Below are 57671 nucleotides of genomic sequence, written 5' to 3'. Positions count from 1 at the left end.
TGCCCTACTTCCTGTTCGACGCGTTCAGCATCTTCCTGCTGCGCCAGTTCATGCTCACCATCCCGCAGTCCTATGTGGACGCAGCACGGGTGGACGGCTGCTCGGAGTTCCAGGCGATGGTGCGCATCGTCGTGCCGATGGCGAAACCGGGCATCGCGGCGACCGCGCTGTTCTGCTTCCTCTTCACCTGGAACGACTACTTCGGACCGTTGCTCTACACCGGCGAGGTCAAGGACCAGTGGACGTTGTCACTGGCGCTGGCGACGTTCAAGGGCATGCACATCGTGCAGTGGAACTCGTCGATGGCGGTGACGTTCCTGACGATGGTCCCGGCCGTCGTCCTCTTCGTCTTCGCCCAGAAGTCGTTCGTCAAGGGAATCACTTTCACGGGAGTCAAAGGTTGACTTCACTCTCTCTCGCGCACGAGGAGGTTCCCACGGCTCGCGCCGCAGGGTTTCTGCTTCGTCGCCGGCTGCCCGCCCGGAATGCTCCGTTGAGGTCTTCCACCAGCTCCACAGACCGATGCCGCCAGCCCAGCGGCCAGTATGTTGCGCGCCGCGTTCACGTCCCGGTCGTGGGTCGTGCCGCAGTCACAGGTCCAGACACGCACGTGCAGCGGCAACTCCGCCACGCACACCCCGCAGGCCGAGCACAGCTTGGACGACGGGAACCACCGGTCGACCGTGATCACCTGCCGTCCGTACCAGCCTGCCTTGTACTCCAGCATCTGCCGGAACTGCCGCCAGCCGGCGTCACCGATGGCACGGGCCAGATGGTGGTTGCGGAGCATGTTCGACACGGCCAGATCTTCGATCACGAGCGTTTGGTTCTCACGCACGAGCCGAGTGGTGACCTTGTGCAGGAAGTCCGACCTGCGGTCGGCGATGCGGGCGTGGAGGCGGGCGACCGCGACCCGGGCCTTGGCGCGGTTGCTTCCACCCTTCTGTTTGCGGCACAACGATCTCTGGGCTCTGGCCAAAGCCGCCCGGTCCCGGCGCTCGTGCCGCGGGTTGCCGATCTTCTCGCCAGTCGACAGCACCAGCAGGTGGTGGAGACCGACATCGATTCCGACCACGGCGTCCACGCCGGGCAACGGCGTCACGCCGGGGTCCTCGCACAACAGGGACACGAACCACCGCCCGGCCGAGTCGAGGGACACGGTGACGGTAGAGGGCTCCGCTCCCTCCGGCAGTGGGCGGGACCACCGGATGTCCAGCGGCCCTGCCATCTTGGCCAGCGTCAACCTGCCATCGCGCCAGCGGAACGCGGAACGCGTGTACTCGGCACTGGCCCGCGACCTCTTGCGGGACTTGAACCGCGGATGCCGCGAGCGTTTGGCGAGGAACCTGGCGAACGCCATCTGCAGGTGCCGCAACGCCTGCTGCAGAGGTACCGCCGACACCTCTTTGAGGAACGCCAGCTCTTCGGTGCGTTTCCAGGCGGTCAGCAACGCCGAGGTGGCGTCGTAGCCGATCCGTTCACCGTGCTGGGCCCACGCCTCGACACGAGCCTGCAGCGCCAGGTTGTAGACCTTGCGCACACACCCGAACGTGCGCAGCAGCTCCGCCGCCTGCTCCTCGGTCGGGTAGAAGCGGTACCGGAACGCCCGCTTCACCAGCCTTTTCACCTTTCACAACCTACCAAGCCACCTCGCACCTCCCAGACCAGGCCGGGCCGTCCTGTTTCCCTGCCCGGCGAACCGGCGGCCGACATCCGGCCCGGCAGCGAACCCTCTCCTCCCCGCCCCCACGGGCGAGATCTCCTCGAAGGACGTCAGATGAAACTCACCGTCGTCGGTGGCGGGTCCACCTACACGCCGGAGCTGATCGACGGCATCGCCGGCCGTCGCACCAGCCTGGCGGTGGACGAGATCGTCCTGGTGGACCCGGACGAGCACCGCCTGGGCATCGTCGGCCCGTTCAGCCAGCGCCTGCTCGCCCATGCCGGGCACCCGGCCAAGGTGCGCACCACCACCTCCCTGGAGGACGGCGTCGCGGGCGCGTCCGCCGTGCTGTTGCAACTGCGGGTGGGTGGCCAGCAGGCTCGCGCGTCGGACGAGACGTTCCCGCACGTCTGCGGCTGCGTCGGTCAGGAGACCACCGGCGCGGGCGGCCTCGCCAAGGCGCTGCGGACCGTGCCGGTGGTCCTGGACATCGCCGATCGCGTCCGCGCGCTCGCAGGTCCGGACACGTGGATCGTCAACTTCACCAACCCGGTCGGCATCGTCACCCGCGCGCTGCTCCAGGAGGGTCACAAGGCGATCGGCCTGTGCAACGTGGCGATCACGTTCCAGCGCTGGACTTCCGCCCTGCTGGGTGTCGAGCCGTCCACCGTGGAGCTGGAGCACGTGGGCCTGAACCACCTGACGTGGGAACGCGGCGTCCGCGTCAACGGCGTAGACCGTCTGCCGGAGCTCCTCGCCGACCACGCCGAGGGCTTGGCCGAGCACATCGGCGTCGACAGCGCCTTGATGCGCCGCCTGAACATGGTGCCGTCCTATTACCTCAACTACTTCTACAACCACGACGCCGTAGTGCAGAAGCAGCTCAAAGAGCCCTCACGCGCCGAGGTCGTCGCAGCCGTCGAAAAGGAACTGCTCGACATCTACGCGGACCCGTCCGTAGTCACGAAACCCGAACAACTGGGCCAACGCGGCGGCGCCTACTACTCAGAGGCGGCAGTGCAACTCGTCCACGCCCTGACCGGCGGCGCGGGTGCGGAAAGGCACGTCGTCAACGTCCAGAACAACGGCACCCTCCCGTTCCTCCCGGACGACGCCGTGATCGAGGTGTCGTCCACAGTGGACCACACCGGCGGCACACCACTCCCCGTCCGCCCGGTGGAACCGACCATCTCGGGCCTCATCGCGCACGTCACCGCGTACGAGCACCTGGCATTGGAGGCAGCCCTGCACGGGGGCCGCGACCGAGTGGCGAACGCCCTGCTGGCCCACCCCCTGATCGGCCAGCACGCCAAAGCGGACCGGCTGGCCGACGAGCTGATCGCACAGAACCGCGACCTCCTGCCGTGGGCGAAGGGGGCCTGACAACGATGACGGACCGTGTGCTCGCCATCGACGGCGGCAACAGCAAGACCGCGGTGCTCCTCGTGGACGCCAACGGCACCGTGCTGGCAGAGGCACGAGGCCCAGGCGCCCCACCACAAACCGTGGGCATGAAACGCGGCCTGGACGTCTTCGAGTCGCTGGCCCGCGAAGCAGCGGCAAAAGCAGGTCTCCCCCCGGACGAGCAGATCGCGACCCACACCTCCGCCTACCTGGCGGGAGCCGACCTCCCCCGCGAAGAAGCAGAGCTGACCCAAGCGATCTCAGACCGAGCCTGGTCCACCACGACAGTCGTCGGCAACGACACCTTCGCCCTGCTACGAGCAGGCACAGCAACTGGCGGCGTAGCAGTGGTCTGCGGAGCGGGCATCAACGCCGTGGGCGTGGCGAAGGACGGCAGAACCCACCGCTTCCCGGCCCTGGGCCAGATCTCCGGCGACTGGGGAGGCGGCGGCCAGCTGGGCAACGACGCCCTCTGGCACGCGGTCAGGGCAGAAGACGGCCGAGGCCCCCGAACCCTCCTCCTGCCGGCCCTGCTGAAGCACTACAACGCGTCCTCGATCCTCGAGGTGGTCGAAAAGATCCACTTCGAGGAGCTCGAACTCGACCCCCACGCCCTCTGCCCCCTGGTCTTCGAGACGGCAGCCCAGGGCGACGAGGTGGCCCAAGCCCAAGTCGACCGCCTGGTGGAGGAGATCGCCCTGCTGGCAACGGTCTCACTCCGCAAACTGGACCTGGTCACCGAACCGGTGGACGTGATCCTCGGCGGCGGCGTCCTGACCAACACCGGCGACACAGTGGTGGGGCCGGTGACGAAACAGATTCTGGAAGCGGCCCCCCTGGCCAGGGTCCGCCTGGTGGACGTCCCCCCGGTGGTGGGCGCGGCGCTACTGGGCCTGGACCACATCGGCGCCGGACCAGCGGCAGAACAATCCCTCCGCTCCGCCTACACGGCAACACCGTGACAGGCAGCCGGGTGGGGTGGTCCCCGGGGTCCGCCTGAAACTCACACTGTGACCCTGACTACACCCGTACGGACCCGCAACCAGACGAATCCCCTTCACAATTCCCCCACCACCCCAGAATCCCCCCACCGCCCCTCGACCAAGTGGTAAAAGAATCGTCACCCACAGCAACAAAACATACGATGAGGTAACCAACGGTGGCGTAACCAAGGCTTCGTTGTGCATGCTGACCAGTCGCCTGCGAACGGGAGCCGCAGACGGGGAACGGATCAACGTCGAGCACAAGGGGGATCCAGTGCTGCTGCGATGGACCAGTCTCGTGTCCCTGGGGGACAGTTTCACCGAGGGAATGGACGACCCCGGCCCGGGGGACACCTACGTCGGCTGGGCCGACCGCCTGGCCGGCATGATCGCCGAGCAGGCCCCGGAGTTCAGGTACGCGAACCTGGCCGTCCGAGGCAAGCTGCTCCAGGAGATCATCGACGAGCAGGTGCCGCTCGCGGTCTCCCTGAAGCCGGATCTCGTCACGTTCTGCGGTGGTGGCAACGACATCCTCATCCCGAACAGCGATCCGGACGCGCTGGCGGAGGTCTACGAGGTGGCGGTGGCGGACCTGCGGTCGGCCGGCTGCGACGTCGTGATCTTCACCGGGTTCGACACGCGCAGCACGCCGTTGCTGCGGAGCATCCGCGGCAAGGTCGCGATCTACAACTCGCACCTGTGGTCGATCGCCGAGCGCTACCACTGCCGGATCGTGGACCTGTGGTCGATGCACGTGCTGCACGACCGCCGGGCGTGGAGCGAGGACCGGCTGCACCTGTCGCCGGCCGGGCACCAGCGGGTGGCGCTGAAGACGGCGCAGATCCTCGGTTTGACGGACGACCACGCGTGGAACGAGCCGTGGCCCGCGCTGGAGCAGGCCGACTGGGTGACGCAGCGCAAGGCGGACCTGAAGTGGGCGCGGGAGCACGTCGTGCCGTGGATCGGCAGGCAGCTGCGCGGTGAGTCGATGGGTGACGGTCTGGCGCCGAAGCGTCCGGAGCTGCTGCCGCTCGCGCGGTGCGCCGACGAGATCTGACGCGACGGAGAACGAGGAAAGCCCGACCGGCACTCTCCCCCGAATGCCGGTCGGGCCCTTTCAGGGCAGGCGCCTTACCCCCTCGGTAATCCCCCACTCGGCTGCCTGCACGTCAAACTTCCCATAATTTGGGGCCGCACGACTAAACACCGGCTAAACCTCGGACGACAGCACGTCCAGGGTGGCCCTCACCTGGACCGCCCGAGCCGAGTTGACCTGCGACAACAGCCGCAGCGACTCCGTCAATTCGGCTGAGGCAGCAACCCATTCCGCCCGGCGGAGCAACACTCCCCCGAGCACCTGCCTGCCGAAGCCCTCCAGGAAGGTCATCTCGACGGCCGCGGCCTGGTCGACCACCTGCCGGGCGAGCGACTCTGCCTGGTCGAGGGACCCGCCTTCCAGGTGCAGCTCGGCGAGGTTGGCGAGGCCCGCGGTCAGCGCGGCCTGGTCGCCGCAGCGGCGGTAGACGTCGACGGCCTGGGCCTGGTGCCGCAGCGCGACCTCCAGGCGGCCGCGGGCCTGTTCGACCTGCGCCACGTTGTTGAGGCCGTGGGCTTCGCCGACGACGTCACCGGACTGCTGCGCGAGCTGCACCGACTCCCAGAGGTGCAGCAGGGCCTCGTCGTGCTGCTCCAGGCGGAACAGGACGTCGGCGAGCTGGGCGAGGGTCAGCACCAGGTACTGGCGCTCGCCCAGCTCGGTCGCGAGGCGGTGCGCACGGCGCGCGTCCGGCAGCAGGACGGGTCGTCCCAGCCGGGCGTTCGTCGTGTAGGCCGTGTCGAGCATCAGGACCTGGCCGAGGCGGCTCCCCGTCACCTCGGCCGCGGCCAGCCCGAACCCGACGAGCGCCACCCACTCCCCGGTGAGGGCGCGCACCGTCGCGTAGGTGTGCAGCAGTCTGACCAGCTGCCACACCTGGTCGTGCAGGCCCGCTTCGGCGGCCGCGTGCACGACCGCGACGACGTTGGGCCACTCCTGGTCGAACCAGCCGACCGGGTCGGTGACCTCCGGCACGGGCGTGGTCCCGTTGTCCCCGGACGCGAACTCGAGCCCGTCGCGGGCCGGCCGGACGGCCCTGCGGACGTGGTCGCACGCGACGAGGTAGTAGTTCACCAGGCGCCGCAACGAGTCCCGGTCGGAACGGCCGGCTCCGCGCACGTACAGGCGCACCAGCTCGTGCATCGTGAACCCGTCCGGCCACGGTTCGACGAGCAGGTTGACCTCGACGAGCTGCGAGAGCCTGGTGCGGGCCGACTCGACGTGCGTGCGGGTCAGCGCGGCGACGGCGTGCGGTGACATCCACCGGCCGGGAGCGAGGCCGACGGACCGGAAGACCTCGCCCAGCTCGGGCGGCAGGTCGCGGGTGGACAGGTCGAGCGCCCGCGACACCCCCATTCCCGCCTCCGGCAGGTCGAGTCCCCTCATCCGGTGCCCGTCGTCGGCCAGCTCCCCCACCAGCTCCTCGACAGTCCACTCCGGACTGATCACCAGCTTCGCCGCCGCCACGCGCAGCGCGAGCGGCAGACCTCCGCACAGCTCGGCGAGCTTGCGCGACGCCGCCGGGTCCTCCGCCGACAGCGGTTTGCCCAGCACGTCGTCGACCAGCTCGCGGGCCGCGTCCTCGTCCAGCGGGCCGAGCTTGCGCACGCGGGCGCTGTTGCTGACGACGAGCCGTTCCATCCGGCTGCGCGACGTCACGAGCACCACCGAGCCGGAACCGGGTGGCAGCAGCGGCTGCACCTGTTCGAACGCGGTCGCGTCGTCCAGCACCACCAGCACGCGGCGGCGGTTGAGCAGCGACCGGTAGAGGCCGACGCGGTCCTCCACCGCGACCGGCACGCCGTCGGCGGGAACGCCGAGCGCCACCAGGAACCTGGTGAGCACCTCCCCCGGTTCGGCGTCACCGAGCGACGCGAACAGCACGCCGTGCTGGAACATCTCGGAGTTCTCGTGGCCCCAGGTGGTGGCGAGCGCGCTCTTGCCGATCCCGGGCGGGCCGGTCAGCACCGCCACGGTCGTCGCGAGCAGGTTCCTGGTCGCGCACACGTCGTCCAGCCACGTCTTGTCGGCGTCGCGGCCGAACAGCCGGGACGCGGACGCGGGCAGCAGCGCCGGCGCGACGATCCCCGCCCGCGGCGCGACGGGCCGCGCCTCCACCGGGCCGACGACGCTCAGCGCCGGGTCGTCGCGCAGCACCTGTTCGTGCAGCTGCCGCAGCTCGGGGCCGGGGTCGATGCCGAGCTCGTCGGCGGCGCGGCGCTGGAACCGCTGGTAGGCGTCCAGCGCGTCGGCGCGCTGTCCCGACCGGTAGAGGGCGCGCATGCTGTGGGCCACCAGGCGTTCCCGGAACGGGTGCTCGGTGCACAGCCCGCGCAGCTCGCCCACCAGCTCCAGGTGGCGGCCGAGGTCGAGCTCGGCGTCGATGCGCTCCTCCAGCGCCGACAGCCGCAGCTCCTCCAGGTCGGAGGTCAGCGGGTCGCCGGGGACGTCGACGAGCACCGGCCCGCGCCACAGGCCGAGCGCCTCGCGCAGCAGGCCCGCCCTGATGGCGGCGGGCTTGCCGCGGGAGGACGCCACGAGCTGCCGGGCGCGGTGCAGGTCGAGGCGCCACGGGTCGACGGTGAGCTGGTACCCGGTGGGCGTGGTGCGGATGACGGCGGAACGGGCCGGGTCCGCCTCGTCCAGCACCTTGCGCAGCCGCGAGACGTAGCCGTGCACGATCGTCCGCGCGGTGGCGGGCGGCGCGTCCGTCCACAGCGCGTCGACGATCTGGTCGATCGAGACGGGCCGGTTCGCCTCGACGACCAGCAGGGCGAGCAGAGCGCGCATGCCGCGGCGGCCCAGCTGCACGAGCCGGCCGTCCGCGAGCACCTGGAGTGGCCCGAGCACGCCGAACTCGAGTCCGGTTTTGCTCCGCATGCCCCTCCCCCTGCCGCGACGACGCCGTCACTTCAACAGGTGGGAGAGCTGCTGTCTCAGATACAAGTTCGGTCCGAGTTTCGCGGTTCGCTACTGTTCACACGTGCCGCGAGATCGGAACTCCGTGGTGGACCGCGGCGCCGGGTGTCTTCTCGGCGGCGCTCTCGGTGATGCGCTCGGTGCGCCGGTGCAGTACCTCGGCTGGGCGGACATCCAGCGCGAACACGGCCCGGAGGGCGTGCTGGCCCCGCCGAAACCGGCCCTGTTCACCGACGACACCCAGCTGACCCTGTTCACCGCCGACGGCTACCTGCGCGCTTATGTGCGCGGCAAGCGGACCGGCGAGTGGGAACCCTCCGACGAGGTCTGGCACAGCTACCGCCGCTGGCTGGTCACCCAGCAGCAGCCAGGGCCCGAGCACGGCGCGACGGGCCTGCTGGCGGACGAGCGGCTGTACGAGAGCCGCTCGCCGGGCCTCACGTGCCTGCGCGCGCTGGCTGCGGAGACACCGTCCACTCCGGAGAACCCGCACAACGAGTCGTCGGGCTGCAACGGCGTCACGCGCACCGCTCCCGCGGGTTTCGCGCCGTCCGCGGCGATCGCCTACGACCTCGGCTGCCGGTTCGCCGCGCTCACGCACGGCGGCACGGGCGGCTGGGTGTCCGGTGGCGCGCTGGCGTTGCTGGTGCACCTGGTCGCCGTGAAGGGCAGGCCGATCCGCGAGGCCATCGACCAGGTGATCGGCCGCGTGCTGCGCGACGACACGTACACGGCGACGGTGCTGACCCGCGCCGTGGTGCTGGCCGAGGAGCACGACGGTTCCGCGCCGGTGCGCGTCGACCGGCTCGGCAGCGGCTGGACGGGCCCGGAGGCGCTGGCCATCGCCGTCTACACCGTGCTGACGCACCCGAAGCCCGCGCAGTTCTCAGAAGCGATGCGCGCCGCCGCGAACCACTCGGGCGGCAGCGACGCGACGGCCGCGCTGACGGGCAACATCCTGGGCGCGCTGCACGGCACGGACGCGATCCCGCGCGACTGGCTGAACGGCCTGGAGATGGTGGACGTGCTCGACGCGATGGGCCGCGACCTGGGCATGTCCGCCGTGGGCATGGACTTCAACGAGAACCGCTACGCCTGAGGCGGTCGGCGGCCTGAAAGACAGAGCCCGTTGCGGCGCGCTCCCGAATTCGCGTCGCAACGGGCTCTCTCGCACGAACAGTTGGTCAACAGCAGGCCGGGTCTTGCCCCGAGCGCGAGCTCCGATCAGCTCTTGATCAACGAAACGACGTGCCCCGGAGACAAGGCTCCGTTGGCCCGGCATGTTAACAGATGTGTACCGGAAGTCCAGGACTCGACCACACCTGACGATCTTCGTCGACGATGAAGACGGCGCAGTCCCGCTGTGCCGCAGCCCACTCGATCCCGTCCCTGCCCAGCGCGAACGCCGCCGTGGCGGTGGTGTCGGCGATGGCGAGGTCGTCGGCGACGACCGTGACGGAGATCAAACCGGTGACCGGCCGCCCGGTGCGGCCGTCGAGGATGTGCTGTCCGCGCTCGTACAACGCCGACGTGGCAACGGCTCCGTCGCGCACGCCGAGCACGACGCTCAGCTGGTCGGCGAGGTCGGGGTGGCGAACTCCGACGCGCCAAGGCTTTCCGGGTTCGGGCTCGCCCGCCGTCACGACGTCACCGCCCGCGTTGAGGCAGAACGACGAGGCGCCGCCCTCCCGGAGGAGGTCAGCGGCGCGTTGCACGGCCCAGCCCTTCACGACCGCGCACGGGTCGAGGGCGCGGCCCGGCACCCGTGCCGTGAACGCGCCGCCGGTCGACTCCTCGTACCAGTCGCACAGCGACAGCACCTCGACCAGGTCCGGGGTGAGCTCCTCCCTGGTGAGCTCACCCCGGTCGTACCGGCACACCTCGCTGCCGGGCTTGAACGGCGAGAACCGTTCGTCCACCTCGTGCAGCCAGGCGAACGCGCGGCCGGCGAGTGCGGCGTCGCCGTCGCGCAGGTCCACCGAGACCGGCAGGCCCATGACGTGCTCGACGCGCCGCACCGCCACGGCTACCGCGCTCCGTCGAGGGCGGCCTGCAGCGACTGCCGGTAGCCCTCGGAGGTGGCGGTGGCGCCGGACACCGTGTCGATGTCCGCGCTCTGCGCCTTGAGGGCCGACTGGCGCAGCAGCGGCAGCGCCATGCGGGTCGGGTTGCTGTTGGGCGCCCGCACCGCCTTCACGTCGGTGATCTTGGTGCCCTGCAGCGTCACCTGGACCTGCACGACGCCCTCGGACGTGGTGATCGCGGGACCGGACAAGGCCCGCTGCTGCTGCTGGGGCGCCTGCTGCTGGGGTGCCTGCTGCTGGGTGCCGGGCGCGGTGCTCCTCGGCGCGGAGCCCGCGGTGGGCGGCACGACCGGCGGCGCGCTCTGCGGAGCCGGAACCTCTTGCCGCGGCTGGGTTTCGGGGGCGGCGACCTCGCTGATCTCGCCGCCGTGCCCGGTGCCGGGCGAGTACAGCCAGACCGGGACGAGACCGGCGACGCTGAGCGCCAGCACGGGGATTGCCCTCTTCACGTCGTCGTACCTTCCTCAGTGGGCGAGCGCGAAGCGCTCGGCGTGGACCTGGTTGCCGGGCACCCCGAGCTCGTCGAGGCTGCGCACCACGGCGTCGGTCATGCCGTTGGGGCCGCAGATGAACACGTCGCGGTCCTGCACGTCCGGAACCAGCGCGACGAGGTTCTCCGGGCCGAGCAGCGGGCCGTTGGCGGTGATGGCCTTCGAGGAGCCGGTGACGAGCCGCAGCACGGCGTTCCTGGACCGCACGAGGCCCTCGATCTCGCGCAGCAGCACGGCTTCGCGCGGGTCGCTCACCCGGTACAGCACGACGACGTGGCCCTGGATCTCCTCCAGCAGCGCGCGGATCGGCGTGATGCCGACGCCACCCGCGACCAGGAGCGCGTTCGGCTTGGTCTGATGCATGGTCGTGAAGGCGCCGTACGGGCCCTCGGCGAACACGCGGGTGCCGACCTTGACGTTGCGGATGTCGGCGCTGCCGGAACCGAGGGCCTTGGCGGTGAGGCGCAGGTACCGGCCGTTCGGCGCCGCGGACAGCGAGAACGGGTTGGCCTGCCACCAGCGGTCCTTGGTGACGAAGCGCCACAGGAAGAACTGGCCCGCCTTGGCGCCCAGCTTGTCGAGGTCCTTGCCCTCGACGTAGACGGAGACGACGTTGTGCGCCTCCGGCACGACCGCGGCGACGCGGAACTGGTGCCGCCAGTTGCGCCACAGCGGCAGCGCCACCCGCCCGGCCAGGACGGACCCGAGCGCCACGGTCCACAGGCCCCACCAGTACGCGGTCGCGAGCGCCGAGTTGCGGAAGGTGCTGCCGACGGCGACCTGGTGCGTGAACGCCAGGAAGATCGCGACGTAGGTGTAGAGGTGGATGAAGTGCCAGGTCTCGTAGGCCAGCTTGCGCCGCGCGAACCGGGCGGAGACCACGCCGACGACCATGATGATCGCCCACGCCACCAGCGCGCGGAGGATGCCCTCCAGCTCGGTGGCCTGCCGCACGATTTCCGCGACCGGCCCGTCCGCGCCCGCGTTGCCGAACGCGATGAAGACCAGGTGCCCGACGAGCATCCAGAAGATCGTGAAGCCGGTCCAGCGGTGCCACGCCGTCAGCTTGTCCATGCCCAGGCGGCGGTCGAGCCACGGCAGCCGGGCGACCAGGAGCAGCTGGAACGCCATCGCGAGCGCGCCGTAGAGGCCGGTCAGCCTGCCGAAGTTGACGAGCTTGTTCGAACCGACACCGGCCGCGTTGAACAGGTACGTCACGAACGCGGCGTTGGCCAGGAGGAACACGTACAGGCCGGCTTTGGCCAGCACCTTGTGCGGCGTCGCGCGCCCGGCCGGAGCCGGTCGCACGGGGTGCTGCAGGGTGGTCGTCACGGCGGGCTCCTCGGTCTGGCAGGTGGCGGTCTACCGGGTCGATCTTCTGGTTTCGAGCTGTGGCTCCCCTTTGCGCCGCCTGTCGACTTCCTGTCGATCGGGCGGAGCGGGCTCCGGGTGCCTCACCATGAAGCACGTGGAAAAGGGCAACTCGGTTCGACTGCTCGTCGTGGACGACGAGCCGCACATCGCCGACCTGGTCGCGACGGTCGCCCGGTACGAGGGCTGGCAGGCCACGACCGCGCTCAACGGCGAGGAGGCGATCCGGGAGGCCGCCGAGTTCCAGCCGGACATCGTCGTGCTCGACCTGATGCTCCCCGACCTGGACGGGTTCACCGTCCTCGACCGCCTCCGGTCGGCGGGGGCGATGGTGCCGGTGGTCTTCCTGACCGCCCGCGACGGCACGGCGGACCGGGTCGCGGGGCTCACCCGCGGCGGTGACGACTACCTGGTGAAGCCCTTCTCCGTCGAGGAGCTGATGGCGCGGCTGCGGGCCGTGCTGCGCCGGTCGACGGGCCCGTCCTGGAAGCGGTCGGTGCTGAAGGTGTCCGACCTGGTGATGGACGAGGACACCCGCGAGGTCCGCCGCGGCGGCAAGCTCGTGACGCTCACCCCGACCGAGTACGAGCTGCTGCGGTACCTGATGCGCCGCTCGCCGGCCGTGCTCACCAAGGCCCAGATCCTCGACCACGTGTGGGAGTACGACTTCGGCGGCCGGTCGAACGTCGTCGAGCTGGTCATCTCCCACCTGCGCCGCAAGCTCGACGACGGCCGCGAGCCGCTGATCCACACCGTGCGCGGGGTGGGGTACGTGCTCCGCAGAGCCGCAGAATGAGACCTGTGCGCACACCACCCCCCACCCAGTGGCGGCTCGGCACCCGGCTCGCGCTGGGCCTCGGCGCGCTCGCCCTGACGGTCTTCGTGATCGTCGGCTGGGTCATGGTCGCGTCGATGCAGTCGTTCCTGGACCGGCGCCTCGACGACCAGATGATGATCAGCCAGAAGAGCGCGGCCAAGGAGGTCGCCTACTACGGCAAGATCGGCAAGATCCCGCCGGACTGGTACTCGGTCGTCTACCGGATCGAGAACGGTGACGTGACGCCGCTGCCCGGCGAGCAGCAGCCGCCCGAACGCGCCGAGTTCGACGCCCTCGCGCGCAAGGCGCTGTCGGCCGACGGGTACGAGACCGAGTACCTGCGCGACGAGGGCAAGTTCCGGCTGCGCGCCTGCCAGGTCGTGAAGGACGAGTACATCCTGGTCAGCGCGGCCCCGATGCAGGACAGGGACGGCACGATCGCCCAGCTGGTCACGGTCGGTGTGATCGCGTTCCTGGCCGCGCTCGTCGCGCTGGTGGTGGGCGGGCAGGCGCTGATCCGCAAGGGCATGAGGCCGTTGTCGGACATGGCGAACACCGCGCACGACATCACGTCGCACGACCTGACCGACTCGGCGAAGCTCGCCGTGCGCGTCGACGGCAACGGCGGCGGTGTGGAGGTCGAGGAGCTGCGCGAGGCGTTCAACAAGATGCTCGCGCACATCGACTCGTCACTGGCGGCACGCGCGGCCGCCGAGCAACGCCTGCGCCGGTTCATCGCCGACGCCTCGCACGAGCTGCGCACGCCGTTGACGTCGTTGCGCGGCTACGCGGACCTGTTCAAGTACGCGGCGGCCAACGAGCCCGGCGAACGCGAGCAGCACCTGGAGAAGCTGCGGTCGGAGGCGGCCAGGATGAGCGTGCTGCTCGACGACCTGCTGTTGCTGGCACGGCTGGACTCCGCGGCGACCGAACCGCCGTTGCGCACCGAGGAGATGGACCTCTCGGTGGTGGCGGAGGCCGCGGCGGACGCGTTCCGCGCGGCCAGGCCGTCGCACGTGCTGGAGCTGGACGCCGACACGGTGACCCTGACCGCCGACCCGACGCGGCTGCGGCAGGTGCTCGACAACCTGCTGACGAACGCGGCCGTGCACACGCCCGCCGGCACGCTGGTGTCGATGAAGGTGACGGCCGAGAACGGCTCGGCGGTGATCAGGGTGTCCGACACCGGCCCCGGCATCCCGGAGGCCGACCAGACGCGGATCTTCGACAGGTTCTACCGCGTGGACGACTCGCGCACCCGCCAGCGCGGCGGCAGCGGCCTGGGCCTCGCCGTCGTGCGGTCGCTCGTGGAGGCGCACGGCGGCACGATCACCCTCACCAGCACCCCGGGCTCGACGACGTTCACCATCCGCCTCCCCCGCCACCCGCTCACCTGACCTCACGCGGGGGCGCTTCGTACTGTCACATAGTACGAAGCGCCCCCGCGTGAGGCGTAAGAGCGGGGGGTGGGGTGAGAGCGGGGGGTGGGGTGAGAGCGGGGGGTGGGGTGAGAAGTCACTCCGCCTGGGAGGAGCGCGCCCACAGGTCGATGCCGGACTCGACGGCGTACTTGTCGATCTCCGCCAGCTCGTCGTCGGTCAGCGGCGGCGCCTGCAGCGCGGCGAGGTTCTGCTCCAGCTGCTCCACCGACGACGCGCCGATCAACGCCGACGTGACGCGCAGGTCGCGCAGCGTCCAGGTGAGCGCGAGCTGGGCCAGCGACTGGCCGCGCGACCGCGCGATCTCGTTGAGCGACCGGACGCGGCCGAGGTTCTCCTCGGTCAGCAGGTCCGTCGACAGCGACTTGCCCTGCGTGGCACGGGACCCCTCGGGGATGCCGTTCAGGTAGCGGTCGGTCAGCATGCCCTGCGCCAGCGGCGAGAACGCGATGCAGCCCGCGCCGACCTCCTCCAGGGCGTCCAGCAGGTCCGGCTCGATCCAGCGGTTCAGCATCGAGTACGACGGCTGGTGGATCAGCAGCGGCACGCCCGCTGACCGCAGCAGCTCGGCGGCCTCGCGGGTCTTCGCGGGCGAGTACGACGAGATGCCGACGTAGAGCGCCTTGCCCTGCTGGACGGCGGACACGAGCGCGCCCATCGTCTCCTCGAGCGGCGTCTCCGGGTCGAACCGGTGTGAGTAGAAGATGTCGACGTAGTCGAGGCCCATCCTGGTCAGCGACTGGTCGAGCGAGCTCAGCAGGTACTTGCGGCTGCCCCACTCCCCGTAGGGACCGGGCCACATGTCGTAGCCCGCCTTCGTCGAAACCACCAGCTCGTCGCGGTAGGGCCGGAGATCGTCCTTCAAGATCTGCCCGAACGTGACCTCCGCGCTGCCGTACGGGGGCCCGTAGTTGTTGGCGAGGTCGAAGTGCGTGACACCGAGGTCGAACGCCCTCCGCGCGATCCCGCGGCCGAGCTCGTACGGCCGGTCGCCGCCGAAGTTGTGCCACAGGCCGAGGGAGATGGCAGGCAGCTTGAGACCGCTGCGGCCAGTCCGCCGGTACGTCATCTGGTCGTAGCGCGCGCTATCCGCGAGGTAGGACATGGTGTCCACAATGTCACGTCCCAGTGGGAACGAGCAGGACATGGCCTGTGGGGCCTCGACCTCGGCAACGCGTGGATCGGCGGCACGGCCCATGTTCCCGAACGCGGCCCGACACCGGGCCCGGACGCCTGTTCACCGGTGAACAGGATCAGCCTTGCGGCGGATCCGGCGATCCCGCTCGTGGAGCTGGGCGAACGCCGCGCTGCGGGCTGGCGAACGGAGCAGCCGGACAGTGGGCGAGCGGAGCAGGCCGGGTGGTCCGGTTCCTCGGCCGGTCGTTCGCCGCGCTGAGCCGTCGCGGGCTTTACCGGGCTCGCGCGGAAAACCTGAGGAACCATCACTTCGAAATGCGAAGAGGGTCCGCCCACCTGGGCGGACCCTCTTCGTCAATGGAGCCGGCGAGGGGAATCGAACCCCTAACCTTTCGCTTACAAGGCGAGTGCTCTGCCAATTGAGCTACGCCGGCCTGACGGTGTTCGCGAACATGGTAAGCGCCCCTTGCCGGTGCGCCCTGCGGCGAACGGTCTGCTCTCAGTGTGATCGGATTGCTCCGACCGGAGCCGGGCCAACCAACTGAGTGGCTCAGGGCGCCGGACAGGGCGCCTTGACCAGGTCAGGAGGGTAATAGACGGAACGTGATCATGTCCCCCTTTTCGGGTCGCCTGATCGGAGGTGGCAGACACCACAGCAACAACCGAAGTGCCCGTCACGATCGCACAACGGAGGTGCACAAGATTTCAACCAACAACCTGCACGGGCCGTCGCTGCCCGACGACACCACTGTTCACCTGGTCCTTGATCTCGCTCTCCGGATCGGTGAGGTCCAAATGGCCAGCGGTGCCGGAGCGGCCGATGTGACAGCGACGATTCTTTCCGTTACCGAGAGCTATGGACTTCCGCACACGGAAGTCGACGTGATCTACACCTCTATCAGCGTGTCGTGCCACCGGGGCACCGAGGCGCCTCCGCTCACCGCAGTGCGGGTGGTCCGGCAGCGCAGTCTCGACTACACCCGTCTCGCGGCCGTCGAGCACCTGGTGCGCAACCTCGGGCCGATCGACGAGGCGCAGTCGAAGCTGGAGGACATCACCACCGCGGAGCACCCGTACCCGCGCTGGGTCGCGACCGCCGCGTGGGCGGGGATGGCGGCGGCCGTCGCGTTCCTCGTCGGTGGCGGGCTGTCGCTCGCCGTCACCGCCGCACTGGTGACCGCCGTGATCGACCGGGTCGGCCGCCTGCTGAACCGCCGCGCGCTGCCGTTCTTCTTCCAGCAGGTCGTCGGCGGCGCGCTCGCCACGGGTGCGGCGCTCACCGTGTACGCCACGGGCCTGCTGCCCGCCCTGCGGCCGAGCCTCCTGGTCGCCGTCAGCATCGTCGTGCTGCTGTCCGGGCTCGCGCTCGTCAGCACCGTGCAGGACGCGATCTCCGGCTACAACGTCACCGCCGCGGGCCGCACCGTCGAGACGGTGCTGCTGAGCGCGGGCCTGATCGCGGGCGTCGCGCTGGCGATCCGCACCGCCGTCCACTTCGGACTGGAAATCCGCATCACCGACCCGTTGCCACCGCTGATCTCCGCCGTGCCGCTGCAGTTCGCGGCCGGTGCGGCGACCAGCGCGTTCTTCGCGCTCGCCTGCTACGCCCGGCCCCGCGCGCTCGTCGCCGCCGCCGTCTCCGGCGCGATCGGCACGGCCTCCTACGGCCTGTTCACGAGCCTCGGCCTCGACGCGCTGCTCAGCTCCGCGGTCGCCGCCGCGATCACCGGGTTCGGCGGCGCCACGCTGACCCGCCGCCTGCGCATCCCGACGCTCGTCGTCGTCCAGGCGGGCGTCGTCCCGCTGCTGCCGGGCTGGACCACCTACCGGGGCCTGTTCCAGCTCACGGCGGAGGGCGATACGGCGGGGCTGAGCACGCTGATCTTCGCGAGTGGCATTGCTCTCGCTCTGGCCGGAGGTGTCGTGTTCGGCGAGTACCTGGCCCAGCCCGTGCGCACCGGACTGGGCAGACTCGAGCGCAAGCTCGCTGGTCCGCGCATGTCCGGGCCGCTCAAACCCACCAAGCGTCGTTTGGAGTGAAACTCCCTGTGACGGGGGTTACACGACACGCCGACGACACCGGTCCGCATTAGCCTGGGCTTTTGTGAGCATGGACATTGGCGAGAACGGGGCGGAATTCGTCGTTGTGGCCAACCGGCTGCCGGTTGACCTGGAGCGTCTTCCCGACGGGACGGAGCGCTGGAAACACAGCCCGGGCGGGCTGGTGAGCGCGCTCGAGCCGTTCCTCCGCTCGCACAGCGGCGCCTGGGTCGGCTGGCCCGGCGTGGCGGACGCCGACGTGGCGCCCTTCGAGGACGACGGCATGCTGCTGCACCCCGTCGCGTTGTCCGCCAAGGAGGTCGAGGACTACTACGAGGGGTTCTCGAACGGCACTCTCTGGCCGCTTTACCACGACGTCGTCGCCCAGCCCGCGTTCCACCGGCACTGGTGGAACGCCTACGTGAAGGTCAACCAGCGGTTCGCCGACGCGACCGCGAAGGTCGCGGCGCAGGGCGCGACCGTGTGGGTGCAGGACTACCAGCTGCAGCTCGTCCCCGCGATGCTGCGCGAGCAGCGGCCCGACCTCAAGATCGGCTTCTTCCTGCACATCCCGTTCCCGCCGGTGGAGCTGTTCATGCAGCTCCCCTGGCGGACGGAGATCATCCGCGGTCTGCTCGGCGCCGACCTCGTCGGCTTCCACCGGCCCGGCGGCGCGCAGAACTTCCTCTGGCTGGCCCGCCGCCTCGTCGGCCTGGAGCCGAGCCGCGGCACCGTCGGCGTCCGCACCCGGCCGGGTGTGGTGCAGGTCGGCGACCGCACGGTGCGGGTCGGCGCGTTCCCGATCTCGATCGACAGCGCGGGCCTCGACGCGGTCGCCCGGCGCAAGGAGACGCAGGCCCGCGCGAGGCAGATTCGAGAGGACCTCGGCAACCCGAAGCGCATCCTGCTCGGCGTGGACCGTCTCGACTACACGAAGGGCATCGACGTCCGGATCCGCGCTCTCTACGAGCTGATCGCGGACGGACGCGTGGACCCGGAGGACGTCGCGATGGTGCAGCTCGCCACGCCCAGCCGGGAGCGCGTCGACCACTACGTGACGATGCGCAAGGACATCGAGCAGTCCGTCGGGCGGATCAACGGCGAGTTCGGGCGCGTCGGCAAGCCCGTCGTGCACTACCTGCACCAGTCGGTGAACCGCGAGGAGCTCGTCGCGTTCATGAGCGCGGCGGACGTCATGGTCGTCACGCCCGTTCGGGACGGAATGAACCTCGTGTGCAAGGAGTACGTGGCCTGCCGATATGATCTTGGTGGAGCTCTGGTGCTCAGCGAGTTCGCCGGCGCTGCCGCAGAGCTGACCAGCGCGTTCCTGGTGAACCCCCATGATCTGGACGGTGTCAAGAACGCACTGCAGGCCGCCCTCGACATCGATCCCGCCGAAGGCCGCCGTAGGATGCGCGCGCTGCGCCGCCAAGTCCTCACTCACGACGTCGACCGCTGGGCGAGGTCGTTCCTGGAGGCGCTGGGCACGCAGACCTCGGTCTGAATCCTTTCAGATCACCCGCATTCCCCGCCACTGACCCATCGACTGCTCCTGGAGGGGCGTTGACCGCCGAGGCCCTCCCCGCCGAACTGCGCAGAGCGATCGTGCAGCTCGCCCGTACCCCGCGACTGCTCGTCGCGAGCGACTACGACGGAACGCTCGCGCCGATCGTCGCCGACCCCGAGCAAGCCCGCCCGCTCCCGGAGTCCGTGAACGCGCTGCGCTCGCTCGCGTCGCTGCACGAGACGACGTCGGCTGTCATCTCGGGACGCGCGCTGCGCGATCTCGCGACGCTGTCCCGCCTGCCCGGCGAGGTCCACCTCGTCGGGTCGCACGGCTCCGAGTTCGACGTCGGCTTCGTCCACGCGCTCGACGCGGAGGCGAAGGCGCTGCTCCGCCGCCTCGAAGCCGAGCTGGAGGGCATCGCCGACGGCCACGAGGGCGTCCAGCTCGAGGTCAAGCCCGCGTCGGTCGCGGTGCACGTGCGCCGCGCCGCGAGCCCCGAGATCGGCGAGGCGGTGCTGTCCGCCGTCCGCTCCGGCCCGTGCACCTGGGAAGGCGTGCAGGTCACCGAGGGCAAGGCCGTGATCGAGCTCGCCGTCGTCGAGACGAACAAGGGCCAGGCGCTCGACATCCTGCGCCACCAGGTCGGCGCCACCGCGGCGATCTTCCTGGGCGACGACGTGACGGACGAGAAGGCGTTCGCGCGCCTGTCCGGTCCGGACGTCGGCATCCGCGTGGGCGTGGGCGAGTCGCTGGCCGAGCACTACGTGTCCGACCCGTCCGACGTCGCGACCGTGCTCGCGTTCCTGCTGGAGGAACGGCGGGCGTGGCTGCACGGCGACCAGGCGGTGCCGATCGAGCGGCTGACGATGCTCGCGAACGAGCGGTCCGTCGCGCTGGTCACCCCGGACGCCAAGGTCAACTGGCTGTGCCACCCGGAGCCGGACTCGGCGGCGATCTTCGCCGACCTGCTCGGCGGACCCGCCGCGGGCCACTTCTCGATCAAGCCGGAGCACGGCTCGCTGCCGCTCGGCCAGCGCTACCTGCCCGGCACCATGATCGTCGAGACCCGCTGGTCACGGCTGCTCGTGTCGGACTACCTGGAGCACAACCTGCCGTCGCACCGCACCGACCTGGTGCGGCGGATCTCCGGCTCGACCAACGCGGTGATCACGTTCGCGCCGCGGCCCGAGTTCGGCCAGGTGCCGGTGCGGCTGTTGCGCGAGCGCGACGGCCTGCGCGTCGTCGGCACCTCCGACCCGATGGTGCTGCGCTCCCCCGGCGTCGACTGGGAGATCACCTCCGACGGCCAGCAGGAGACCGCCCGCGCGGTCGTCCGGCCGCGCGAGGGCGCACCGGTGCTGCTGGAGCTGCGCTGCGGCACCGACGACCTGTCCGAGCACCCGCTCGCCGAGTCGGTGCGCCGCGACCTCGCGGCCGGCTACTGGTCGGACTGGGCGGCGGGGCTGAAGCTGCCCCGCGTGCAGACGGACCTGGTGCTGCGCTCGGCGCTGACGCTGCGCGGCCTGGTGCACAAGGACTCCGGCTCGATCATGGCGGCGGCCACCACCTCCTTGCCGGAGGAACTGGGCGGCATCCGCAACTGGGACTACCGCTACTGCTGGCTGCGTGACGGCGCGATGACCGCCGCCGCGCTGGTGTCGGTGGGCTCCTACGCCGAGGCCGACGACTTCCTGGCGTGGCTGCACCGCGTCCTGGAGACCATCCCCGGCCCGGAGCGGCTGCACCCGCTCTACACGCTGCACGGCACCCAGCTCGGCGCCGAGGCCGTGATCGACACGCTGCCCGGCTACGCGGGCTCGCGCCCGGTGCGCGTGGGCAACCTCGCCAACCAGCAGGTCCAGCTCGACGTGTTCGGCCCCGTCGTCGACCTGGTCGTGCAGCTGGCGACCGCGCGTGGCTCGCTGTCGGACGCCGACTGGGCGATGGTGCAGGCGATGGCCGAGGCCGTCTCGCGGCGCTGGCACGAGCCCGACCACGGCATCTGGGAGGAACGGCACGCGCCGCGCCACCACGTGTACTCGAAGGTCATGTGCTGGCTGACCATCGACCGCGCGGTCAAGCTCGGCGAGCAGTTCGGCCGCGCACTCGACCCGTCCTGGGTCCCGCTGCGCGACACGATCGCCACCGACGTGCTCAAGAACGGCTGGAACGACGAGGTCCAGTCGTTCACCACGGCCTACGACGGCGACGACCTCGACGCCGCGTCGCTGTTCGTCGGCCTGTCCGGCCTGATCGACCCGACCGACGAGCGGTTCCAGTCCACCGTGACCGCCATCGAGGCCGAGCTGCGCTCGGGCTGCACGGTGTACCGGTACCGGCGCGACGACGGCCTGCCCGGCGACGAGGGCGGCTTCCACCTGTGCGCCGCCTGGATGATCGAGGCGTACCTGCTCACCGGCCGCCGCGACGAGGCGGAGGAACTCTTCGGCCAGATCGTCGCCGCCGCGGGCCCCACCGGCCTGCTGCCCGAGGAGTACGACCCGATCGCCGAACGCTCGCTGGGCAACCACCCGCAGGCGTACTCGCACCTGGGCCTGATCCGCTGCGCCCAGCTGCTCTCGCAGTGACGGTGTCCTAGAGGTTCTCCCGCCGCCGCGGTCCGCTCAGGGCCGCGGCGGCACCTTTTCGACGACCTTCGCCGTGCCCGGCGACCTCCCGTGCAGGGTGATCACGTCGCCCCGGCCGAGGTGCGCCCACGCCTGCGGCACGAAGGGCCGCAACCGCGCCGTGGCGCGTTCTCCCGGGCCCAGCGTCGGCTTCGTCTCGATCCACAACGCCGCCAGCCGCCGTTCGCCGCCCGTCAGGTCCCACGCCGGGCGTTCTCCCCTGGCCCGCAACGGTTCCGCGTCCACCGACAGCGTCAGCTCCACGCGCAGCAGTCCCTGGATCGACTCGACGCAGCGCCACCGGAACCAGGCTTCGTCCGCCTCCAGCTGGGTCGCGGCCTCGGCGAGCAGCGCCCAGTAGCGCGGCGTCTGCCAGGTGTTGCCGGCGAGCTCACCGAGCAGGTCGAGGACCAGCTCCCACTCCTCGTGGTCGAGGTGGTCGAGCACGTCGTCGTCGAGCAGTTCGGGCGGCACCAGGCCCACGGCGAACCGCAACAGCTCGCCGATCTCATGGTCGTGTTCGCCCAACACCCACGTATTCGATCACAGTGGCCGTGCCCGTCACCGGTCGTCCCTCGTGCATGGTGAGCACGTCGCCCGGTGCCAGCTGCCGCCACCTGTCCGGCGACAACGGCAGCAGGCGGACGACCGCGCGCCCACCCACCGGCAGCTCCGGCATCGACTCGACCCACAGCCGCGCGACCCCGCCGCCGTCGCCCGCCAGCCACAGCGGCCTCAGGACGCCTTCGGCCGGGATCGGGCTCCTCCTGGCGGGCGCCAGCCGCAGATCGGCCCTGAACAGGCCCTGCCGCGCTTCGTGGCCACGCCACTCGAACCACGCGAAGGGCAGGTGCAGCTCCTTCGCCGCGGCGGTCAGCAGCGCCCAGTACTCCGGGGTCTGCCAGGCGACACCACCGAAGTCGCCGAGCAGGTCGAGCGCGAAGTCCCACTCGTCCTGCTCCAGCTGCTCCCGCACGTCCGCGGCCGAGGCCCCGACGTCGTTGCGGACGTCCTCCGGCACGAGCGCGAGAGCGCGGCGCAGCAGCTCGGTCATCCCTGTTCTTCTGGGCTCTCCTGGTTCTTCGGGGCGGCACGCCGCCGGTTCAGGCCCAGCACGTCGAGCGCCGAGACCAGGTCGTTCGCCACCAGCGCCCGCACCCCGTCCGGCAACGGCCCGTGGTCCGGCGGCACCAGCGCCTTCTTGAACCCGAGCCGCGCGGCCTCCTGCAACCGCTTGCCGACCCCGTTGACGCGCCGGATCTCCCCGGCGAGCCCCACCTCGCCCAGCACCACCAGATCGGCGGGCAACGCGATCTCCCGCTCCGCCGACGCCACCGCCAGCACCACCGCCAGGTCGGCCGCGGGCTCCACCAGCCGCATGCCGCCCACCGTCGCCGTGAAGACGTCCTTCTGGAACAGGTTGACCTTGCCGCGCTTCTCCAGCACCGCCAGCGCCATCGAGATGCGCGCCGAGTCGAGCCCGCTGACCGCACGCCGCGGCGCCGGCAGGTTCGTCTTCGCCACCAGCGCCTGCACCTCGCCGAGCATCGGCCGCTTGCCCTCGACGATCACCGTCACGCAGGTGCCCTCGACGGCCTTCTCCCGGCGCGTGAGGAACAGCCCCGACGGATCGGGCACACCGACGATCCCGTCGTCGCGCAGCTCGAAGCAGCCGACCTCGTCCGCCGCGCCGTACCGGTTCTTGATGCCGCGCAGCAGCCGCAGGCTCGAATGCCGGTCACCCTCGAACTGCAGCACCACGTCCACCAGGTGCTCCAGCACCCGCGGCCCGGCCACCGACCCGTCCTTCGTGACGTGCCCGACGAGCACCACCGGCAGCCCGCGCTCCTTGGCCATCGCGATCAGCCCGGACGCCACCGTCCGCACCTGCGTGACACCACCCGGCACGCCCTCGACGCTCACCGTCGACATGGTCTGCACCGAGTCGACGATCAGCATCGACGGCTTCACCTGGTCGACCTGGCCGAGCAACGCGCTGAGCTCGCTCTCCGCCGCCAGGTACATCTCCGGGTGCAGGTTGCCGGTCCGCTCGGCCCGCAGCCGCACCTGCCCCGCCGACTCCTCACCCGTGACGTAGAGACACCGCCCGTGCTCCTCGGCCCACCGATGAGCGGTCTCCAGCAACAACGTCGACTTGCCCACCCCGGGCTCACCCGCGAGCAGCACCACCGCCCCCGGCACGAGCCCGCCACCGAGCACCCGGTCGAACTCGCCGACCCCGGTCGACAGAGCCCGCGCCGACTCGATGTCGACCTCGCCGATGGGCCGCGCCGCCGACGTCGGCGCCCCCGCCACCACCCGCGTCACACCCGCGGTACCGCGTTCCTCGATGCTGCCCCACGCCTGGCACTCGGGGCAGCGGCCGAACCACTTCGCCACCTCGTGCCCGCACTCGGCACACCGGAAGATCGGCCGCGCTGTCTTCGCCACGAGTCGAACGTTAGAGGACGGGTCTGACAGTGTCGGACGGCCGCCGCTTCGCGGCGGCGGCGAGCCGGGGGCAGAGAGCCGCGTGGATGGGTGGCAGGACCGCAGTCGTGTCCGCACCTCGGTCACGATCCTGGCAGTGGCTGTGCCAGGCCGGGCGACCGTGCCCGTGGCGCGCAATCCCATGCCCGAGCCGCCGCCCGGTTCGGCCGCCTGCCGCCGCCCGCACCCGCCGTCCCTGATCCCGGTCAGTACGCGCACTTCTCCCCAGCTCAGGGCCGTTTCCCGGCTTTCTTCAAGATTCTTTCGGGTCCGTGTCGATCCGGGGCGGTGGCCGTTCGACGTGTCGGTGGAAGGACACGACAGCCTGGAGGACACCGTGACCACCGCTACCGCGCCCCAGACCCGCAAGTTCGCCGTCGGCCGCTACGCCACCGTCGTCACCCGCGTGCTGACCGGCCTGCTGTTCGCCACGACCGGCCTGAACGGCTTCCTGATGTTCATGCCCGCCCCCGACCCCAGCACGATGGCGCCGGAGGGTGTGGCGTTCAACGCCGCTCTTTACGCGACCGGGTACATGGTGCAGCTGACGTCCGGCGTCCAGCTCGTCGCGGGCCTGCTGCTGGTGGCCGGACGGTTCGTGCCGCTGGCGCTCGCGCTGCTGGCACCGGTGGTCGTGAACATCTTCCTGTTCCACGTCTTCCTGGAGCCGAGCGGCCTGGTCATCGCGCTGCTCGTCGTCGCGGCCGAGATCGGTCTGGCGTGGGCCTACCGCGACCGGTTCCTGCCGATGCTGCGGGCTTCCTGATCGATCCCGGACAACGCGAAAGCGCCGCCCCCGAACGGGGAGCGGCGCTTTCGCGGGTCTGCGGGGCTACGGCTCAGTGGCCGCCGGAGCTGCCCTCGCTCTTGCGCTCGTGGCCCGACGGCGCCACCGGCACCTCCAGCGTCAGCGTCCCGGCCTTCTCGAACAGGAACGTGACCTTGACGGTCTGTGCGGCCACGACCTCGCGGTTCAGCTTCTTCAGCGTGCAGCGGATCTGCAGCACCTCGAGCGACTGGTCGTGCGCGGCCGACGACGAGGCCGGGGAGGCCGACGACGGCTGGCCGGACGACGAGGGCGCGGACGACGTCACCGAGACGGACGAACCCGGCTCCGAGGTCTCGGTCTCGGTGGACTCCGGCGCGTCCGACGAGGCCGGTGCGCCCGAGGTGGTCGTCACGACGGACGACGACGCGGACGACGACGGAGTGGAGGTCTTGGTCGGCGCGTGCGACGCGTCGTACTCGGCGCGCAGCGCGTACTGGGCCGGGATGTCCTTCGAGCCGGCGATCTCCGCCTCGCCCTCCGCGGCCTCCGACTTGATCGACAGCAGCTTGTCGTCGGTCGTGCCGGTGTTGGCGATGACGAACGTGAGCGGCACGTCGTCGCCGTCGGCGTAGCGGTTGCCTTCCTGCGGGAACGCCAGCATGGCGTTGCGCACGGCGATCGGGCCCGCGTTTCCGCTCGCACCGTCGACCGCGGCGACCTGGGTGTCGGTCTGGGTGACCTGACCGGCGCTGCAGCCGACCGCCGCCAGTCCGAGGCCAGCGGCCAGCGCGGCCGACACGATCAACCGGCGAGACACACCTGAGTTCACGGCTCCAGCGTCCTTCCTAGGGAACAACCACCAGGCAAAGAGCCTAACCGGGACCCGGAAAGACGACGCGACGTGGTGCCATTCGATCTTGACAACCCCGTACGTTGCACGCGAACAGGTGGTTTGTCAACCCCCCGCATGGCCCTGACCAGCACTAACGGATCTTCGCGCTGCGTTCGGAGGGTTGCTGGACGTGTTAGGATGGAGGAAGCGAAAGGGGCAGAGGACACATGGTTTTCAAGGTCGGAGAGACCGTCGTCTACCCGCACCACGGTGCCGCTCTCATCGAAGCAATCGAGACCCGCGTTATCAAGGGCGAGGAGAAGAAGTACCTCGTTCTCAAGGTGGCGCAGGGCGACCTCACCGTTCGGGTTCCCGCTGACAACGCCGAGATCGTGGGCGTGCGTGACGTTGTCGGCCAGGAAGGGCTCGACCGGGTCTTCGAGGTCTTGCGCGCTCCCCACACCGAGGAGCCGACCAACTGGTCTCGGCGGTACAAGGCCAACCTTGAGAAGCTCGCCTCCGGCGACGTGAACAAGGTTGCGGAAGTGGTGCGCGACCTCTGGCGGCGCGAGAAGGATCGCGGGTTGTCCGCCGGCGAGAAGCGGATGCTGGCGAAGGCGCGGCAGATACTGGTCAGCGAGCTGGCGCTGGCCGAGGGCACCGACGAGGACAAGGCCGAGGTCCTCCTCGACGAAGTTCTCGCCACCGCGTCGTAGTTTTTCTTCAACAGAACAACCTTCAGAGCATCGGATAACGCCGCGAGATGAGTGTTGTCGCGCTCGTTCCTGCGGCAGGGCGGGGTGAGCGCCTGGGCTACGGAATGCCCAAGGCGCTCGTGCCGGTCAACGGAGTACCGCTGCTGACCCGTGCCGTGCAGGGCCTGTTCGCCTCAGGTCATGTCCAGCACGTCGTCATCGCCGCGCCACCGTCCGATGTGGACTCAGTGCACACCGCTACCGCCTCGCTGGCCCCGGCCGGCGGGGCGGTGCACGTGCTTTCAGGGGGCGCCGAACGCACCGACTCGGTGCGCCTCGCCCTCGAACACGCGCTCAGCGTGATCCCGGACACCGCCATCGTGCTGGTGCACGACGCGGCCCGTGCCTTCACACCCCCTCAGGTGATCGCCGGCGTCGTGACCGCCGTGCGCGACGGGCACGACGCCGTCATCCCGGTGCTCCCGGTCGCCGACACGATCAAGCAGGTGGACGAGGCCGGAGTGGTCGTCGCCACCCCTGACCGGGCCGGTCTGCGGGTCGTCCAGACCCCTCAGGGTTTCCGGGCGGAGACTCTCAGAGCCGCCTATCGCGCGGGTGTCGCCGCGACCGACGACGCGGGTCTCGTCGAGAAGAACGGTGTGCTCGTCCACACGGTTCCGGGCCACGCGCACGCCATGAAGATCACCACCCCGTTCGACCTCGCGGTCGCGGAGGCACTGTTCAGCGGAGGGCACGAGTGAGGATCGGCCAGGGCGTCGATGTCCACCCGATCGAGTCAGGTCGCGAGTGCTGGGTCGCCGGCCTGCTGTGGGAGGGCGTCGACGGGTGCGCGGGCCACTCCGACGGTGACGTGGCGTCGCACGCGCTGTGCGACGCGCTGCTGTCGGCGGCGGGTCTCGGCGACCTCGGAGCGGTCTTCGGCACGTCGGATCCGCGCTGGTCGGGCGCGCACGGAGTGGTCCTCCTCACGGAGGTGCGCCGGCTCGTCGAGGAGGCGGGCTTCCGTGTGGGAAACGCCACAGTGCAGGTCATCGGCAACCAGCCGCGCATCGGCAAGCGTCGCGACGAGGCCCAGCGGGTGCTGTCCGACGCGGTCGGCGGCCCGGTCTCGGTCGCGGGCACGACGACCGACGGACTCGGCCTGACGGGCCGCGGCGAGGGCATCGCCGCCATCGCGACGGCCCTGCTCGTCAGCGCGGGCTGACGCGGACAACTCCGGCACCGGCGCTGTGGCGCCCGCCACTACCATCTCCACGGTGACCAAGTACGACGTGTGCCTGTCGTTCGCCGGCGAGAACCGTTCCTACGTGGAAGAGGTGGCGCGGCACCTCAAGGACATGGGCCTGCGCTACTTCTACGACAACGACATGCAGCACGAGCTGTGGGGCGAGGAGCTCACCGAGTACCTCGACCAGGTCTACCGGGTCGACTCGCGCTTCTGCGTGATGTTCGTGTCCGAGGCGTACGTGCGGAAGATCTGGACGATCCACGAACGCCGTTCCGCGCTCGCGAGGGGTCTCACCGACCCCACCAAGCCGTACATCCTGCCCGCCAGGTTCGACGACACCGAGGTGCCGGGCGTCCGTCCCAGCATGGGGTTCCTGGACCTGCGCCGCTTCACGCCGTTCCAGCTCGCCGAGATGATCGCGAAGAAGGTCGGCGTCGAGCCCGGCCCCGCGCCCCGCGGCTGGGAGTACCGGACGTTCGCGGACGTGGTGGGGCACGCGCTGCGCTCCCTGTCCGAGAAGAAGCTCAACCACGAGATGGGCTTCTTCGAGAACGTGCGCACGTTCACGACGGACACGGAGTCGCTCGACTACTTCACCGCGCGCACCCGCAAGTTCGACACGATCGTGAACTCCGTGATGGACCTGCTCTCGCCGGAGAAGCAGCAGTGGGCGTTCGGCCCGTCCGGCCTGCCGGGCAACGCGGACAAGATCCGGCTGCTCGGGACGCGGTTCGCGAAGTGCTACGAGGACCTCCTCGACTGGGCGGCCGACCTGCGCGGCACGGCGACGCCGGAGCGCCACCGCCCGCTCTACGAGGCCACGGCGCGGCTCGCCGACGAGCCGCTCAGGCAGATCGAGGAGTTCGCGGAGCACTTCGCCACGGCCGCCGGGCGCGGTGCCGGTGACGTGGCGCTGGTCATCGACTACGACGACACCGAGGTCAGGGCCGAGCTCGAAAAGGTCCAGACCACCTGACGGACGGGCACGTAGAGTCGGGGGCGTGACGACCCGCGCTGCGCTCTTCGACTTCTCCGGCACGCTCTTCCGGCTCGAACACCCCGAGCTGGAGGCCAACGGCTCCCTCATGCGGGCGCTCACCGCACCCGTCGGGATCGTCGACGGCCTGGACCCCTCGCTGGAGCAGGACTGGCTCCGGCGCGACCTCGACCCGGACGTCCACCGCCGGGTGCACCTGCGGCTGCTCACCGACGCGCTCGTGCCGGACGCGGAGGCGCTCTACGACCGGCTGCTGCACCCGGAGTCCTGGCAGCCCTATCCCGACACCAGGGCGGCGCTGGAGCACCTGCGCGACGTGCCGGTGGCGGTCGTCAGCAACATCGCCTGGGACATCCGCGCCGTCTTCGAGAGGCACGACCTGCTGCACCTCGTGGACGAGTTCGTGCTCTCCTACGAGGAGGGCGTCATGAAGCCGGACCCGAAGATCTTCACGACCGCCTGTGAACGGCTCGGCGTCGATCCCCGGAACGTCGTCATGGTCGGTGACAGCGAGGAGGCGGACGGCGGAGCACGGGCGATCGGCTGCTCCTTCCGGCTCGTCGATCCGGTTCCGACGAGTGACCGGCCGAACGCACTGGTGGATCTGGCCCGTACCATTCCCGTGTGAGCCTCCACATCTACGACACCGCGAGCCGGTCCATGCGGGAGTTCCACCCGCAGGTCAACGGAACGGCGTCGATCTACGTGTGTGGGGCGACCGTGCAGGGGGTGCCGCACATCGGGCACGTCCGCAGCGGCCTGAACTTCGACGTGCTCCGCCGCTGGCTCGCCCGCGACGGCGCCGACGTCACGCTGGTCCGCAACGTCACCGACATCGACGACAAGATCCTCACCAAGGCCGCCGACCACGGCAGGCCCTGGTGGGAGTGGGCCTACCAGCACGAGCGCGCCTTCGAGGACGCCTACGACCTGCTGGGCTGCCTGCCCCCGTCGTACGCGCCGCGCGCCACCGGCCACGTCACGCAGATGGTCGAGCTGATGCAGCGCCTGATCGACAAGGGCCACGCCTACGACGTCGACGGCGACGTCTACTTCGACGTGCGCTCGTTCCCCGAGTACGGCGCGCTGTCCGGCCGCAGGCTGGAGGACCAGCAGCAGGGCGAGACCGACGTGCGCGGCAAGCGCGACCCGCGCGACTTCACGCTGTGGAAGGCCGCGAAGCCCGGCGAGCCGTCCTGGCCCACGCCGTGGGGCAACGGCAGGCCCGGCTGGCACCTGGAGTGCTCGGCGATGGCCACGACGTACCTCGGCGCCACGTTCGACATCCACGGCGGCGGGCTCGACCTGATGTTCCCGCACCACGAGAACGAGCAGGCCCAGTCGCGGGCGGCCGGTGACGGCTTCGCGAACTACTGGATGCACAACTACTGGGTGACGATGTCGGGCGAGAAGATGGCCAAGTCGCTCGGCAACACCGTGTCCATCCCCGCGATGCTGGAGCTGGTCCGCGCGCAGGAGCTGCGGTACTACCTGGTCGCGCCGCACTACCGGTCGCACATCGAGTACTCGGAGGAGGCGCTGCGCGAGGCGGTGACGTCCTACGGGCGCATCGAGTCGTTCCTGCGCCGCGCCACCGAGCGCGTCGGGCCGATCGAGCTGAGCGGCGAGATGTGCCCCGACTTCGTGGCGGCGATGGACAACGACCTGAACACGCCCCAGGCCGTGGCGGCACTGCACAACAAGGTGCGCCAGGGCAACACCGCACTCGCCGACGGCGCCCACGAGGAGGCCCGTGCGGCCGCCGAGTGCGTGCGCCGGATGGCCGACATCCTCGGCGTCGACCCGTTGTCGCCGAAGTGGAACGACCAGTCGTCTGCCGACACCGGCATGCGGCAGGCGTTGACCACGCTGGTGGATCGACTCTTGGTCGAACGCCAGGAAGCCCGCAAGAGCAGGGATTTCGCGCGCTCTGACGCGTTGCGCGACCAGTTGCTGGAGGCGGGCATCGCCGTCGAGGACACCCCCGACGGTCCGCAGTGGACTTTGAAGGACGACTGACTTCCGTGGCTGGCAACTCCAAGCGCAAGGGCGCGATGCGCAATCCGGGCTCCAAGAAGGGCGCGGTCGTCGGCTCCGGCGGGCAGAAGTCCAAGGGGCTGCAGGGCAAGGGTCCGACGCCGAAGGCGTCGGACCGCCCGAACCACCCGGCGTACAAGCGGGCCAAGGTGGCCGCGAAGAGCGACGCCGTGAAGACCCAGCGGCGCCAGAAGACGGAGAAGGCCCAGGCCGAGACCGTCGCGGGCCGCAACCCCGTGGTCGAGTGCCTGCGTGCGGGCACGCCCGCGACGGCGCTGTACGTGGCGCTGGGCATCGACGCGGACGACCGCGTGGCCGAGGCCGTGCGCCTGGCCGCCGACCGGGGCATCTCCGTGCTGGAGGTCGCCCGCGGCGAGCTCGACCGGATCACCGGCGGGGCGATGCACCAGGGCCTCGGCCTTCAGGTGCCGCCGTTCGAGTACGCCACGCCCGCCGAGCTGCTGGACCTGGCGCAGCGCGCCGGTGTGCCGCCGCTGCTGGTGGCGCTGGACGGCGTGACGGACCCGCGCAACCTGGGTGCCGTCGTGCGGTCCGCTGCGGCGTTCGGCGCGCACGGCGTGGTGCTGCCGCAGCGGCGCAGCGCGTCGATGACGGCGGTGGCGTGGCGGACCAGCGCGGGCACGGCGGCGAAGCTGCCGATCGCGATGGCCACGAACCTCACTCGCACGCTGCGTGACTGGGCGGAGGCAGGGCTCATGGTCGTGGGCCTCGACGCCGACGGTGACGTGGACGTCGACGGCCTCGACCTCGCGACCGGCCCGCTGGTTGTCGTCGTGGGCTCCGAGGGCCGCGGTCTCGGCCGCCTCGTCAAGGAGACGTGCGACCAGACCGTGTCGATCCCGATGGCCACGGGCGTCGAGTCGCTCAACGCGTCCGTGGCGGCCGGCGTGGTGCTGGCCGAGGTGGCCCGCCGCCGCCGGATCGCGGCCAAGGGCTGACGTTCTGACGTTATCGGCTGGTTCGCCACGCCAAGCGAGATGTTTCACCGACGTTAGTGATCGTTTTCCCGCTCTCTGAACCGGTTTCGTTCCGGTGAGCGGGAAACACTACTTCCGGCTCTTGCTCTCACCGGTGTGAGCCTCCCCCACAAACGGGGAGGCCCATTTCGCAGCCCTTCCGGACGCAGGTACGTTCGTGCAGATGGCAATTTGCGGACGCCGGTCGGCAGGAGTCGGAGCAGGTTGCACCGCTTGGCGCAGCAGATGACACCCGTTCGGAACCAGTTGACACGCACTGTGACCATTTGGGGTCCAAACAGGCGGCAGGGAGGTCAACTGTGAAGAAGATCAGGTCTACGTTTCGCTATTGTAACTACTTTCGGTAACTGGCCTGCTCCGTTTAGGTACACACTGTGGTAGGACAGACGTTGAACGGTCAGGCAGCTTCTACCGTGATTGTCGATAGAAATTGATTACCACCGGCGGGGGCGACGTGACTCGGCGTAGAGCGAATCAGGACCTGCTGATTCGCCGCGCGCACGGCGCGGCCCGCCGAGGGCACCCATGACGACCCGCGGCGCCCTCCGCGAGCTCCTGAGTTTGCGCGAGTTCCGCGCCATGTGGATCGGTTCGACCGTCTCCACCGCCGGAGACCAGCTCGCCGCCGTCGCATTGTCACTTCTCGTGTTCGAACGAACACAATCCGCAGCGTGGACCGCGCTCACGTGGTCGCTGACGCTGTTCCCGCCGCTGATCTCGGGCCCGTTGCTCGGCTGGGTCGCCGACCGGTTCCCGCGACGCACCGTGATGGTGACGACGGCCTGGATGCAGGCCGTGCTCATGGGCGTGATGGCCATCCCCGGCATGCCGCTGTGGGCGATGATCGTGCTGCTCGTGGTGGTGCTGGCGATCTCCTCGCCGTACCTCGCGGCGCAGGAGGCGAGCCTGCCGAACGTGCTGCCGCCCAAGCGCTACGACGACGGCGTGGCGCTGTTCGGCACGTCCGTCGACACCGCCCAGATGGCGGGCCTCGCCGCAGCCGGCTTCCTCGTCGCGCAGACCACCCCCGCCGTGGCGCTCGTGATCAACGCCCTCACGTTCGTCCTGCTGGCCGTCCTGGTGCAGACGTCCGTACAGCACCGGCCCGCCGCCGACCCGCTGGGCCGCAAGAAGAAGGACGACGAACCACGCGGCGTGCTCACGCTGATGGTGTCGGAACCGCGGCTGAGGACGCTGCTGGGCGTCCGGCTGCTCGCGGGGCTCGCGATGGTCCCGGAAGGACTCGCGGTGCCGCTCGCGGCGAGCCTGGACGCCGTGTGGGCGGTCGGCCTGATCCTCGCGATCGAACCCGCCGCGAACGTGCTGGGCGTGGCGCTGCTCTTCCGGCTGGTGCGCGACCCGGCGAAGCGCGAGAAGCTGATCGGCCCGCTGGCGATCCTGTCCCTGGCGCCGCTGGTGCTGTTCGCGTTCAACCCGAACCTCACCTGGACGATCGTCCTGCTCGTGTTCGCCGGTATCGGTGGCGCTTATCACACTCCCGCGCGAGCGGCGTGGATGCGGCTGCTGCCCGACCAGTACCGCGGACGGGCCTACGGCATCGGACGCGCCGCGCTGCGCTCCAGCCAGGGCGGAGGAATGGCGTTGGCCGGTGTCGTCGCCCACTCCGTCGGATCGGTCACGGCCACGATCGCGGGTGCGGGCGGTATCGGACTGCTGCTGGCGACGCACGCGACGTTCGCCTGGAGACGGGCGCGCGGTCGCAGTGGGACGAAGGCGGTGGCAATCTGAAACAGAACGGTCACCAAAAGCGATATCCGTTGTAGAGGTACCAGGATGATTGTGGTCAGGTCGGCGAGAGGCAGGGGTTCAGAAGTCACGGTTGCTCATGGAAGGCACCTCCTCGTTGCGGCGAGCAGCAGCGCAGGTAGGTCTACGACCTGGTCAGCGGCGGCTTGCTCATGATGTGCCATGAGCGTAGGGGGTCGTGGTGAAGAACAGTTTGACTGATCGCGGGCGATCGCGGGCACTCGGCTTGACTCCGATTCGCAACTGGGACCTTTGGACGGTTGCGCCTAGTGCGATCGCCTACTTTTTCGTGCTCGAAGCGGCGGTCGCCTGCGCGTCCATTTGGCTGTTGACCAAACTCACATCCGTCTCGACCGCGGACTGGCTGCGCTTCGGTGCGCTCATCGCCGCCATCACCATTCACCTCACCATCGTCCGCAGAGCGGAGGAGGCGCGCCGCAACGAGGCGTCCGGCCCCCACATCGACCTGACCTCGGTCTGGACCTTCGCCGCGGCCGTGGCACTGCCCGGTGGCCTGGCCGTCATCACCACGATCTGGATGCGCATCCTCATCCAGCCGATCGCCCGCCGGCAGCCCTACCGGTTCGTGTTCGGCACCGCCTCGATGCTCGCCTCCACGATGCTCGCGTGGGCGCTCGTCCACCTGACGGGCGTGTCGCTGGCCGCCACCGGCAACGTCGCGACCGACCTCGGCCTCGTCCTGGTGCTCGCCATCGCCGCCGTCCTGTACTGGTTCGTCCAGGTCATGACCGTCGCGATCGCCTTCAAGATCGTCACCCCGAACTCGAAGGTCCTCGACTTCCTCGGCTCCAAGGTCGACAACATGCTCGAGATGAGCACGCTCGGCGCCGGAGCCATGCTCGGCATGCTCATGACGAGCCACTGGGTCGGCCCGCTGCTGCTCACCGTCCCGGTGATCCTGGTGAACGCGCTGCTCTCCCGCGCGGGAGAGCGCAGGGCCCACCTCGAACGCCTGCTGCGCGAGCAGGAGCAGCTGCACCAGCGCCTCGCCGCGGACGCCCACACCGACTACCGGACGGGCCTGCTCAACACCAACGGCCTCGCCGAGTACGCGGGCAGGCTGGCCGAGCGCTGCCGCATCGACGGCGAGCCGATGACCGTCCTGGTGATCGACCTCGACCACTTCAAGCGCATCAACGACACCTGGGGCCACCCCGCGGGCAACGCCGTGCTGGCCGAGGTCGGCCGGATCCTGCGGGAGAAGCTCCGCCCCGGCGACGTGGCGGGACGCGACGGCGGCGAGGAGTTCGTCGTGGCGCTCAAGGACACCCCGGTGGCCCAGGGCGTGACGATCGCGGAGCGCATCCGCGAGGCGATCGGCTCCCTGGCCGTCCCCACGACCGACAAGCACCGCAACGTCGTCACCCTCTACGGCCGCGAGATCCAGCCGCCGGAGCCCGAGGGCGCGTCCCTCCAGGCGATCAGCGCGTCCATCGGCGTGGCGGTCATCCCGGACAACGGCCCGGACATGGCGACGGCGCAGCACTCGGCGGACGCGGCCCTGTACAAGGCCAAGGAGAGCGGCCGCAACCAGGTGCGGGTCGCGGGCCTGGACATCCCGCCGCGCCTGATGCCGATGCCTGCCCCGCGTCAGGACGAAGCGGGCATCGAGATCGAGATCGACATCGACATCACCAAGCCGATCACGTCCCGCTCGGCGTGAGCCGCGCTCAGGCAGCCCGGCGCTGCACGGCGCCGATGCCTCGGCAGACCAGGTAGATCACGAAGCTGATCGCGGTGACCAGCGCGGACACCGGCAGTCCCGGCTGCAGCGAGAGCACGATGCCACCGACCGCGGCCACCTCGGCGAACACGACCGAGAGCACGGTGGCCCGCACCGGCGAGGCCGTGACCCGCATGGCGGCGGCAGCGGGCGTGATCATCAGCGCCAGCACCAGCAGCGCGCCGACGACCTGCACGCTCAGCGCCGTGGCGACACCGACCAGCACCGCGAACACGATGGACAGCCCGCGCACGGGCACCCCGCGCGAGATCGCCACGTCCGGGTCCACGGACGCGAAGAACAGCGGCCGGTAGATGAACGCCAGCACCGCCAGCACGGCGACCGACGACACCACCAGCAGCGTCAGGTCGGTCGAGTCGACACCGACGATCTGGCCGGTGAGCAGGCCGAACTTGTTGGCGGCCCGTCCCTTGTAGAGGGCGAGCATCAGGATGCCCATGCCGAGGCCGAACGCCAGGATGGCGCCGATGACGGAGTCCCTGTCGCTCTCCCGGCGGGACAGCACGCCGAGCAGCACGGCGGCCAGGATCGACCCGGCCAGCGCGCCGTAGCCGACACCGACCCCCAGCAGCAGCGCGGCGGCGCCACCGGTGAACGCGAGCTCGCTGGTCCCGTGGACCGCGAACGCCATCTTGCGGGTGACGACGAGCGGCCCGAGCACGCCCGCGACGAGGCCCAGCACGGCCGCCGCGATCAGGGCGGTCTGCACGAAGTCGAGCTCGAGCAGGTCAAGCAGGGTCACGACGCCGCCTCTGCCGCGGTCAGGTGGTGGGTCTGCTCCTCGCAGGCCCCGGCTCCGACGACCAGGATCTGGTCCCGCACCCGGACGACCTCGACCGGCGTCCGGTACAGCTCGGACAGCGTCCGGGAGGTCATGACCTCCTCCGGCGTGCCGATCCGGAACCGCCCGCCGACCAGGTACAGCACCCGGTCCACCAGGGGCAGCACGGGGTTCAGCTCGTGCGTCACGAACAGCACGGCCGTGCCCGCCTCGCGGCGGCGCTTGTCGATCAGCTCGGAGACGACCCGCTGGTTCGCGAGGTCGAGCGACAGCAGCGGCTCGTCGCACAGCATCACCGTCGGGTCGCCGACGAGCGCCTGCGCGACCCGCAGCCGTTGCTGCTCACCGCCGGACAACAACCCGATCGGCTCGTCCGCGTAGCGCGTGCCGCCCACGGCCTCGATCGCGGCGTCGACCCGGATGCGCCGCTCACGGCGGTTCCGCAGCCCGAGACCCCACCGGTAGCCGTCCAGGCCCAGCCCGACGAGGTCGCGGCCCCGCAACGTCATGGACTGGTCGAGCGCTCGCTGCTGCGGGATGTACCCGACGGCCCGGTTGCCACCGGCCACCGTCACGGTGCCCGACGACAGCGGCTGCAACCCGAGCAGCACGCGCATCAGGCTGGTCTTGCCGGACCCGTTCGGGCCGAGGACCGCGAGGAACTCACCCGGCTCGACGTCGAGGTCGAGCCCGTCCCACAGCACCCGGCTCCCGTAGGAGAGCCGGGCCCCGCGCAGCGAGATCGCCGTCATGCCTTCAACGCCTGCACGAGCGCGTCCACCTGCTTGCTCATCCAGTCAAGGTAGCCGGTCACGCCCTCCGGCAGCGTCTCGGTGACCTCCACGACCGGCACACCGGCCGCCTTGGCCTTCTCGACCAGCCCCTGCGTGACCCTGTTCTCCGTCTGGGTGTTGTTGACCAGCAGGTTCACCTGCTTGCCCTCGACGACCTGGTTCATCGCGGCGAGCGCGGCGGCCGGCACGTCCGACTCCTCCTCGATGGCCTTGCTGAACGCCTCCGGCGTGACGTCCTCGGCGCCGGTCTCGTCGAGCAGGTAGTGCGCGATGGGCTCGGTCGAGGCGACCTTCTTGCCCGCGCCCGCGCCGGCGACCTTCTTCTCCAGCTCTTCGAGGGCCTCGCTGAACTTCTGCGTGTTGCTCTCGAAGGTCGTCTTCTTCTCGGGCGCGAGGGCACCGAGCTCGTTCGCGGCCGCCTCGGCGACCGCGCGCACGGTGTGCAGGTCGTACCAGACGTGCTCGTTGACGCTGTGGTCGTGCCCGTGGGCGTCTTCTGCGTGCGTCTCTTCGGCGTGGGTTTCTTCTGCTTGCGTCTCTTCTGGGTGGGTCTCTTCGGCGTGGGGCTCGCTGTGATCGTCGGCCAGCGGGAACGCCTCGATCTTCCTGGTGGCGTCGCTGGTGATCAGCTTGGCGAAGAAGTCGTCGTAGCCGCCGCCGTTGAACACGACCAGCTGCGCGTCCTTCACCAGCGCGGCGTCCGCGGGCTTGCTCTCGTAGGAGTGCGGGTCGGCGCCGGGGTCCTCCAGCAGCGCCTTGACCTCGACCTCGTCGCCGCCGACGGCCTTGACGACGCTGCCCCACACGTTGGTGGAGGCCACGACCTGGATCTTGCCGTTGTCGGCGGACGGCGTGGTCGTGCCGCAGGCAGCCAGGCTCACGACGGCGAAAGTGCCGACCAGAGCGTTGCGGAGAGTCATCACGCCGTCCCTCGATCAGGTAATGGAAACCGTTGTCGAGTTCATATTACGACACGAAAAAGCCCCCGGCGGTCACGCCGGGGGCTTTCGCGTGTGACTCACGCCTCCAGGCGCTCGCCCGATTCGGGGTGGAACAGGTGGATCTCGCTGTGGTCGCGCACGGCGACCTTGACCGTCTGGCCCAGGGTCGGCGGCGTGCGGCCGTCGACGCGGACGACGAAGCGCTGCGAGCCGTCACCGATCTTCACCGCGCCGTGCACGAGCGCGTCCGCACCGAGCTCCTCGACGAGCTCGACCGCCATCTCCATGCCCTCCTCGGACGACGGCACGATGCCGAGCGCCTCGGGACGGATGCCGAAGGTGACCTCGTCCAGCCCACCGGCCGCGGCGAGCGCGTCCCGCGACAGCGGCACGATGACGCCGTCGAGCTTCGCGCCCTCCGACGTGATCGGCACGGTCTTGAGGTTCATGGCGGGCGAGCCGATGAAGCCCGCGACGAACGCGTTGGCCGGCTTGTCGTACAGCGCGCGAGGCGTGTCGCACTGCTGGAGCAGACCGTCCTTGAGCACCGCGACGCGGTGACCCATCGTCATGGCCTCGACCTGGTCGTGCGTGACGTAGATCGTCGTCGTGCCCAGGCGCTGCTGGAGCGCGGCGATGTTCGCACGCGTCTCGACACGCAGCTTCGCGTCCAGGTTGGACAGCGGCTCGTCCATGAGGAACACGGAGGGCTCACGCACGATGGCGCGACCCATCGCGACACGCTGACGCTGACCACCGGACAGCGCCTTCGGCTTGCGCTCCAGGTACTTGGTGAGGTCGAGCATCTTGGCGGCCTCTTCGACCTTCGCCTTGATCTCGGTCTTGCTCACACCGCGCAGCTTGAGCGCGAAGCCCATGTTCTCCGCGACGGTCATGTGCGGGTACAGCGCGTACGACTGGAACACCATCGCGATGTCCCGGCCCTTCGGCGGCACGTTGGTGACGTCCTTGCCACCGATGTGGATGGCGCCCTCGTCGACGTCCTCGAGACCGGCGAGCATGCGCAGCGCGGTCGACTTGCCCGAACCGGACGGGCCGACCAGCACCAGGAACTCGCCGTCGGAGACTTCGAGCGACAGCTCGTCGACAGCGCGGACCGGCGGGTTGCCGGGGAAGATCCGCGACGCCTTGACGTAGGACACCTCTGCCATGTGACGCACCTTTCACCTTGTCTGAGCGCGACGTTAGGCATTGCAAGCGCTTACGGGAACAGTCGTAAGCGCTTACGTTGGGACGTAAGCGCTTACGTCCCAACCAAATGAGACGTGCGTGGCAGTGCCGTTCGCGGCTCGATGGCCGCGAGCGGGCGCCGCGAAGTTGGTGCAGGGCGCCGGAAACTGGCACAGTTGAAGGTAGAGACCGTGTTCCATGGCGCCTAGGCACTGCCGAACGCCTCGTCCTAAGGCCGCTCTTTCGCAGGGCGGCCTTAGTGCTGTCATCGGGCCAGAACGCCCCCGCTACCTCGACCTGCTCGACCTCAGCGGAACGCGCCCGCGTTCCGCTCGGCCCACGCCGCGAACCCGGTGGCAGCCCGCCCGGTCACCTTCTCCACATCACCGCTGACGGCCTGCTCCGCGGCAGTCGGCTCGCCGAGGATCTTCAACGTCCCGTCCACCACAACAGGCGGCATGAACCGCAGCATCTGCGCCCGAGCCTCGTCCGCGGACTGCTCCACGAACCGGATCTCCCGCCCCAGCACCGATGAGAGCGCTCCAGCGCGCTCCCGGGGAGTCAGCGCCTCCGGCCCGGTCAGCACGTAGGTCCGCCCCTCGTGCCCACCGGCCAACGCCTCGGCGGCCACGGCGGCGATGTCGGCCGGATCGACGAACGGCAACGCGACGTCCGCGAACGGAGCCGCGCAAACCCCGTGCTCACGCACCGGCTCGGCCCAGGCGTAGGTGTTGGAGAAGAACCCGCTCGGCCGCAGGATCGTCCACTCCAGGCTCGACTGCCGCACGACGTCCTCGAACGACGCCAGCACGGCGTGCGGCAGCAGCCCCGGCCGCGTCCCGGCCCCCTGCGACGACAGCAGCACCACGCGCCGCACCCCGCCCGCCTTCGCCACGTCCAGCAGACCGGCCACGTCGGTGTCCGGCCGCAGCAACTCGCCGCCGAGCAGCAGGAACAACGCCTCCGCCCCGGCGACGACGGGCTCCAGCGTCGCCGGCGAGGCGAGGTCCACGGCAGGCCGTGAAACGCCGACGGCCTTGTCTCCCAGGAGTTCCATCAACGAACGTCCGACGTTCCCGGTCGCCCCAGTCACCACGATCACTTGCAAGCTCCTCAGCCGTTGAATTGGTGTCGCGGCGAAAGCTAGCATCGCGGGGATAGCAGGTACCTAGAGGAAAGTGACTATCCGATGGAGTCCGAACTGGCCTGCCCGATCGCGCCCGTGGTCGACCTGGTCTTCAGCAGGTGGACGACGCCGATCCTGTGGACGTTGAACGAGCACGGCCGGCTGCGGTTCGTGGAGCTGGAGCGGCGGATCGGCACGATCACGCCGAAGGTGCTGACGCAGCGGCTGCGGCAGATGGAGCGCGACGGGCTCGTCACGCGGACGTACCACCCGGAGGTTCCTCCGCGGGTGGAGTACGAGATCAGCGAGCTGGGGCGCAGTCTCGCGCCGGTCTTCCACGGGCTCGCCGAGTGGTCGAAGCGCAACCTGGCCAAGGTCGACGAGGCCAGGTCGCGCTACGACGGGACGAACTAGCCCTTCACGGCGCCGGACGCGAGGCCCTGCACCAGGAAGCGCTGCACCAGGTAGAACACGATGATCGCGGGGATCGCGACCAGGATCGACGCGGCGGCCAGGTGGCCCCACTCGGTCCTGTTCTGCTGCACGAACACCTGCAGGCCGACGGCCAGGGTCTTCGACTCGTCCGCGGCGGACAGGAACGCCGACGCGAACGCCACCTCGCCCCAGGCCGTCAGGAACGCGTAGAACGACGTGACGGCGAGGCCCGGCTTGGCGAGCGGGAGGATCAGCCGCCAGAACACGCCGAACGGGGACAGGCCGTCCACGCGCCCGGCCTCGTCGATGTCGGCGGGGACCGTGTCGAAGTAGCCCTTCAGCATGTAGGTGCAGAACGGGACAGCGGTCGTGCAGTAGACGAGCACGAGGCCGATCGAGGTTCCGTTGAGCCCCAACGCGATCAGGATGTTGTACAGCGGCACGATGAGCACCGCGAACGGGAACATCTGCACCAGCAGGAACGACATCATCAGGCCGCGCTTGCCGGGGAACCGGAACCGCGACGCCGCGTAGCCCGCCGTCGCCGAGATGAACACGCCGAGCACGGTCGTCATCAGCGCGATCAGCACGGAGTTGCCGAACCAGGCGATGAAGTCGCCCTTCTCGCCGGACAGCACGCGGCTGTAGTTGTCCAAAGAGGACTCGTTGAACAGCTTCGGCGTCGGTTCGACGGCGCGGGCGTCCGGCTTCAGGGACGTGATGAAGACCCAGAAGACCGGGAACACCGCGATGACCGAGGCGACGATCAGCGTGGCGTGCAAGGCGATCGAGGCGCCCTTGGACCTGTCCGCGCGGCGCAGCCGGCGTTCAGGGGCCTTCACGACCTGGAGAGACGAAGCATCGAGCGTCACGTCACCACACCTCGCCCTGCTTGCGCAGCGCCCGCCGGTAGATCGTGGCGAACACCAACAACACCGAAAGGATCAGCACGCCGTAGGTCGACGCGATGGCGTAGTCGCGGGACGCGCCGGAGAAGAAGCGCTCGAACGCGTAGGTGACCAGGATGCGGGCGTTCGGGTTCGGGCCCGCGATCAGGTAGATCACCGGGAACATGTTGAACGTCCAGATGATGCCCAGCAGGACCACCGTCGACGACACCGAGCGCAGGCCCGGCAGCGTCACGTGCCGGAACCGCTGCCACGGCGTGGCGCCGTCCACCTCGGCCGCCTCGTAGAGGTCGCCGGGGATCGACTGCAGGCCGCCGAGCAGCGCCACCATCATGAACGGCACGCCGAGCCAGGTGTTCACGATGATCACCGACACCAGCGCCCAGTTCGACTGGCCGAGCCAGACCGGGTCCGGCAGGCCGATCGCGCGCAGGAACTGGTTGATGATCCCGTACTGCGCGTTGAACATGTACTTCCACGCGAACGCGCTGATGAACGCGGGCACGGCCCACGGCAGGATCAGCATCACGCGGTAGAGCGCCCGGCCGCGCACCTGGCGGTTGAGCAGCATCGCCAGGCCGAGGCCGATCGTGTAGTGCAGGAACACGCAGGAGAACGTCCAGATGAGCGTGCGGACGAGCGTGTCCCAGAACGCGCCGAACGACTCGCCGCCGGACAGCACGTTGATGTAGTTCTTGAAGCCCACCACGTCGAAGCTCGCCGGACGGTCGAGGTTCGGGTTGGCGATGTTGCCCTCGTTGATGTTCGTGAAGGTGAAGAACACGCCCTGGGCGAGCGGGTAGAGCACCAACACCGCGATGACCACCACGACCGGCAGCACCATCGCGTACGCGTACCAGTACCGGTCCAGGAACCGACGCACCGAGATCTCCCCTCAGGTGAGCGGCCGGGGACTGCGCGCCCCCGGCCGCTCGGCACTTGTCAGCCGATGGAGTACTCGGGGACGACCTTGTCCTTGTACGCCTGGGCGACCTCGTCGAGCGCCGCCTTGGCGTCCTTCTTGCCGGCCAGGAAGTCCGCGTAGCCGACCTTCAGCGGGTCGAAGAGCTCGCCGCCCTCCGGGATCCACGGACGCTCGTGCGCGGTCTTGGTGACCGGCTCGAACGCGGAGACGACGGCGTTGGCCTTCACGTCGGCGTTCTCGTAGGCCGACTTGCGGGTCGGCAGCAGGCCCAGCTCCTTGGCGATGGTCGCCTGCGACTCGGCCGACGCCATGCACTGGATGAGCTTGATGGACGACTGCTTCGCCTTGGTGCCCTGGCGGATCACGTAGTCGTGGCCGCCGACGGGGGCGCTGCCCTTGTCCGCGGACGGGCCGGGGACGGGGGCGATGCCGAGGTTGGCCGGGTCGCTGAACGCGGCGCCCTTGAGGTAGTCGGCGACGGCCCACGGGCCGTTGATGACCATCGCGGCCTCACCGGAGGAGAACGCGGCCTGCATGTTCGAGTAGGAGTTCGTCGCGTCGAGCGCCGTGGTGGCGGCCTTCGCGTCGAGCAGGCCCTTCGCGGTCTCCAGCGCCTTCACGTTCTCCGCGGAGTTCACGACGATCTTCTTGGCGGACGCGTCGACTAGGTCGCCGCCCTCGCCGTAGATGAACGGCAGCGCGTAGTACGCGTCGTTGTTGAGGAAGAACGCCTTCTCGCCACCCAGCTTGGCGGCCGCGGCCTTGAGCTCGTCCCACGTCTTCGGCGGCTCGACACCCGCCTCGGCGAGCTTCTGCTTGTTGTAGAGCAGCGCGAGCGAGTCGGTCACCTGCGGCACGGCGTAGGTCTTGCCCTCGTACTTCGTGGAGCCCAGCGGGGCGTCCAGGAAGTCGGAGGTGTCCTTCGCGAGGTCGGTGTCGGACAGGTCGGCGACGTAGCCCAGCTTCGCGAGCTGCGGCACCCACGCGACCTCGGAGCGGAAGACGTCGGGGCCCTGGCCACCCTGGGCGGCGGTCTTGTAGTTGTTGAGCGCGCCGTCGAACGCCTGCGTCTCAACCTTGACCTTGTAGCCGTCCTTGGTCGCGCACTCCTCCGCGATCTTCTTGAAGACCGGGCTCTCGTTGGGACCACTGGTGTCCCAGAAGGTCACTTCGCCCGAGTCGGATCCGCTGTCACTCGACCCGCCGCCTCCGCAGGCGGTGAGCACGAGGGCGACACCCGTCGCCATGGCGGTCACGAGGGTTGTCCGTCGCATCGTTGCTGCCGTTCCCTCCAGCTGGGCCTCATCTCCGAGTGAGATGAGGGTCTTGCAAGGTTTTGCGAGAATGTTGCGGGCGATTTCACTACCCCAACCATGGTCAGGTCAAGACGTCGACCGTAACCAAGCCGTAACGGCCCTGTCTTGCAATCACTCGTTGCAAATTTTTTCTTAACACGGCAGGCTTGCGTCCGTACCGAGCGTGAGCAGGAGGCAACGTGTCCGGACTGTCCGAGATCGCCAGGGCAGCCGGGGTGTCCATCTCCACCGTCAGCCGGGTCCTCAACCGGCGCGCGGGAGTCAACGAGGAGACCAGGCAGCGGGTGCTGTCGGTGCTCGCGGAGATGCCGTACACCCCGCGCGGGCTCGGCGCCCTCCAGCGCACCGGCGTGATCGGCCTGCTCGTGCCGGAGCTGTCGAACCCGGTCTTCCCCGCGTTCGCCGAGGCGCTGGAGACGCGGGCGGCGCGCCTGGGCTACTCGTCGCTGCTGTGCAACACCCGCAGCGGCGCGCCGATGGGCGAGGAGGAGTACGTCCGGATGCTCCTGGCCCGCGGGGTCGAGGGCATGGTGTTCGTGTCACCGGAGATCACCAACGTCGAGGTGCCGCTCGGTCAGGCGCCCCGCCCGAGCTACTACGCGAAGCTCCTCGCGGACGGCGTGCACATGGTCTTCCTGAACGGTGCCACCCCGGCTCTGGACGTGCCCGACGTGACGGTGGACGAGCAGCTGGCGGGCTACATGGCCACCAAGCACCTGATCGAGCTCGGCCACGAGCGGATCGGGTTCGTCTCCGGTCCCGCGCGGTCGCTGCCCTCGCGGCTCAAGCGCGCCGGGTGGGCCGCGGCGCTGGAGGAGAACCACCTGCCGGCGGGCTCCGAGTACGTCTCGCACGGCCCGTTCAGCGCGGAGGGCGGTGGCGTGGCGGTGGCGAAGCTGCTGGACACGGTGTCGCCGACCGCGGTGATCTGCTCGTCGGACCACATGGCGCTCGGCGTCATGCGGGAGGCACACCAACGGGGGATCTCGGTACCGGACGACCTGTCCGTGGTCGGGTTCGACGACATCCCGTTCGCCGCCTACTGCTCGCCCGCTTTGACGACGCTGGCGCAGCCGATCGAGGAGATGGCGGCGGCCGCGATCGACGAGCTGGTGCTCCGGCTCGACCCGGATCGGCGCAGGCAGGGCAACGACAACTACACCCGCGTCTTCCGGCCGCGGCTCGTCGCGCGCGAGTCCGCGGCACCACCGCGACGCTGACTCATTTGGTCTGGACCAATTTCTGAACAAGCCAGATGGAGCCACCTGCGCGGATGCGTCATTGGAGGGACGCAGGTCACCCTCACTTCACGAATTGGTTCTGAACCGTTACGGTCCTTTCATGGCGCGGTCGATGCATGTGCGACGTCCGGCGACGCTGGCCTCTCTGGCCGCTGAGCTGGGCGTTTCCCGGACAACGGTGTCCAACGCGTACAACCGTCCCGACCAGCTCTCCCCCGAGCTGAGACGGCGGGTGTTGGACACGGCCCGAAGGCTGGGTTATCCCGGCCCGGATCCTGTGGCGCGCTCGTTGCGCACGCGCAAGGCCGGGGCGGTGGGCCTGCTGCTCACCGAGAACCTCTCCTACGCGTTCCGCGACCCTGCCGCCATCGGCTTCCTGGAGGGCCTGGCGCTCGCGTGCGAGGACGCCGGCACGGGCCTGCTGCTGGTGCCCGCGAACCCCGAGCGCGAGGACGTCGCGGCCGTCCACCGGGCAGGCGTCGACGGCTTCGTCGTCTACTCCGTCCCCGACGACGACCCGCACCTCGCCGCCGTGCTGGAGCGGCCCGTCCCGACCGTGGTCTGCGACCAGCCGGACATCGGCACCGTCGACCGCGTCGGCATCGACGACCGCGGCGCGATGTACGAGCTCGCCAGGCACCTGATCGAGCTGGGCCACCGGCGCATCGGCGTCGTCTGCATGCGGCTCGCACGCGACCGCAACGACGGCTTCGTGACGCCGGACCGCCAGCACGCCGCGCACTTCCACGTGCAGCGCAACCGCCTGACGGGCCTCGCCGAGGCGTTCAGCGAGGCGGGCGTCGACTGGTCGCAGGTGCCCGTGGTCGAGCGGTTCGACCACAACATGGCCTCCGGCGCGTCCGGCGCCGCCCAGGTGCTCGACCGGGACCCGCAGGTCACCGCGTTGATCTGCACCTCGGACGTGCTGGCGCTGGGTGCGCTCACCGAGGCCGCCCGGCGCGGCCTGCGCGTGCCGCACGACATCACCGTCACCGGCTTCGACGGCATCCGCGCGGGCGAGGAGGCCGGGCTCACGACGGTCCGCCAGCCGGTGCTGGAGAAGGGCCGCGCGGCGGGCAAGCTGCTGCTCGACACCAACGAGCGGTCGCGGCCGAGGTCGGTCAACCTGGCCACGGAGCTGATCATCGGCAAGACGTCCGGCGGGCCGCGCGGCGGTGCAGAGGAGCGCTGGTTCGGGCCGTGACGGGCCGGGGCGCTCAGCCCTCCAGCCGGAAGACGACGGGCGAGCTGGTCCTCCCGGCCAGCTTCGCCACCAGCAGGTAGTCACCCGCCCCCAGCCTGGTGTGCGCACCGCAGCCGGGCTGGGAGGTCGAGCCCGCCCACTTGGTGCCGTAGGTGAAGGCTTCCTTGGGCTGCATCACCCGCACCTCCTTGCCCACCGCCGACAGGCAGTGGTTGCTCGACCACAGCACCGTCGCGCCGTCGGCGGTCAGCACGGCGAGCTCGCGGTGCTCGCGCCCGATGTCCCTGATGCACGGCACCGGTCCGTTGTTGACCACGTCCATCGACAGCTCGGCCTGCGCACCGGCCGGGTAGGACGGCTTGTCCGCCTTCGCCACGACGCCGATCACGTCGTCGGGGCACGCCTGCGGCGGCCCGGGAGGCGGAGCCTGCGTGGTCTCCGAGGGCGGCGGGGTCGTCGACGAGGACGCGGGGGCCGTCTCCGACGCGCTCGGCGGCGGGTTGGAGGACGACGCCGCGGCCGCGTTCGTGGGCTGCACGCCCTCGTCTCCGGACCCGGACACCGCGACGATCCAGATCACGAGCAGCAGCACGGCGAGAGCGGCGCCGACGGCGGCGATGCGGCGGCGCCAGTACACCGTGGACGGCAGCGGTCCAGTGGGCTCGGTCACCGCCCGAACGTAACCGGACCTGCGGGAATCCAGTCGTAGGCGAGCATCGCTCGATCCGGTGAACGTGACATTGCCCCAAACCCCTTGTGAACACGCGCTCGCTGAAGTTCCATCGCTGTGGGGGTCCGCCGGAGGCCGTGGAGGGTGACATGACCGCGATCGACGAACTGCTCAAGCGGAACTACGAGCTCGGCAACGTGGTTCCCGGTGACCGTTCGTCCCCGAAGCCGTCCCTGCAGATCGCGATCCTGACGTGCATGGACTCGCGCATCCGGGTGTTCGAGATCTTCGGGTTGAAGCAGGGTGAGGCGCACGTGCTCCGCAACGCGGGCGGCGTCGTCACCGACGACATGGTCCGCTCGCTCGCGTTGAGCCAGCGCAAGCTCGGCACCCGCGAGGTGCTGCTGGTCCACCACACGAACTGCGGCCTCGAGATGGTCACCGAGGACGAGTTCAAGGACGAGCTGGAGTCCGACACGGGCCTGCGCCCGCCGTGGGCCGTCGAGGCGTTCAAGGTGGTCGAGCAGAGCGTGCGCGGCTCGATGGCACGGCTGCGCCGCAGCCCGTTCATCCCGTACACCGACAAGATCCGGGGCTTCGTCTACGACGTGCACACCGGTGAGCTGCGCGAGGTCGACGCGGCCGAGACCCAGGCGGCCTGACCTTTCCGCACGCGGGGGCCCTTCGTACTGTCACACAGTACGAAGGGCCCCCGCGTGCGTTTGGGAAGATGGCGGTGATGAATCACGAGTTGCTGCTGAGCTGGTGGGACACGGCCGCCCGGGACCTGCCGTGGCGCCGCCCCGACTGCACCGCCTGGGGTGTGCTGGTCAGCGAGATCATGCTGCAGCAGACGCCCGTCTCCCGCGTCGAGCCGATCTGGCACGAGTGGCTGGCCAAGTGGCCGGTGCCCTCCGCGATGGCCGCGTCGTCGCAGGGCGAGGTGCTGCGCATGTGGGGCAAGCTCGGCTACCCGCGCCGCGCGTTGCGGCTGCACGAGGCCGCCACGGCCATCGCCCGCGACCACGGCGACGTCGTGCCGTCGGACGTCGAGGTCTTGGAGTCGTTGCCCGGCATCGGCAGCTACACGGCCCGTGCCGTGGCCACGTTCGCGTACGGGCAGAAGTGCGCCGTGGTGGACACGAACGTCCGTCGGGTCGTCGCACGCGCTGTGCACGGCGCCGGTGACGCCGGCCCGCCGTCGACCAAGCGGGACCTCCGGGACGTCGAGGCGATCCTGCCGGAAGACCAGCACGACGCCGCGGTGTTCTCGGCGGCGCTGATGGAGCTCGGGGCGTTGGTCTGCACGGCCAAGAACCAGAAGTGCGCCGACTGCCCGCTCTTCGCCGAGTGCGCCTGGCAGCTCGCGGGCCGCCCCGCCTACGCGGGACCGGAGAAGAAGGCGCAGAAGTTCGCCGGAACCGACCGGCAGGTGCGCGGCAAGCTGCTGGACGTCCTGCGGGGCGCTCCGGGACCGGTGCCGAAGGCGCAGCTCGACATCGTCTGGCACGACCTCACGCAGCGGGAGAAGTGCCTGGTCTCGCTGCTCGACGACGGTCTGGTCGAACAGACCCGCGACGGTCTCTTCGCGCTGCCGGGAGAGCACTGATGCACGCGCTGGTGGCGTTCTTCGACGACGAGGCGGACCGGAAGATCCGCGACCTGCAACGGCGTGTCGGCGCGCAGCAGCAGTACGCGCCCCACCTCACTTACGCCGCCGCGACCACCATCGGCCCGAAGGTCCGCAAGGAGCTGCGCGAGGACCTCGAACGCCTCTGGCTGCCGGACCTGTGGCTGCACACCCTCGGCACGTTCTCGACCACCGACAACGTCCTGATGCTCGGCGCCGTAGTCGACACCGAACTGCTCGCGGTCCACTCCGCCATCCACGACGTGCTGGCGAGCAAGGTCAAGAACCCCAGCGCCTACTACCTCCCCGGCAACTGGGTGCCGCACTGCACCCTCGCCCACGACCTGGACGACGAGCGGACGAAGGCGGCGTTCGCGCAGGTCTTCCCGGTCGAGCCGATCAGGGCGAAGGTCCGCGAGGTGTCGGTCGTCGACACTCAGACCGGCGAGATCGACGTGCTCAAGAAGGCTTCCACGGCTCCGCGGTAAACCCACGGCGCGCTCTCGTGCACGATGTGCCCCGCCTCCCCGACGTAGAGGTGCTGCCCGCCGGAACGCCGGGCCGCCTCCGCCATCTGCCCCGGTAGCTGCCCGCCCCTGCCCGCTTCGACGACGAGCGACGGGCACCGCACGGCGTCGATGAAGTCCCAGTACGCGCGCGTGCCCCAGTGCGCCGCGATCTCGTACAGGTCGTCCATCTCGGCGATGAGGTGCCAGCCGTCCTCACGCTCCTCGAAGTACTCGGCGAACACCGGCGAGCCGAAGTACGACGTCACGTGCGAGAGCGACTGGAACGGCACCGGCCAGGCGTCGAAGAGCCACCTCCACTCGTCGACGGTGCGGCCCCTGTTGTCCGGCGCGAAGTCCTCGACGACAATCGCGCGCACCAGGTCCGGACGGGTCGCCGCGAGACACCACGCGTGCAGCCCGCCCATGGAGTGCCCGATCACCACGGCCGGTCCGAGGCCGAGCTCCTCGATCGCGGCGGCGGCGTCGTCCACGAAGTCCTCGGTGCGGAACGGCCCCCGCCGCGGGTTGCGGCCGTGCCCGCGCTGGTCGACCGCGACGACCCTGCCGAACGGCCGCAGCCACTGCGCGACCGGCCACCAGGCGGTGGCCCTGCTCATCAGGCCGTGCAGCAGCAGCACGCCCTGACCCGTTCCGCCGAACTCCACCACCGACACAGGGATGATTAACGCATGAAGGCCCGTCCGTACCTGATCGCCCTGGTGTTGATCGTGCTCGTCGCCGGGCTGCTCGTCGTGTTCCGAACCCCCGGCGGCGACCTGTCCGGTCAGCCGCGGACGACGTCACCGGAGGCCGCCGTCGAGGCAGGCGCCGGCGCGGGCGACGCCTACTACCCGCTCGACGGCAACAGCGGCTACGACGTCACGCTCTACGACCTCGCGATCACGTACGACCCCGCCTCCAAGCGGCTCGACGGCGTCGCGACGATCACCGCGACCGCCACCCAGGACCTCGCCCGCTTCAACCTCGACCTGGACGCCCTGGAGGTCAGCGAGGTGCGGGTGGGCGGGCAGCCCGCGAAGTTCGCCACCGAGGGCGAGCACGAGCTGGTGATCACGCCCTCCGCCCCGCTCGCGAAGGACCGGCCGTTCACCGCCGTCATCACCTACGGCGGCACGCCCACGACGATCAACGACGCATCGCTGGGCCGCAGCGGCTGGCAGATCTCGTCGACCGGCGGCGCGTTCGCCGCGGGCCAGCCGCACTCCGCGACGACGTGGTTCCCGGCCAACGACACGCCGCGCGACAAGGCGGCGCTGAAGGTCCGGGCCCGCGTCCCCGACGGCTGGACGGCCATCTCGAACGGCCTGGAGAGCCCGCCGCGGCGCGAGGGCGGCTGGACGACGTTCACCTGGACCGAGGAGACGCCGCTCGCGACCTACCTCGCGACCGTCGCGATCGACAAGTTCGAGGTCGTGCGCTCGACGCTGCCCGACGGCACGCCCGTCGTGGACGCGTACGCGCCCGGCACGTCCGCCTCGAAGAAGCCGATCCAGTCGCGGCTGCCGGAGGTCCTCGGCTTCCTGGAGACGAAGTTCGGCCCGTACCCGCAGCGCGCGGCCGGCGGCATCTGGGTGGCGGACCAGATCGGGTTCTCGCTGGAGACGCAGACCAGGCCGATCTACGCGTCGTGGGCCGACCTGGAGACGCTCGTGCACGAGAACGCCCACCAGTGGTTCGGCGACTCCGTGTCGCTGCAGAACTGGGCGGACATCTGCCTCAACGAGTGCCTCGCCTCCTACTCGCAGTGGCTGTGGGCGGAGAAGGAGGGCGCCGACCTCGACGACCGCTACCGCGGGCGGGTCGAGGAGCTGCGCTCCCGGTCGTCGTTCTGGGCGCCGAAGCTCTACGACATGGGCCAGGGCAACGAGTTCCGCGGCGTCTACGACAAGGGCATCCTCGCCGTGCACGCGCTGCGCAAGCAGGTCGGCGACGACGTGTTCTTCAAGGCCCTGCGGTCGTGGGCGGAGAAGCACCGCGACTCGAACGCCTCCTGGCCGGAGTTCGAGCAGCACTACGCCGAAGCGTCCGGACAGGACCTGACGGCGTTCTTCCGCGCCTGGTTCCACGAGTCGGGCGTCCCACAGGAGCAGTTCCTGCTGCCTGCCGGGGTGCGGCGCTAACCTGGGTGCCATGGCAGTCGTGAAGATCAACGCGATCAAGGTCCCCGAGGGCGCGGGCCCCGAGCTGGAGAAGCGGTTCGCCCACCGCATGGGCGCGGTCGACGACCAGCCGGGCTTCCTCGGCTTCGAGCTCCTCCGGCCGGTGGCGGGCGACGACCGCTACTTCGTCGTCACGCGCTGGGAGTCGCACGAGGCGTTCGTGGCCTGGCGGGACAGCGAGGCCAACGCCGCCGCCCACGCCGGTGAGCGCACGAAGCCCGTGGCGTCCGGTGCCGACCTGCTGGAGTTCGAGGTCGTGCTGGGCAGCAAGCCCCAGCGGTGAACGAGGCGTACGACAGAGCCGCCGAGCTGATCGTCGGCGCGGACGCGCTGCTCGTCTGCGCCGGCGCCGGCATGGGCGTCGACTCCGGCCTGCCCGACTTCCGCGGCACCGAGGGCTTCTGGCGGGCCTACCCGCCCTACGAGCGGCTCGGGCTGAAGTTCGAGGAGATCGCCGACCCCGCCCACTTCGCCGACGACCCGGCGCTGGCCTGGGGCTTCTACGGCCACCGGCTGCACCTCTACCGCGACACGGTGCCGCACGAGGGCTTCGAGGTCCTGCGGTCGTGGGGTGCCCGCGTGTTCACGTCCAACGTGGACGGCCAGTTCCAGAAGGCCGGGTTCACCGACGTGGCGGAGGTCCACGGGTCGATCCACCACGTCCAGTGCGTCGAGCCGTGCCGCGACGAGATCTGGGAGTGCTCGTTCGACGTCGAGGTCGACCCCGTGACGATGCGGGCCGTGGGCGAGCTGCCCTCGTGCCCGAACTGCGGCGGTCTCGCGCGGCCCAACATCCTGATGTTCGGCGACTGGGGCTGGGTGCCGCACCGCAGCCAGGCGCAGCTCGACGCGCTGAACCAGTGGCGGCGGAGCCACCGGAACCTGGTCGTGCTGGAGATCGGGGCCGGTACCGCGGTGCCGACCGTGCGGCGTCAGGCGGAGCTCGCCAGCGCCGCGTCCGGGGCGCTGGTCAGGATCAACGTCCGCGAGCCGGAGGTCAGGCACGGCCGTGGCGTGTCGCTGCCGGTGGGCGCGCTGGAAGCCCTCACAACCTTGGCACGACGAACTGCGTGACGACGGCCCGGTGGTCGCTGCCGGGCAGGTCGAACACGTCCAGCGTGTCGACGGGACACCGCGCGTCCACCAGGACGTGGTCGATCGTGACCGGCGGCGGCCAGAGCCCGCTCCGGCTCGGCCACGTGTGGACCAGCCCCTTGCCGACCTGGTCGGCGGCGTCCACGTACCCCTTGTTCAGCAGCCGCCGCAGGCCGACGTGGTCGAGCGTGGCGTTGAAGTCGCCCGCGAGCACCCTCACCGCGCCGGTCGAGTCGGGCACGGGCATCCCGGCCAGCTCCCGCTGCCACGGCTCCGGCCCGTCGGTGACGACCGGCGGCAGCGGGTGCACCGAGACGACCTCGATGTCCTTGCCCGGCAGGTCCACCAGCGCCGCGGCCTGCCGCAACGTGGACGGCGGGGTCAGGTTCCGCTGCGTGAGCGGGTACCGCGAGGCGATGCCGCTGCCCGACCCGCCCGGCTCGTCGAGGAACACCCGGTGCGGCAGCACGTCGTCGAGCCCGGCCCGGTCGAGGTCGCGCACCATCTCCGGCGTCAGCTCCTGCATCGCGAGGACGTCGACCCGCCGCGCCTTCACCTCCCTGACCACCGCCTCGGCGTCCGCCTTGCCCACCAGCAGGTTCGCCGTCATCAGCCGCACCTGCTGACCGACGCCGTTCGGCCGCGCGTCCGGGAACGCCCGCGGCGCCACGTTGGCGACCAGCACGACGGCCACGATGGTCGTCGTCAGCCCGACCACCCACCGCCTGCGCAACAGCGCGAGCAACCCGACGAGCAGCCCCGCGACGGTGAAGTACGGGGTCAGCGACGTCGCGGCGATCATGTACCTGGACCCGTCGATGCCGAGCAGCCGGACACCGGCCGCCACCACGAACACCAACGCGCACACGACGAACAGGAACGAGGCGAACCCGTTCCTGCGCGGCTTCACCTCGCTCGCGACCACGTGCAGCAGTGTCGCCGAGTGCTCGTCAGTCTCCCGTGTGGTCGCCACGGTGGGAGGACGGCCGGCGCCACCGGTCCGTTGCCCCGCGAAAATTGTCAGACCCCTCCGTCATGCTGGTCACCACCGCCTGACGAGGGAGAACGATGGGTGCCAAGGACTGGATGCTCTTCTACGCGTCCGACGACGTCAGCAAGGTGCTGCGCTCGTCACCGAGCCTCGACCGGGAGGCCACCAGGGCCTTCGTCGAGCGCCTGTACCCGTCGCACGAGATCCGCCAGATCGAGGACGGCGACCTCGACCACGCCAACCCGCCGGACGGCACGGTCTACGCGGGCGTCTTCGACGGCCTGTCCGTCATCTGCACCGGCGACGCCGCGAACGACTCCCCCACCGACCTGCCGCCGCGCTTCCTCCGCGAAGCCTCCGGCCGCACGCTCTACCTGCACGCCATGCACAGCGTCGTCGACTTCTTCGCGTACGCGATCTGGGAGCCGGACGGCACCCTGCGCCGCTCGTTCAGCCTCTCCCCGGACAGCGGCGTCATCGAGGACCTCGGCACGCCCCTGCCGTTCGAGGAGCGGTTCCTGGCGGGCGACCAGGAGTTCGTGGAGAGCCTGGGCGACGACCACGAGTACCCGTTCCGCTTCCACCCGCTCGACCTCGGCGAGGCCGCGCTGAGGGCGTTGTTCGGATTCAACTTCGAGGGCGTGTGGCAGGAGGACGACCCGGAGCTGGAGGACATCGTGCTGGCCGGGTACACCGTCACGCCCCGCTGACCGTCAGAGCGCCGCCGCGGGATGCCTCGGCCGGACGCCCGGCATCCGGTCGAGCAGCCCGCAGATCGTGTCGACGACACCCATCAGTTCCCCTGGCTGGATGTGGTCGTGCACGACGAGGTAGACGAAGCCCGACTCGAAGGTCAGCCTCAACCGCTTCGCCCACAACGGCAGGTCGCCCTCGCGTTCCATGAGCCAGTGCAGCGCGTCGAAGTTCAGCTCCCTCGCCGCCGCGGCGGGGTCGCTGCTGTACGCGGAGAACTCACGGTCCATCGGCGGGAGCAGCGGTACGGGCAGCCACTCGGCGTTCTCGTTCTTCGCGGTGGCGGCCTTGACGTCGACGATCTCCCGCCACTCCCGTTCGAGCTGGCCGGGAGAGAGCGGCCGGTCGCTGTTGACGCTGTACTTGTCCGGCCGCTTCATCTTCAGCGGGGCCAGCCGGGCCGTGGCGATCTCGATGCGGTGCTCCTGCAACCACCGCACACCGTACCCGCGCGAGTCGTACCGCACGGATGCCTCGGTCACCCTGACGTGCCAGGGACCGCGCTGGAAGTCCAGCGAGAGGTCGAACTGCCGCTTCGACCGGAAGGCGATCGAGAACTCGGTCGTGAAGGGCTTGCAGAGCTCGTCGGTCCACATCGCGGCCTCGTCCGGACCGAGCAGCCTGCCGCCGAGCCGTTGTGCCAGCGGAGCCAGCGCCGCCAGCTGTGCCTCGCGCCGCTTGGCGTGGCTGCGGAAGTGCAGCCAGCGCCGCCCTGCCAGGAACACGACCGAGGCCACGGCGAACGTCAGGAAGTACGGCGTGAGGATGTAGCCGGTCCAGATCTTCTGAAGGATGTCCATGATCAGATGTCCAGATACCCTTCGATGCGCTGCTTCGAGTAGTCGGTCCCCGTCTGGTCGTACTCGTCGGCCTTCTCCTGGATCGACGTGTTCCGCGCGCCCTTCTCGTGAACGAGGTTGCCCTGGGCCAGTGCCTCGTTGCGGATCGCCTCACCCATCGACTTCGTGAAGCCGTTCTGCATCCGTTCGCCGACCACGCCGTCATGGCTGTTGAGCCTGGTGACCGGGTTGGCGCGGAACTTCTCCCACTTGGTCTTGCCCGCGAGCGCGTCGGTCGCCTCCTGGCTGCGGACCTTCTTGTCCGCCATGGCCTTCTTGAACGCGGTGCCGAGGTTCTTGGCCTTGGCGGCCAAGTTGCGCAGGAAGTCCATGATCTTGGTGAGCAGGCCGCGCAGCTTCGCGACGATGCGTGAGACACGGCTGGCCGTGGAGGCGACCCGGACGGTGGTGGCGGCACCGGCGGCGGCCGTCGAGGCGCCCGCGCTCGGGATGGCCGCGGCCAGCGCCGGGATCCAGATCATGATCAGCCAGGTGATCAGCTCGGCGAGGATCGCCTTGATGACGTCCTCGATGATCTGCATGACCATCGACGACATCATCAGCAGCTCGGCCAGCTCACCCGCCTGGCCCGCGACCCCGTCGATGCCGCTCGCGAACTCGCCCAGCCTCGACGCGGCGGCTTCCGACGCCTCACCGCCCCAGGTCGTCACGGTGCTCTGCAGGTCCTCGGTGAACCGCGTGCCGAGGTCGGAGATGCCTTGCGCGATCGCGCCGAAGTTCTCCCCCGCCTGCTGCAACGCCGGACCGTCGCCGCTGACGAAGTGGATCGCGTCCTCCAGCGGCTGCACCACGCTGATCAGGAAGTTCAGGCCCTGACCGACCAGGAAGCCGATCGGGTCGAGCATCATTCCCTGACCCAACTCCACGACCGACGTGACGAGCGCACTGCCTTCGGCCGTCAGCCCCGCGACACCGCCGGTCTCACCCGTCTTGCCCGCGGCTTCCTTCGCCTTGACGAAGTTGCCCCAGATCGGGGCGTTCTCCTCGGCCTTCTGTCCGAGCGTCTTCTCCCCGACGGTGATCTTGATCTGCTGGTCACCGTCGCCCGCGGTGTACTCCTGTTCCGCCATCTCCGCTTATCCCCTGTCGACCTGGATGCCGTCGAGGATCTTCCGCAGAGCCTCTTCCTGGTCGGCGTAGCCCTTCGCCGTGTCGCGGAACTTCCCGATCCCCGAGTCGAGCCCGTCGGTCATGGCGGTGAGCGTGTCCTTCAGGTCGCCGAGCATCTCCGTGTACTGCTGCTTCACGAAGATCCCGACGACACCCCACGACTTGTCACCGACGTCCGACTTGCCCACGAGACCCGTGACCTGGCCCGCGAAGGAGCGGTGCTCCTGCAGCTTGTCCGCGTACGCGTTCAGCTCCTCCGGGTCGACGCTGTACCCGCTCATCGGCCGTCCTCGTCGTCGTAGAGGTTCAGGAACTTGCCGTCCTGCTTGGGCGGCGCGGCGGGCGGTTGCTGCGACGGCCGGGTGTTCCAGCCGTCCTCGCGCAGGACGTTCCGCTCGGCGAAGTCGTCCGGTTGCTCGGGTGCGGGCCTGCGGGGCGGGACGGGGACGCCTGCCTGCGGCGGCGGAGGCGGCGGCACCGGGGGATGGTGCGGAGCCGGTGCGGCGGGCGGTTGCGGGGCCGCTTCCTCGGACCTGACGGCGCGGAGCTCTTCCTTGGACATGCCGAAGAGCTGCGCCTGCGTCTCGAGGACCTGCTCGGAGAGCTTCAGGTCGTCGCCGACGGCGTTCTCGACGATGCCGGCCTGGCGGCGGGCCGCCTCGGCGACGGCCTTCCGCAGGGTGCTCATCAGCTCGGCGGCCAGGGCGTGCGGCGGCCTGCGCATGGCCAGGTCGGTGAGCCGGATGTCCTTGATGGTGCCGGAGGGCCCGGCGACCACCGTCACGGCGCGGTCCGCCGAGGTGGCGACCGCCTCCATCTCGGTCAGCTGCTGCTGCATCTCGCCGATACCGGCGAACTGCTGGTCAACACGCTGCATCTGGGCTTGGAACCGCTCGAACTGAGCGACCAGCTGCTCGAACGCCGCCGACGGCACAGGAACCCCCTAGGTGACACCCCATCTGGCGCGAGATCGCGCGAGACATGGTGACAGGCAGGGGAAGGCGTTCGCGGCGAAACGGGCAAAGTCGCACGGCCCCGCACCGTGCGAGCGATTCCCTTGCCTCACAACGACGACGGCCCCCGGACCGAGGTGGTCCGGGGGCCGCGTCACGTTCCTGCCGCTAGGTCACTCCGACTCGTTCGCCGGGGAGTCCTGCTCGGCAGCCGCCAGCTCGACCGGCGGGGCGTCCGGCACGTTGGTCGGCTTGGACTCGCCGCGGAAGACGAACTTCGCCTTGTCGTGGTTCTCCGAGACGCCGTCCCAGCCCTCGATGTCGGTGATGATGATCTGGCCCGGCTGAAGCTCGCCGAACAGGATCTTCTCCGACAGCTGGTCCTCGATCTCGCGCTGGATCGTGCGGCGCAGCGGGCGGGCGCCCAGCACCGGGTCGAACCCGCGCTTCGCGAGCAGGGCCTTGGCCTTGTCGGTGAGCTCGAGCGCCATGTCCTTGTTCTTCAGCTGCGTCTCGACGCGCGCGATCATCAGGTCCACCATCTTGATGATCTCGTCCTGAGTCAGCTGGTGGAAGACGATGATGTCGTCGATGCGGTTGAGGAACTCGGGGCGGAAGTGCTTCTTCAGCTCGTCGTTGACCTTGTTCTTCATGCGCTCGTAGTTGGACGCGGTGTCCTGACCCGAGGTGAAGCCGAGACCGACTGCCTTGCTGATGTCGGAGGTGCCCAGGTTCGAGGTGAAGATGATGACGGTGTTCTTGAAGTCCACCGTCCGGCCCTGACCGTCGGTCAGGCGGCCGTCCTCCAACACCTGCAGCAGCGTGTTGTAGACCTCCTGGTGGGCCTTCTCGATCTCGTCGAACAGCACCACCGAGAACGG

Annotated in this window: 56 protein-coding genes and 1 tRNA gene (1 of these 57 running past the window's edge); 30 read left to right on the top strand and 27 right to left on the bottom strand. The window is 69.9% G+C overall.

From position 1 onward, the window contains the following. Positions 1–404 carry the 3' portion of a carbohydrate ABC transporter permease gene (locus tag BLT23_RS29890; protein WP_090054937.1) on the top strand. 490 nt of this gene lie to the left of the window's left edge, so the window shows 404 of its 894 coding nt (coding positions 491–894); its start codon lies off the left edge, out of view; its stop codon occupies positions 402–404. Positions 405–406: 2 nt separating this feature from the next. Here BLT23_RS29890 and BLT23_RS41855 read toward each other — a convergent pair whose 3' ends face one another. Beyond that, on the bottom strand, positions 407–1627 hold the full coding sequence (locus BLT23_RS41855) for an RNA-guided endonuclease InsQ/TnpB family protein (protein ID WP_090054934.1): 1221 nt from the start codon (positions 1625–1627) through the stop codon (positions 407–409). Positions 1628–1777: 150 nt separating this feature from the next. On the opposite strand from BLT23_RS41855, the gene BLT23_RS29880 reads away from it, so the two are divergent. From BLT23_RS29880 to BLT23_RS29870, 3 genes are all read left to right on the top strand, one after another. Then, positions 1778–3046, top strand: coding sequence for a 6-phospho-beta-glucosidase (locus tag BLT23_RS29880; protein ID WP_090054931.1), 1269 nt, complete (start codon positions 1778–1780; stop codon positions 3044–3046). A gap of 5 nt (positions 3047–3051) precedes the next feature. Then, on the top strand, positions 3052–4029 hold the full coding sequence (locus BLT23_RS29875; RefSeq protein WP_090055425.1) for an N-acetylglucosamine kinase: 978 nt from the start codon (positions 3052–3054) through the stop codon (positions 4027–4029). 319 nt (positions 4030–4348) lie between these two features. After that, positions 4349–5107, top strand: a complete 759-nt coding sequence (locus BLT23_RS29870) for an SGNH/GDSL hydrolase family protein (protein WP_245744331.1) — start codon at positions 4349–4351, stop codon at positions 5105–5107. Between the two features lie 153 nt (positions 5108–5260). Here BLT23_RS29870 and BLT23_RS29865 read toward each other — a convergent pair whose 3' ends face one another. Further along, positions 5261–8026, bottom strand: coding sequence for an AfsR/SARP family transcriptional regulator (locus tag BLT23_RS29865; protein WP_090054926.1), 2766 nt, complete (start codon positions 8024–8026; stop codon positions 5261–5263). A gap of 103 nt (positions 8027–8129) precedes the next feature. Between BLT23_RS29865 and BLT23_RS29860 the strand changes: the two genes are divergently transcribed. After that, positions 8130–9164 carry an ADP-ribosylglycohydrolase family protein gene (locus BLT23_RS29860; protein ID WP_090054923.1) on the top strand — a complete coding sequence of 345 codons (1035 nt, stop codon included), beginning with the start codon at positions 8130–8132 and terminating at the stop codon, positions 9162–9164. Between the two features lie 184 nt (positions 9165–9348). Here the strand turns inward: BLT23_RS29860 and BLT23_RS29855 are convergent, their stop codons facing one another. The 3 genes from BLT23_RS29855 to BLT23_RS29845 are packed head-to-tail and all read right to left on the bottom strand — an operon-like array spanning position 9349 to position 11972. Further along, positions 9349–10089, bottom strand: coding sequence for an FAD:protein FMN transferase (locus BLT23_RS29855; RefSeq protein WP_245744329.1), 741 nt, complete (start codon positions 10087–10089; stop codon positions 9349–9351). Positions 10090–10091: 2 nt separating this feature from the next. Further along, positions 10092–10598 carry an FMN-binding protein gene (locus BLT23_RS29850; RefSeq protein ID WP_090054921.1) on the bottom strand — a complete coding sequence of 169 codons (507 nt, stop codon included), beginning with the start codon at positions 10596–10598 and terminating at the stop codon, positions 10092–10094. A gap of 15 nt (positions 10599–10613) precedes the next feature. Further along, complete coding sequence (locus BLT23_RS29845) at positions 10614–11972, bottom strand: ferredoxin reductase family protein (RefSeq protein ID WP_090054919.1); 1359 nt, start codon at positions 11970–11972, stop codon at positions 10614–10616. Positions 11973–12099: 127 nt separating this feature from the next. Between BLT23_RS29845 and BLT23_RS29840 the strand changes: the two genes are divergently transcribed. Together BLT23_RS29840 and BLT23_RS29835 are read left to right on the top strand one after the other, a co-directional pair. Continuing rightward, positions 12100–12807, top strand: coding sequence for a response regulator transcription factor (locus BLT23_RS29840; protein WP_176946975.1), 708 nt, complete (start codon positions 12100–12102; stop codon positions 12805–12807). Between the two features lie 5 nt (positions 12808–12812). Next, a complete protein-coding gene (locus BLT23_RS29835; RefSeq protein ID WP_425434425.1) occupies positions 12813–14225 on the top strand; it encodes a sensor histidine kinase in 1413 nt (470 codons plus the stop codon). Positions 14226–14343: 118 nt separating this feature from the next. Here BLT23_RS29835 and mgrA read toward each other — a convergent pair whose 3' ends face one another. Further along, positions 14344–15372: an L-glyceraldehyde 3-phosphate reductase gene (gene mgrA, locus BLT23_RS29830; RefSeq protein ID WP_090055418.1), complete on the bottom strand. Its 1029-nt coding sequence runs from the start codon at positions 15370–15372 to the stop codon at positions 14344–14346. A gap of 390 nt (positions 15373–15762) precedes the next feature. Next, positions 15763–15838 (bottom strand) — tRNA-Thr (locus BLT23_RS29825). A 175-nt stretch (positions 15839–16013) separates the two neighbouring features. Here BLT23_RS29825 and BLT23_RS29820 point away from each other — a divergent pair. The 3 genes from BLT23_RS29820 (at position 16014) to otsB (ending at position 21539) form a co-directional block, all read left to right on the top strand. Then, complete coding sequence (locus BLT23_RS29820; RefSeq protein ID WP_090055415.1) at positions 16014–17444, top strand: threonine/serine exporter family protein; 1431 nt, start codon at positions 16014–16016, stop codon at positions 17442–17444. Positions 17445–17514: 70 nt separating this feature from the next. Then, complete coding sequence (locus BLT23_RS29815; protein ID WP_090054915.1) at positions 17515–18948, top strand: alpha,alpha-trehalose-phosphate synthase (UDP-forming); 1434 nt, start codon at positions 17515–17517, stop codon at positions 18946–18948. Positions 18949–19007: 59 nt separating this feature from the next. Next, a complete protein-coding gene (gene otsB, locus BLT23_RS29810; protein WP_090054914.1) occupies positions 19008–21539 on the top strand; it encodes a trehalose-phosphatase in 2532 nt (843 codons plus the stop codon). A 36-nt stretch (positions 21540–21575) separates the two neighbouring features. Here otsB and BLT23_RS29805 read toward each other — a convergent pair whose 3' ends face one another. The 3 genes from BLT23_RS29805 to radA are packed head-to-tail and all read right to left on the bottom strand — an operon-like array spanning position 21576 to position 24029. Next, positions 21576–22109 (bottom strand): hypothetical protein, encoded by a 534-nt coding sequence (locus BLT23_RS29805; RefSeq protein WP_090054913.1) that lies wholly within the window; start codon positions 22107–22109, stop codon positions 21576–21578. Next, positions 22087–22632 carry a hypothetical protein gene (locus BLT23_RS29800; RefSeq protein WP_090054912.1) on the bottom strand — a complete coding sequence of 182 codons (546 nt, stop codon included), beginning with the start codon at positions 22630–22632 and terminating at the stop codon, positions 22087–22089. The genes BLT23_RS29805 and BLT23_RS29800 overlap by 23 nt, the downstream gene beginning before the upstream one ends. Further along, positions 22629–24029 carry a DNA repair protein RadA gene (gene radA, locus BLT23_RS29795; protein ID WP_245744325.1) on the bottom strand — a complete coding sequence of 467 codons (1401 nt, stop codon included), beginning with the start codon at positions 24027–24029 and terminating at the stop codon, positions 22629–22631. Before radA ends, BLT23_RS29800 begins: the two co-directional genes overlap by 4 nt. 376 nt (positions 24030–24405) lie before the next feature. On the opposite strand from radA, the gene BLT23_RS29790 reads away from it, so the two are divergent. After that, positions 24406–24834: a hypothetical protein gene (locus BLT23_RS29790; RefSeq protein ID WP_090055410.1), complete on the top strand. Its 429-nt coding sequence runs from the start codon at positions 24406–24408 to the stop codon at positions 24832–24834. 73 nt (positions 24835–24907) lie between these two features. On the opposite strand, the gene BLT23_RS29785 is transcribed toward BLT23_RS29790, so the two are convergent. Then, on the bottom strand, positions 24908–25666 hold the full coding sequence (locus tag BLT23_RS29785; RefSeq protein ID WP_143036090.1) for a copper chaperone PCu(A)C: 759 nt from the start codon (positions 25664–25666) through the stop codon (positions 24908–24910). A 230-nt stretch (positions 25667–25896) separates the two neighbouring features. Between BLT23_RS29785 and BLT23_RS29780 the strand changes: the two genes are divergently transcribed. From BLT23_RS29780 to BLT23_RS29740, 9 genes are all read left to right on the top strand, one after another. Further along, a complete protein-coding gene (locus BLT23_RS29780) occupies positions 25897–26385 on the top strand; it encodes a CarD family transcriptional regulator (protein ID WP_065915127.1) in 489 nt (162 codons plus the stop codon). A 47-nt stretch (positions 26386–26432) separates the two neighbouring features. Further along, positions 26433–27125, top strand: coding sequence for a 2-C-methyl-D-erythritol 4-phosphate cytidylyltransferase (gene ispD, locus BLT23_RS29775; protein ID WP_090054904.1), 693 nt, complete (start codon positions 26433–26435; stop codon positions 27123–27125). Beyond that, positions 27122–27589, top strand: coding sequence for a 2-C-methyl-D-erythritol 2,4-cyclodiphosphate synthase (ispF, locus tag BLT23_RS29770; RefSeq protein WP_090054903.1), 468 nt, complete (start codon positions 27122–27124; stop codon positions 27587–27589). Before ispD ends, ispF begins: the two co-directional genes overlap by 4 nt. A 52-nt stretch (positions 27590–27641) precedes the next feature. Continuing rightward, positions 27642–28589, top strand: a complete 948-nt coding sequence (locus BLT23_RS29765; RefSeq protein WP_176946974.1) for a toll/interleukin-1 receptor domain-containing protein — start codon at positions 27642–27644, stop codon at positions 28587–28589. 25 nt (positions 28590–28614) lie between these two features. Further along, positions 28615–29238 (top strand): HAD family hydrolase, encoded by a 624-nt coding sequence (locus BLT23_RS29760; RefSeq protein WP_090054901.1) that lies wholly within the window; start codon positions 28615–28617, stop codon positions 29236–29238. Further along, positions 29235–30629, top strand: coding sequence for a cysteine--tRNA ligase (gene cysS / locus BLT23_RS29755; protein ID WP_090054900.1), 1395 nt, complete (start codon positions 29235–29237; stop codon positions 30627–30629). Before BLT23_RS29760 ends, cysS begins: the two co-directional genes overlap by 4 nt. A 5-nt stretch (positions 30630–30634) precedes the next feature. Continuing rightward, a complete protein-coding gene (gene rlmB, locus BLT23_RS29750) occupies positions 30635–31606 on the top strand; it encodes a 23S rRNA (guanosine(2251)-2'-O)-methyltransferase RlmB (protein ID WP_090054898.1) in 972 nt (323 codons plus the stop codon). Positions 31607–32170: 564 nt separating this feature from the next. Beyond that, a complete protein-coding gene (locus BLT23_RS29745; RefSeq protein ID WP_090054896.1) occupies positions 32171–33394 on the top strand; it encodes an MFS transporter in 1224 nt (407 codons plus the stop codon). Between the two features lie 346 nt (positions 33395–33740). After that, positions 33741–35096, top strand: coding sequence for a GGDEF domain-containing protein (locus tag BLT23_RS29740; protein WP_245744323.1), 1356 nt, complete (start codon positions 33741–33743; stop codon positions 35094–35096). 7 nt (positions 35097–35103) lie between these two features. Here BLT23_RS29740 and BLT23_RS29735 read toward each other — a convergent pair whose 3' ends face one another. The 5 genes from BLT23_RS29735 to BLT23_RS29715 all read right to left on the bottom strand — a co-directional run bounded on the left by BLT23_RS29735 (position 35104) and on the right by BLT23_RS29715 (position 39986). Further along, positions 35104–35919: a metal ABC transporter permease gene (locus BLT23_RS29735; protein WP_090054894.1), complete on the bottom strand. Its 816-nt coding sequence runs from the start codon at positions 35917–35919 to the stop codon at positions 35104–35106. Continuing rightward, positions 35916–36710 (bottom strand): metal ABC transporter ATP-binding protein, encoded by a 795-nt coding sequence (locus BLT23_RS29730; protein WP_090054893.1) that lies wholly within the window; start codon positions 36708–36710, stop codon positions 35916–35918. Before BLT23_RS29730 ends, BLT23_RS29735 begins: the two co-directional genes overlap by 4 nt. After that, positions 36707–37672, bottom strand: coding sequence for a metal ABC transporter solute-binding protein, Zn/Mn family (locus BLT23_RS29725; protein ID WP_090055405.1), 966 nt, complete (start codon positions 37670–37672; stop codon positions 36707–36709). Before BLT23_RS29725 ends, BLT23_RS29730 begins: the two co-directional genes overlap by 4 nt. Before the next feature lie 98 nt (positions 37673–37770). Beyond that, positions 37771–38865: an ABC transporter ATP-binding protein gene (locus BLT23_RS29720; protein WP_090054892.1), complete on the bottom strand. Its 1095-nt coding sequence runs from the start codon at positions 38863–38865 to the stop codon at positions 37771–37773. A 326-nt stretch (positions 38866–39191) separates the two neighbouring features. Continuing rightward, positions 39192–39986 carry an NAD(P)H-binding protein gene (locus BLT23_RS29715; RefSeq protein WP_090054891.1) on the bottom strand — a complete coding sequence of 265 codons (795 nt, stop codon included), beginning with the start codon at positions 39984–39986 and terminating at the stop codon, positions 39192–39194. Between the two features lie 87 nt (positions 39987–40073). Between BLT23_RS29715 and BLT23_RS29710 the strand changes: the two genes are divergently transcribed. After that, complete coding sequence (locus tag BLT23_RS29710; RefSeq protein ID WP_090054890.1) at positions 40074–40424, top strand: winged helix-turn-helix transcriptional regulator; 351 nt, start codon at positions 40074–40076, stop codon at positions 40422–40424. On the opposite strand, the gene BLT23_RS29705 is transcribed toward BLT23_RS29710, so the two are convergent. The 3 genes from BLT23_RS29705 to BLT23_RS29695 form a co-directional block, all read right to left on the bottom strand. Next, the gene (locus BLT23_RS29705) at positions 40421–41317 is read right to left on the bottom strand and encodes a sugar ABC transporter permease (protein ID WP_090054885.1); all 897 of its coding nucleotides are present in this window, start codon (positions 41315–41317) and stop codon (positions 40421–40423) included. The genes BLT23_RS29710 and BLT23_RS29705 overlap by 4 nt on opposite strands. A 1-nt stretch (position 41318) precedes the next feature. Next, complete coding sequence (locus BLT23_RS29700) at positions 41319–42197, bottom strand: carbohydrate ABC transporter permease (RefSeq protein ID WP_176946987.1); 879 nt, start codon at positions 42195–42197, stop codon at positions 41319–41321. Positions 42198–42295: 98 nt separating this feature from the next. Continuing rightward, a complete protein-coding gene (locus BLT23_RS29695; RefSeq protein ID WP_090054880.1) occupies positions 42296–43552 on the bottom strand; it encodes an extracellular solute-binding protein in 1257 nt (418 codons plus the stop codon). A 221-nt stretch (positions 43553–43773) separates the two neighbouring features. On the opposite strand from BLT23_RS29695, the gene BLT23_RS29690 reads away from it, so the two are divergent. Both BLT23_RS29690 and BLT23_RS29685 read left to right on the top strand, forming a co-directional pair. Further along, a complete protein-coding gene (locus tag BLT23_RS29690; protein ID WP_090054877.1) occupies positions 43774–44814 on the top strand; it encodes a LacI family DNA-binding transcriptional regulator in 1041 nt (346 codons plus the stop codon). Positions 44815–44935: 121 nt separating this feature from the next. Beyond that, the gene (locus tag BLT23_RS29685; protein WP_090054875.1) at positions 44936–46039 is read left to right on the top strand and encodes a LacI family DNA-binding transcriptional regulator; all 1104 of its coding nucleotides are present in this window, start codon (positions 44936–44938) and stop codon (positions 46037–46039) included. Between the two features lie 13 nt (positions 46040–46052). Here BLT23_RS29685 and BLT23_RS41020 read toward each other — a convergent pair whose 3' ends face one another. Then, positions 46053–46709, bottom strand: coding sequence for a lipase chaperone (locus tag BLT23_RS41020; protein ID WP_090054873.1), 657 nt, complete (start codon positions 46707–46709; stop codon positions 46053–46055). A gap of 149 nt (positions 46710–46858) precedes the next feature. Between BLT23_RS41020 and BLT23_RS29675 the strand changes: the two genes are divergently transcribed. From BLT23_RS29675 to BLT23_RS29665, 3 genes are all read left to right on the top strand, one after another. Next, positions 46859–47371, top strand: a complete 513-nt coding sequence (locus BLT23_RS29675) for a beta-class carbonic anhydrase (protein WP_090054870.1) — start codon at positions 46859–46861, stop codon at positions 47369–47371. 77 nt (positions 47372–47448) lie between these two features. Then, a complete protein-coding gene (locus BLT23_RS29670) occupies positions 47449–48318 on the top strand; it encodes an HhH-GPD family protein (protein ID WP_425434424.1) in 870 nt (289 codons plus the stop codon). Further along, positions 48318–48827, top strand: coding sequence for a 2'-5' RNA ligase family protein (locus tag BLT23_RS29665; protein ID WP_090054867.1), 510 nt, complete (start codon positions 48318–48320; stop codon positions 48825–48827). Before BLT23_RS29670 ends, BLT23_RS29665 begins: the two co-directional genes overlap by 1 nt. Here BLT23_RS29665 and BLT23_RS29660 read toward each other — a convergent pair. Continuing rightward, positions 48776–49522 carry an alpha/beta fold hydrolase gene (locus tag BLT23_RS29660; protein WP_176946973.1) on the bottom strand — a complete coding sequence of 249 codons (747 nt, stop codon included), beginning with the start codon at positions 49520–49522 and terminating at the stop codon, positions 48776–48778. The genes BLT23_RS29665 and BLT23_RS29660 overlap by 52 nt on opposite strands. A 15-nt stretch (positions 49523–49537) precedes the next feature. On the opposite strand from BLT23_RS29660, the gene BLT23_RS29655 reads away from it, so the two are divergent. The 3 genes from BLT23_RS29655 to BLT23_RS29645 are packed head-to-tail and all read left to right on the top strand — an operon-like array spanning position 49538 to position 52102. Continuing rightward, complete coding sequence (locus tag BLT23_RS29655) at positions 49538–50989, top strand: M1 family metallopeptidase (protein WP_090054865.1); 1452 nt, start codon at positions 49538–49540, stop codon at positions 50987–50989. Positions 50990–50999: 10 nt separating this feature from the next. Continuing rightward, positions 51000–51311, top strand: coding sequence for an antibiotic biosynthesis monooxygenase family protein (locus BLT23_RS29650; RefSeq protein WP_090054864.1), 312 nt, complete (start codon positions 51000–51002; stop codon positions 51309–51311). Next, positions 51308–52102 (top strand): SIR2 family NAD-dependent protein deacylase, encoded by a 795-nt coding sequence (locus tag BLT23_RS29645; RefSeq protein WP_090054863.1) that lies wholly within the window; start codon positions 51308–51310, stop codon positions 52100–52102. The genes BLT23_RS29650 and BLT23_RS29645 overlap by 4 nt, the downstream gene beginning before the upstream one ends. Here BLT23_RS29645 and BLT23_RS29640 read toward each other — a convergent pair. After that, entirely contained in the window at positions 52074–53096 is a 1023-nt protein-coding gene (locus BLT23_RS29640) for an endonuclease/exonuclease/phosphatase family protein (protein WP_245744321.1), read from the bottom strand. The genes BLT23_RS29645 and BLT23_RS29640 overlap by 29 nt on opposite strands. Before the next feature lie 95 nt (positions 53097–53191). On the opposite strand from BLT23_RS29640, the gene BLT23_RS29635 reads away from it, so the two are divergent. Beyond that, positions 53192–53824, top strand: coding sequence for a DUF6928 family protein (locus BLT23_RS29635; RefSeq protein WP_090054862.1), 633 nt, complete (start codon positions 53192–53194; stop codon positions 53822–53824). 3 nt (positions 53825–53827) lie between these two features. On the opposite strand, the gene BLT23_RS29630 is transcribed toward BLT23_RS29635, so the two are convergent. The 5 genes from BLT23_RS29630 to BLT23_RS29610 form a co-directional block, all read right to left on the bottom strand. Further along, the gene (locus tag BLT23_RS29630; protein ID WP_090054861.1) at positions 53828–54667 is read right to left on the bottom strand and encodes a hypothetical protein; all 840 of its coding nucleotides are present in this window, start codon (positions 54665–54667) and stop codon (positions 53828–53830) included. 2 nt (positions 54668–54669) lie between these two features. Further along, positions 54670–55797, bottom strand: coding sequence for a WXG100 family type VII secretion target (locus tag BLT23_RS29625; protein ID WP_090054860.1), 1128 nt, complete (start codon positions 55795–55797; stop codon positions 54670–54672). 6 nt (positions 55798–55803) lie between these two features. Continuing rightward, a complete protein-coding gene (locus BLT23_RS29620; RefSeq protein ID WP_090054855.1) occupies positions 55804–56118 on the bottom strand; it encodes an ESX-1 secretion-associated protein in 315 nt (104 codons plus the stop codon). Beyond that, the gene (locus BLT23_RS29615; protein WP_090055399.1) at positions 56115–56714 is read right to left on the bottom strand and encodes a YbaB/EbfC family nucleoid-associated protein; all 600 of its coding nucleotides are present in this window, start codon (positions 56712–56714) and stop codon (positions 56115–56117) included. The genes BLT23_RS29620 and BLT23_RS29615 overlap by 4 nt, the downstream gene beginning before the upstream one ends. 249 nt (positions 56715–56963) lie before the next feature. Then, on the bottom strand, positions 56964–57671 hold a 708-nt coding region (locus tag BLT23_RS29610), incomplete at its 5' end, for an AAA family ATPase (protein ID WP_143036089.1).

Origin of the sequence: Lentzea fradiae (assembly GCF_900100955.1) — a bacterium.
Classification (GTDB): Bacteria; Actinomycetota; Actinomycetes; order Mycobacteriales; family Pseudonocardiaceae; genus Lentzea; species Lentzea fradiae.
This window is presented reverse-complemented; position numbering and strand designations above follow the sequence as displayed.

Coding starts and splice junctions, on each gene's coding strand:
- BLT23_RS29880 (WP_090054931.1), top strand. CDS start 1,778: ATGAAACTCACCGTCGTCGGTGGCGGGTCCACCTACACGCCGGAGCTG.
- BLT23_RS29875 (WP_090055425.1), top strand. CDS start 3,052: ATGACGGACCGTGTGCTCGCCATCGACGGCGGCAACAGCAAGACCGCG.
- BLT23_RS29865 (WP_090054926.1), bottom strand. CDS start 8,026: ATGCGGAGCAAAACCGGACTCGAGTTCGGCGTGCTCGGGCCACTCCAG.
- BLT23_RS29840 (WP_176946975.1), top strand. CDS start 12,100: ATGAAGCACGTGGAAAAGGGCAACTCGGTTCGACTGCTCGTCGTGGAC.
- mgrA (WP_090055418.1), bottom strand. CDS start 15,372: ATGTCCTACCTCGCGGATAGCGCGCGCTACGACCAGATGACGTACCGG.
- BLT23_RS29820 (WP_090055415.1), top strand. CDS start 16,014: ATGTCCCCCTTTTCGGGTCGCCTGATCGGAGGTGGCAGACACCACAGC.
- BLT23_RS29815 (WP_090054915.1), top strand. CDS start 17,515: ATGGACATTGGCGAGAACGGGGCGGAATTCGTCGTTGTGGCCAACCGG.
- BLT23_RS29800 (WP_090054912.1), bottom strand. CDS start 22,632: ATGACCGAGCTGCTGCGCCGCGCTCTCGCGCTCGTGCCGGAGGACGTC.
- BLT23_RS29780 (WP_065915127.1), top strand. CDS start 25,897: ATGGTTTTCAAGGTCGGAGAGACCGTCGTCTACCCGCACCACGGTGCC.
- ispD (WP_090054904.1), top strand. CDS start 26,433: ATGAGTGTTGTCGCGCTCGTTCCTGCGGCAGGGCGGGGTGAGCGCCTG.
- BLT23_RS29745 (WP_090054896.1), top strand. CDS start 32,171: ATGACGACCCGCGGCGCCCTCCGCGAGCTCCTGAGTTTGCGCGAGTTC.
- BLT23_RS29730 (WP_090054893.1), bottom strand. CDS start 36,710: ATGACGGCGATCTCGCTGCGCGGGGCCCGGCTCTCCTACGGGAGCCGG.
- BLT23_RS29725 (WP_090055405.1), bottom strand. CDS start 37,672: ATGACTCTCCGCAACGCTCTGGTCGGCACTTTCGCCGTCGTGAGCCTG.
- BLT23_RS29720 (WP_090054892.1), bottom strand. CDS start 38,865: ATGGCAGAGGTGTCCTACGTCAAGGCGTCGCGGATCTTCCCCGGCAAC.
- BLT23_RS29710 (WP_090054890.1), top strand. CDS start 40,074: ATGGAGTCCGAACTGGCCTGCCCGATCGCGCCCGTGGTCGACCTGGTC.
- BLT23_RS29700 (WP_176946987.1), bottom strand. CDS start 42,197: ATGGTGCTGCCGGTCGTGGTGGTCATCGCGGTGTTGGTGCTCTACCCG.
- BLT23_RS29695 (WP_090054880.1), bottom strand. CDS start 43,552: ATGCGACGGACAACCCTCGTGACCGCCATGGCGACGGGTGTCGCCCTC.
- BLT23_RS29685 (WP_090054875.1), top strand. CDS start 44,936: ATGGCGCGGTCGATGCATGTGCGACGTCCGGCGACGCTGGCCTCTCTG.
- BLT23_RS29675 (WP_090054870.1), top strand. CDS start 46,859: ATGACCGCGATCGACGAACTGCTCAAGCGGAACTACGAGCTCGGCAAC.
- BLT23_RS29670 (WP_425434424.1), top strand. CDS start 47,449: ATGAATCACGAGTTGCTGCTGAGCTGGTGGGACACGGCCGCCCGGGAC.
- BLT23_RS29665 (WP_090054867.1), top strand. CDS start 48,318: ATGCACGCGCTGGTGGCGTTCTTCGACGACGAGGCGGACCGGAAGATC.
- BLT23_RS29655 (WP_090054865.1), top strand. CDS start 49,538: ATGAAGGCCCGTCCGTACCTGATCGCCCTGGTGTTGATCGTGCTCGTC.
- BLT23_RS29650 (WP_090054864.1), top strand. CDS start 51,000: ATGGCAGTCGTGAAGATCAACGCGATCAAGGTCCCCGAGGGCGCGGGC.
- BLT23_RS29635 (WP_090054862.1), top strand. CDS start 53,192: ATGGGTGCCAAGGACTGGATGCTCTTCTACGCGTCCGACGACGTCAGC.
- BLT23_RS29630 (WP_090054861.1), bottom strand. CDS start 54,667: ATGGACATCCTTCAGAAGATCTGGACCGGCTACATCCTCACGCCGTAC.
- BLT23_RS29625 (WP_090054860.1), bottom strand. CDS start 55,797: ATGGCGGAACAGGAGTACACCGCGGGCGACGGTGACCAGCAGATCAAG.
- BLT23_RS29620 (WP_090054855.1), bottom strand. CDS start 56,118: ATGAGCGGGTACAGCGTCGACCCGGAGGAGCTGAACGCGTACGCGGAC.
- BLT23_RS29615 (WP_090055399.1), bottom strand. CDS start 56,714: ATGCAGCGTGTTGACCAGCAGTTCGCCGGTATCGGCGAGATGCAGCAG.